At 65.1% G+C, this 56,080-nt stretch carries 51 protein-coding genes and 1 tRNA gene (1 of these 52 cut by a window edge); 21 read left to right on the forward strand and 31 right to left on the reverse strand.

Annotated features, from left to right (window positions below):
- Positions 1-28 precede the first annotated feature (28 nt).
- Positions 29-1,390, forward strand: coding sequence for a glucose-6-phosphate isomerase (locus QZV93_RS06545; RefSeq protein ID WP_295557086.1), 1,362 nt, complete (start codon positions 29-31; stop codon positions 1,388-1,390).
- Between the two features lie 37 nt (positions 1,391-1,427).
- Here the strand turns inward: QZV93_RS06545 and QZV93_RS06550 are convergent, their stop codons facing one another.
- The 5 genes from QZV93_RS06550 to QZV93_RS06570 form a co-directional block, all read right to left on the reverse strand.
- On the reverse strand, positions 1,428-2,045 hold the full coding sequence (locus QZV93_RS06550; RefSeq protein WP_295556977.1) for a response regulator transcription factor: 618 nt from the start codon (positions 2,043-2,045) through the stop codon (positions 1,428-1,430).
- Positions 2,042-3,466 carry an ATP-binding protein gene (locus QZV93_RS06555; protein ID WP_295556979.1) on the reverse strand — a complete coding sequence of 475 codons (1,425 nt, stop codon included), beginning with the start codon at positions 3,464-3,466 and terminating at the stop codon, positions 2,042-2,044. The genes QZV93_RS06550 and QZV93_RS06555 overlap by 4 nt, the downstream gene beginning before the upstream one ends.
- A gap of 374 nt (positions 3,467-3,840) precedes the next feature.
- Complete coding sequence (locus QZV93_RS06560; protein WP_295556980.1) at positions 3,841-4,221, reverse strand: hypothetical protein; 381 nt, start codon at positions 4,219-4,221, stop codon at positions 3,841-3,843.
- Between the two features lie 728 nt (positions 4,222-4,949).
- Positions 4,950-5,480 carry an inorganic diphosphatase gene (locus QZV93_RS06565; RefSeq protein ID WP_295556981.1) on the reverse strand — a complete coding sequence of 177 codons (531 nt, stop codon included), beginning with the start codon at positions 5,478-5,480 and terminating at the stop codon, positions 4,950-4,952.
- Positions 5,481-5,542: 62 nt separating this feature from the next.
- Positions 5,543-5,689, reverse strand: a complete 147-nt coding sequence (locus QZV93_RS06570; protein WP_295556982.1) for a hypothetical protein — start codon at positions 5,687-5,689, stop codon at positions 5,543-5,545.
- 230 nt (positions 5,690-5,919) lie between these two features.
- Between QZV93_RS06570 and QZV93_RS06575 the strand changes: the two genes are divergently transcribed.
- Positions 5,920-6,444, forward strand: a complete 525-nt coding sequence (locus QZV93_RS06575) for a tellurite resistance TerB family protein (RefSeq protein WP_295556983.1) — start codon at positions 5,920-5,922, stop codon at positions 6,442-6,444.
- Between the two features lie 112 nt (positions 6,445-6,556).
- On the opposite strand, the gene QZV93_RS06580 is transcribed toward QZV93_RS06575, so the two are convergent.
- Positions 6,557-6,631, reverse strand: a tRNA-Gly gene (locus QZV93_RS06580).
- 281 nt (positions 6,632-6,912) lie between these two features.
- Between QZV93_RS06580 and QZV93_RS06585 the strand changes: the two genes are divergently transcribed.
- The 3 genes from QZV93_RS06585 to aguB all read left to right on the forward strand — a co-directional run bounded on the left by QZV93_RS06585 (position 6,913) and on the right by aguB (position 9,422).
- Complete coding sequence (locus QZV93_RS06585; protein WP_295556985.1) at positions 6,913-7,338, forward strand: hypothetical protein; 426 nt, start codon at positions 6,913-6,915, stop codon at positions 7,336-7,338.
- A 159-nt stretch (positions 7,339-7,497) separates the two neighbouring features.
- The gene (locus tag QZV93_RS06590) at positions 7,498-8,550 is read left to right on the forward strand and encodes an agmatine deiminase family protein (protein ID WP_295556986.1); all 1,053 of its coding nucleotides are present in this window, start codon (positions 7,498-7,500) and stop codon (positions 8,548-8,550) included.
- An 11-nt stretch (positions 8,551-8,561) separates the two neighbouring features.
- The gene (gene aguB, locus QZV93_RS06595) at positions 8,562-9,422 is read left to right on the forward strand and encodes an N-carbamoylputrescine amidase (protein WP_295557088.1); all 861 of its coding nucleotides are present in this window, start codon (positions 8,562-8,564) and stop codon (positions 9,420-9,422) included.
- Between the two features lie 305 nt (positions 9,423-9,727).
- Here aguB and QZV93_RS06600 read toward each other — a convergent pair whose 3' ends face one another.
- Positions 9,728-10,492: a hypothetical protein gene (locus tag QZV93_RS06600; protein WP_295556988.1), complete on the reverse strand. Its 765-nt coding sequence runs from the start codon at positions 10,490-10,492 to the stop codon at positions 9,728-9,730.
- 390 nt (positions 10,493-10,882) lie between these two features.
- On the opposite strand from QZV93_RS06600, the gene proB reads away from it, so the two are divergent.
- Positions 10,883-12,040 (forward strand): glutamate 5-kinase, encoded by a 1,158-nt coding sequence (gene proB, locus QZV93_RS06605; RefSeq protein WP_295556989.1) that lies wholly within the window; start codon positions 10,883-10,885, stop codon positions 12,038-12,040.
- 87 nt (positions 12,041-12,127) lie between these two features.
- Positions 12,128-13,414 (forward strand): glutamate-5-semialdehyde dehydrogenase, encoded by a 1,287-nt coding sequence (locus tag QZV93_RS06610; RefSeq protein WP_295556991.1) that lies wholly within the window; start codon positions 12,128-12,130, stop codon positions 13,412-13,414.
- A 14-nt stretch (positions 13,415-13,428) separates the two neighbouring features.
- On the opposite strand, the gene QZV93_RS06615 is transcribed toward QZV93_RS06610, so the two are convergent.
- On the reverse strand, positions 13,429-13,914 hold the full coding sequence (locus QZV93_RS06615; protein WP_295556992.1) for a hypothetical protein: 486 nt from the start codon (positions 13,912-13,914) through the stop codon (positions 13,429-13,431).
- A gap of 237 nt (positions 13,915-14,151) precedes the next feature.
- Between QZV93_RS06615 and QZV93_RS06620 the strand changes: the two genes are divergently transcribed.
- A complete protein-coding gene (locus tag QZV93_RS06620; protein ID WP_295556993.1) occupies positions 14,152-15,168 on the forward strand; it encodes a hypothetical protein in 1,017 nt (338 codons plus the stop codon).
- 40 nt (positions 15,169-15,208) lie between these two features.
- On the opposite strand, the gene QZV93_RS06625 is transcribed toward QZV93_RS06620, so the two are convergent.
- On the reverse strand, positions 15,209-16,201 hold the full coding sequence (locus QZV93_RS06625; protein WP_295556995.1) for a GlxA family transcriptional regulator: 993 nt from the start codon (positions 16,199-16,201) through the stop codon (positions 15,209-15,211).
- A gap of 125 nt (positions 16,202-16,326) precedes the next feature.
- On the opposite strand from QZV93_RS06625, the gene QZV93_RS06630 reads away from it, so the two are divergent.
- The 3 genes from QZV93_RS06630 (at position 16,327) to QZV93_RS06640 (ending at position 18,438) form a co-directional block, all read left to right on the forward strand.
- Positions 16,327-17,163 carry an alpha/beta hydrolase gene (locus QZV93_RS06630; protein ID WP_295557090.1) on the forward strand — a complete coding sequence of 279 codons (837 nt, stop codon included), beginning with the start codon at positions 16,327-16,329 and terminating at the stop codon, positions 17,161-17,163.
- 82 nt (positions 17,164-17,245) lie between these two features.
- A complete protein-coding gene (locus QZV93_RS06635) occupies positions 17,246-18,001 on the forward strand; it encodes an NAD(P)H-binding protein (RefSeq protein WP_295556996.1) in 756 nt (251 codons plus the stop codon).
- Positions 18,002-18,021: 20 nt separating this feature from the next.
- A complete protein-coding gene (locus QZV93_RS06640; RefSeq protein ID WP_295556997.1) occupies positions 18,022-18,438 on the forward strand; it encodes a cupin domain-containing protein in 417 nt (138 codons plus the stop codon).
- Positions 18,439-18,472: 34 nt separating this feature from the next.
- Here the strand turns inward: QZV93_RS06640 and QZV93_RS06645 are convergent, their stop codons facing one another.
- The gene (locus QZV93_RS06645; RefSeq protein ID WP_295556998.1) at positions 18,473-18,928 is read right to left on the reverse strand and encodes a response regulator; all 456 of its coding nucleotides are present in this window, start codon (positions 18,926-18,928) and stop codon (positions 18,473-18,475) included.
- A gap of 76 nt (positions 18,929-19,004) precedes the next feature.
- Here QZV93_RS06645 and QZV93_RS17590 point away from each other — a divergent pair, with 76 nt between their 5' ends.
- The 8 genes from QZV93_RS17590 (at position 19,005) to QZV93_RS06690 (ending at position 28,125) form a co-directional block, all read left to right on the forward strand.
- Positions 19,005-20,252 (forward strand): nicotinate-nucleotide adenylyltransferase, encoded by a 1,248-nt coding sequence (locus QZV93_RS17590; protein ID WP_363156690.1) that lies wholly within the window; start codon positions 19,005-19,007, stop codon positions 20,250-20,252.
- A gap of 258 nt (positions 20,253-20,510) precedes the next feature.
- Entirely contained in the window at positions 20,511-20,921 is a 411-nt protein-coding gene (gene rsfS, locus QZV93_RS06660) for a ribosome silencing factor (RefSeq protein WP_295557000.1), read from the forward strand.
- A 96-nt stretch (positions 20,922-21,017) separates the two neighbouring features.
- Complete coding sequence (gene rlmH, locus QZV93_RS06665) at positions 21,018-21,500, forward strand: 23S rRNA (pseudouridine(1915)-N(3))-methyltransferase RlmH (RefSeq protein WP_295557002.1); 483 nt, start codon at positions 21,018-21,020, stop codon at positions 21,498-21,500.
- 217 nt (positions 21,501-21,717) lie between these two features.
- Positions 21,718-23,187, forward strand: coding sequence for a TMEM143 family protein (locus QZV93_RS06670; protein ID WP_295557004.1), 1,470 nt, complete (start codon positions 21,718-21,720; stop codon positions 23,185-23,187).
- An 82-nt stretch (positions 23,188-23,269) separates the two neighbouring features.
- Entirely contained in the window at positions 23,270-24,169 is a 900-nt protein-coding gene (locus tag QZV93_RS06675) for a 50S ribosomal protein L11 methyltransferase (RefSeq protein WP_295557006.1), read from the forward strand.
- A 19-nt stretch (positions 24,170-24,188) separates the two neighbouring features.
- On the forward strand, positions 24,189-26,000 hold the full coding sequence (locus QZV93_RS06680) for an aminopeptidase P family protein (protein ID WP_295557007.1): 1,812 nt from the start codon (positions 24,189-24,191) through the stop codon (positions 25,998-26,000).
- Between the two features lie 280 nt (positions 26,001-26,280).
- Positions 26,281-27,546 carry a VOC family protein gene (locus tag QZV93_RS06685; protein ID WP_295557009.1) on the forward strand — a complete coding sequence of 422 codons (1,266 nt, stop codon included), beginning with the start codon at positions 26,281-26,283 and terminating at the stop codon, positions 27,544-27,546.
- A gap of 192 nt (positions 27,547-27,738) precedes the next feature.
- The gene (locus tag QZV93_RS06690) at positions 27,739-28,125 is read left to right on the forward strand and encodes a hypothetical protein (protein ID WP_295557011.1); all 387 of its coding nucleotides are present in this window, start codon (positions 27,739-27,741) and stop codon (positions 28,123-28,125) included.
- Between the two features lie 62 nt (positions 28,126-28,187).
- Here QZV93_RS06690 and ligA read toward each other — a convergent pair whose 3' ends face one another.
- The 20 genes from ligA to QZV93_RS06790 form a co-directional block, all read right to left on the reverse strand.
- Complete coding sequence (gene ligA / locus QZV93_RS06695; protein WP_295557013.1) at positions 28,188-30,326, reverse strand: NAD-dependent DNA ligase LigA; 2,139 nt, start codon at positions 30,324-30,326, stop codon at positions 28,188-28,190.
- Between the two features lie 81 nt (positions 30,327-30,407).
- Positions 30,408-31,220: an outer membrane protein assembly factor BamD gene (locus QZV93_RS06700; protein WP_295557014.1), complete on the reverse strand. Its 813-nt coding sequence runs from the start codon at positions 31,218-31,220 to the stop codon at positions 30,408-30,410.
- Between the two features lie 300 nt (positions 31,221-31,520).
- Positions 31,521-32,462, reverse strand: coding sequence for a UDP-3-O-acyl-N-acetylglucosamine deacetylase (gene lpxC, locus QZV93_RS06705; RefSeq protein ID WP_295557015.1), 942 nt, complete (start codon positions 32,460-32,462; stop codon positions 31,521-31,523).
- Positions 32,463-32,766: 304 nt separating this feature from the next.
- Complete coding sequence (ftsZ, locus tag QZV93_RS06710) at positions 32,767-34,506, reverse strand: cell division protein FtsZ (RefSeq protein WP_295557017.1); 1,740 nt, start codon at positions 34,504-34,506, stop codon at positions 32,767-32,769.
- Between the two features lie 90 nt (positions 34,507-34,596).
- The gene (gene ftsA, locus QZV93_RS06715) at positions 34,597-35,856 is read right to left on the reverse strand and encodes a cell division protein FtsA (protein WP_295557019.1); all 1,260 of its coding nucleotides are present in this window, start codon (positions 35,854-35,856) and stop codon (positions 34,597-34,599) included.
- A 14-nt stretch (positions 35,857-35,870) separates the two neighbouring features.
- Positions 35,871-36,764 (reverse strand): cell division protein FtsQ/DivIB, encoded by an 894-nt coding sequence (locus QZV93_RS06720; protein ID WP_295557020.1) that lies wholly within the window; start codon positions 36,762-36,764, stop codon positions 35,871-35,873.
- On the reverse strand, positions 36,731-37,687 hold the full coding sequence (locus tag QZV93_RS06725; RefSeq protein WP_295557022.1) for a D-alanine--D-alanine ligase: 957 nt from the start codon (positions 37,685-37,687) through the stop codon (positions 36,731-36,733). The genes QZV93_RS06720 and QZV93_RS06725 overlap by 34 nt, the downstream gene beginning before the upstream one ends.
- Positions 37,684-38,649 (reverse strand): UDP-N-acetylmuramate dehydrogenase, encoded by a 966-nt coding sequence (gene murB / locus QZV93_RS06730; RefSeq protein ID WP_295557024.1) that lies wholly within the window; start codon positions 38,647-38,649, stop codon positions 37,684-37,686. Before murB ends, QZV93_RS06725 begins: the two co-directional genes overlap by 4 nt.
- Before the next feature lies 1 nt (position 38,650).
- Positions 38,651-40,090 (reverse strand): UDP-N-acetylmuramate--L-alanine ligase, encoded by a 1,440-nt coding sequence (murC, locus tag QZV93_RS06735; protein WP_295557026.1) that lies wholly within the window; start codon positions 40,088-40,090, stop codon positions 38,651-38,653.
- A 92-nt stretch (positions 40,091-40,182) separates the two neighbouring features.
- A complete protein-coding gene (gene murG / locus QZV93_RS06740; RefSeq protein ID WP_295557028.1) occupies positions 40,183-41,298 on the reverse strand; it encodes an undecaprenyldiphospho-muramoylpentapeptide beta-N-acetylglucosaminyltransferase in 1,116 nt (371 codons plus the stop codon).
- The gene (locus tag QZV93_RS06745) at positions 41,295-42,488 is read right to left on the reverse strand and encodes a putative peptidoglycan glycosyltransferase FtsW (protein ID WP_295557030.1); all 1,194 of its coding nucleotides are present in this window, start codon (positions 42,486-42,488) and stop codon (positions 41,295-41,297) included. The genes murG and QZV93_RS06745 overlap by 4 nt, the downstream gene beginning before the upstream one ends.
- Positions 42,485-43,879, reverse strand: a complete 1,395-nt coding sequence (gene murD, locus QZV93_RS06750; protein WP_295557031.1) for a UDP-N-acetylmuramoyl-L-alanine--D-glutamate ligase — start codon at positions 43,877-43,879, stop codon at positions 42,485-42,487. The genes QZV93_RS06745 and murD overlap by 4 nt, the downstream gene beginning before the upstream one ends.
- A 19-nt stretch (positions 43,880-43,898) precedes the next feature.
- Entirely contained in the window at positions 43,899-44,981 is a 1,083-nt protein-coding gene (gene mraY / locus QZV93_RS06755) for a phospho-N-acetylmuramoyl-pentapeptide-transferase (RefSeq protein WP_295557033.1), read from the reverse strand.
- Between the two features lie 35 nt (positions 44,982-45,016).
- Positions 45,017-46,429 carry a UDP-N-acetylmuramoylalanyl-D-glutamyl-2,6-diaminopimelate--D-alanyl-D-alanine ligase gene (locus tag QZV93_RS06760; RefSeq protein WP_295557035.1) on the reverse strand — a complete coding sequence of 471 codons (1,413 nt, stop codon included), beginning with the start codon at positions 46,427-46,429 and terminating at the stop codon, positions 45,017-45,019.
- A 49-nt stretch (positions 46,430-46,478) separates the two neighbouring features.
- Positions 46,479-47,915 carry a UDP-N-acetylmuramoyl-L-alanyl-D-glutamate--2,6-diaminopimelate ligase gene (locus QZV93_RS06765; RefSeq protein WP_295557092.1) on the reverse strand — a complete coding sequence of 479 codons (1,437 nt, stop codon included), beginning with the start codon at positions 47,913-47,915 and terminating at the stop codon, positions 46,479-46,481.
- Positions 47,916-47,988: 73 nt separating this feature from the next.
- A complete protein-coding gene (locus QZV93_RS06770) occupies positions 47,989-49,095 on the reverse strand; it encodes a DUF1513 domain-containing protein (RefSeq protein WP_295557036.1) in 1,107 nt (368 codons plus the stop codon).
- Positions 49,085-50,209, reverse strand: a complete 1,125-nt coding sequence (locus tag QZV93_RS06775; protein ID WP_295557037.1) for an imelysin family protein — start codon at positions 50,207-50,209, stop codon at positions 49,085-49,087. The genes QZV93_RS06770 and QZV93_RS06775 overlap by 11 nt, the downstream gene beginning before the upstream one ends.
- Positions 50,210-50,309: 100 nt before the next feature.
- The gene (locus QZV93_RS06780; protein WP_295557038.1) at positions 50,310-50,624 is read right to left on the reverse strand and encodes a hypothetical protein; all 315 of its coding nucleotides are present in this window, start codon (positions 50,622-50,624) and stop codon (positions 50,310-50,312) included.
- 19 nt (positions 50,625-50,643) lie between these two features.
- On the reverse strand, positions 50,644-51,171 hold the full coding sequence (locus QZV93_RS06785) for a hypothetical protein (RefSeq protein ID WP_295557040.1): 528 nt from the start codon (positions 51,169-51,171) through the stop codon (positions 50,644-50,646).
- Positions 51,172-51,464: 293 nt separating this feature from the next.
- Positions 51,465-51,974 carry an Rrf2 family transcriptional regulator gene (locus QZV93_RS06790; protein WP_295557041.1) on the reverse strand — a complete coding sequence of 170 codons (510 nt, stop codon included), beginning with the start codon at positions 51,972-51,974 and terminating at the stop codon, positions 51,465-51,467.
- A 299-nt stretch (positions 51,975-52,273) separates the two neighbouring features.
- Here QZV93_RS06790 and QZV93_RS06795 point away from each other — a divergent pair, with 299 nt between their 5' ends.
- Positions 52,274-53,518: an imelysin family protein gene (locus QZV93_RS06795; protein ID WP_295557094.1), complete on the forward strand. Its 1,245-nt coding sequence runs from the start codon at positions 52,274-52,276 to the stop codon at positions 53,516-53,518.
- Between the two features lie 2 nt (positions 53,519-53,520).
- Here the strand turns inward: QZV93_RS06795 and QZV93_RS06800 are convergent, their stop codons facing one another.
- Positions 53,521-54,363, reverse strand: coding sequence for a transporter (locus QZV93_RS06800; RefSeq protein WP_295557043.1), 843 nt, complete (start codon positions 54,361-54,363; stop codon positions 53,521-53,523).
- A gap of 301 nt (positions 54,364-54,664) precedes the next feature.
- Here QZV93_RS06800 and QZV93_RS06805 point away from each other — a divergent pair, with 301 nt between their 5' ends.
- Positions 54,665-56,080 carry the 5' portion of a di-heme oxidoredictase family protein gene (locus tag QZV93_RS06805; RefSeq protein ID WP_295557044.1) on the forward strand. It continues 72 nt past the right edge of the window, so only the first 1,416 of its 1,488 coding nucleotides appear in the window; its start codon is at positions 54,665-54,667; its stop codon lies off the right edge, out of view.

The raw sequence follows: 56,080 nt of genomic DNA on the forward strand, positions 1-56,080 counted from the left end.
CTCCGCCAAGCCGGTTATGCGGGATGCCATGACTCAGACCGTTCCTGTCGTCTCTTCAACCCCTTATCGCCAATCGATCGCCGGGTGCCTTGCGGGTGCCATCGGCGAACACGGGCTCACCGAATCCGAGCTCGGGTGGTGGCTCGAAAAGCTCGCGCCCGCCCTGCACGACCTCAAGGCCGACTACGCGTCCGGGCGTCTGCCGCTGCTCAAGATCGCCGAGGACACGTCCGATCTCGATCAGGCAGAGGCCGCGCTCGACACGCTCTCGGACGGCGCCGAAACCATCGTCTTCTTCGGCACCGGGGGCTCGGGCCTCGGCGGCCAGACGCTGGCGCAGCTCGGCGGCTGGAATTTGCCCGGCGTCTCCTGTTGCTCGGAGGGGAGCCGCAGGAACCGGCCGCGCACGCGCTTCTACGACAATCTCGATCCGCTGACGCTTTCGGCCGGGCTCGCACGGCTCAATCTCGCGAAAACACGCTTCGTCGTGACCTCGAAATCAGGCGGGACGACGGAGACACTGGCGCAGCTGATTGCGACGCTTGCCGTGATCAAGGATGCCGGTCTCGAAAGCCACATTCCGCAGATGTTTCTCGGCGTCACGGAGCCTGACAAGCCCGGCAAGCCGAACGGACTGCGAGCGCTGCTCGGCAGCTTCAGCGTGCCGATGCTCGACCATCATACGGGCATCGGCGGACGCTTCTCGTGCCTCACCAACGTCGGGCTCATTCCGGCGCTGGCGCGGGGGCTCGATGCGCGGAAGATCCGGGCGGGCGCGCGCGAGGTGGTGGACGGACTCGTCTCGGCATCGTTTCCGGCGGCCTTCGCTCCGGCGATCGGCGCGGCGACAGCGGTCGGGCTGTCGAAGGAACGCGGCATCCGCACGCTGGTGATGATGCCGTACAACGACCGCCTCGGCCGCTTCTCGGAATGGTACGTGCAGCTATGGGCGGAAAGCCTCGGCAAGGGTGGCGAGGGTACCACGCCCGTGCCGGCGCTCGGCCCCGTGGACCAGCACAGCCAGCTTCAACTTTTCATGGACGGACCGCGCGAGATCGCGGTGACGGTCTTGCGCGTGGCAAGCCGCGGGCAGGGCCCTGTGCTGGATGCGACGATGGCAGCGCTCGCCGGGCAGGCGTTTCTCGGCGGCAAGACCGTCGGCGACGTGGTGGACGCGCAGGCGCATGCCATCACGGAGGCTTTGACGCAGGCGGGGCGGCCGGTGCGCACGTTCGACGTCGAGACGCTCGATGAGCGCTCGATGGGCGCGCTGCTCATGCATTTCATGATCGAGACCATTCTCGCCGGGCGCCTGCTCGGGCTCGATCCGTTCGATCAACCGGCCGTGGAGCTGGCGAAGACGCTGACGCGGGAGCGTCTCGCGCGCTAACAGACCGTGTGCCCGTTCCATGGGGCGCGCCGCAACCTCAGTTGCGGCGATTTTCGATGGAGAAGCGGATGAGGTCGGACGTGCGCGGCAGGTCCAGCTTCTCCTTGATGCGCCCGCATGAATTGGCGACGGTCTTGTAGGCAATCCCGATCGCGTCGGCGATGCCTTGCAGGCTCTTGCCCTCGCCGAGCATGCGCAGGATCTCGATCTCCCGGTTGGTGAGCTTGCGCAACGGATCCTCGGAGCGCACGCTGCTCATGACAAGCTCACCGGCCATGCTGCTGTCGAGGTAGCGCTGCCCTTCGGCAACGCGCTGCACGGCCGTCAGGAGCTCGTCGCTGCCTGCGCTTTTGCATACGTATCCGTAGGCGCCGGCCTTCAATGCGCGGTTGGCATAGATGGGCTCGGCGTGCATCGAGAACATCAGGATGCGAAGCGAAGGACTTTCGATGCGAAGCCGGCGCAATAGCTCGAGCCCGCTCGCGCCTTCAAGATTGATGTCGAGGATGACCACATCCGGGCTTTCCTTGCGTGCAAGCGTCAGAGCCTCGTGGGCGGTCGCCGCTTCAAGCACCGCGTAGCTCGGGATTGTCGACAGGAGGCGTTGCACTCCCTGCCGAACGACGGCGTGATCGTCGACGACGAGTATCTTCATGTGCTTTCCCTCGTATCTGCCGATCCGTCTAAAGCGGCAAAACTTTCCCGTATTGGCAGCCGGACATCCACTATCACCCCTGCCCGATCATCCCGATTCCCGACTTCAACGGTTCCTCCGAGCGCGGTCACGCGCTCGCGCATGGCGATGAGGCCGAAGCCGCTCGACAGGCTCGCGGGCTTGAGGCCGCCGCCATCGTCGCGAACGAGAACGCTGACGTTCTCCTTGGCGTCATGCACGGCGACATCGATCTCCGTGGGGGCGCCGTGTTTCAGCGCGTTGCTGATCGCCTCGCGGACGATGCCGTGAATGACTGCGTCCAGTTTCTGGCCGTAGCTGCGGTCCGTCACATCGACATTGAACGCAACATCGGGGTTGCGGAGCTGCCAGGAGGCGACCAGCGTTTCTATGGCGTTGGCGAGACCGAGTTCCAAGTGCACGGCCGGGCGCAGGCGCCCAAGGATCGACTTCACATGCTTTTTCATGTGGGTCACGGCATCGCGAATGGATTCCACGCGAGCGGTCAGCGCGTCGGGGGCGGTCTGGTCGTTCTCCACCATTTGCCGGATGCTCGATGCGTCGACATCCACGGCGAACAGGAATGGGCTCACCTCGTCGTGCAGGTCGCGCGCGAGATCAGCGCGCTCCTCCTCCTGCACGGTGGCGAGCTGATCGTTGAGCTGCTGGTTGCGCCGCTCCATGTGGCCGAGCCGGCCCGCCATCTCGTTGAAGCCGGCGCAGAGCTTGGCAAGCTCGGTCGGGCCACCTTCAGCGACACGCACCCCATAGTCGCCGCCGCCGAGCTGCTCGAAGGCGGCCGACAGTTTCGGCAACGGCTCAAGCGCGCGCCGCAGGGTGATATAGATCAGGATCGAGACCAGCGCGCAGAAGCCGAACAGAATGGCGAGCTTGAGCAGGAAATCGTCCCAGACCTCACCGACCTCGCCGCGCTGCTCCGCCTCCAGCTCGATCATGCCGTAGGTTGTCAAACCTTCGGGTAGTGGTATGCGAATGACCTCGGGCGGCCGGGCAATGAGGCTGTAGAACCATTCAGGCAACTCTTCGGCCGGTGCGACGAAACTCGAGATGCGGGCGCCGATCGGCTCGGGCTCGACGAAGGTGGCTTTCACGTGCCGGTTGCCGTCGAACACGCGGACGAGACGCACGAGCTGCATGCGAGGATCGTCATCGTGGGCGATCTCCTGCACGACCTTGCGCACCGTTCTCTCGGCGATCGAGAGGGCGGCGCTGACTTCGGTCTCGACCTTGTTGGCTGCCTGCCAATAGGTGATCAGGCCGCTGAGAACGAGGCTCAACACGAGCACGATGGAGATGTTGCGAATGATGGTCGCGCTCAGGGATTCGGATTGGCGCGGTCCGAACGGATTGGCGTGTCTCATCTGCTCGATCAGTCGCGACATGGCTCTATCCGGCAGCCGGCACCGCGATGGCGAGCGCCCCTGGCAAAGGGAACGATCACCCGGACAAAACGGGAAAGGTGCGGTGTGTGTCTCATGCAGACTTGGAATGTAACAAGGTAACATCTCCTATGTTATAAATTGTCGGATCACGCAAGGGCCGGCCAGCACAATTGCGGCTTTTGGGTCAACGAGCCGGCCAAGGGAAATGCCGGGCCCGGACCGCCGCAGGCCGACCGCACGGCATCTCCCGGAAGATCAGGGCCCGGGCGGGTCGTTAACGAGCCACCGGACCCGGAGCGGATAGGGATCCGCCAAGAAAAAGCCCCCGAACCGCGGGGGCTTTTTCCAATGAGGCGCGAAGGCCGGCAAGGCAGCTATTCGGGCTCGGTCGGCACACGTGCGCTCGGATTGGATCCGGCGTCGGGATCGGCCGGGTTGATATTGCTCGGTGCCATTTGCTGGTTCTCGTTGGTGTTGGGATCGGCCGGGATGCCTGCGGGGCTCTGGTACCCCAGGCCTCCTTCACCGGCACCGGCACCCTCAGCGGCCGATCCGGTTCCGGGTGGCGAGGTCGGAACACGTGCCTCAGGATCGGCGCCGGCCGCGGGATCGGTGGGATTGCCGACGCTCGGGCCCGGCTGCTGGTTCTCATTGGTCGTAGGGTCGGCCGGGCTACCGGCCGGTGATTGTGCGAAAGCGGACGCTGTTCCAAGCGTCAAAGCGAGTGCCGCGAGCAGGGATGTGGTCTTGGTCATGGTCCATCCTTCGTTGTTGCCGTTGGTCCTCCCTCTCAACGAAACCCGCCCTTCGCCGGCAAGTTCCGCCGCAAGTCGTCAGCGAGATATCGATGGCGCGGCACCGGGCATGTACGACGTCGATTCGTCGTCGGGCAATGCATTGCCACTCGCGGCGCTCCGTCCCTCCTCGGATCGTTGCAGCTGCTCCATACAGACGGCGATTCTGGAGGGGATTGTCTGCTCGTCCTGCTGATAGATCCTCCGCAACCGCGTGCCGAACGTCCTCGCCATCTCCGTCCCAAAATTCCGCTCCATGGCTCGTCTCCGTGTGCCGCTTTCTTTTGGAGGCGTCCCTGTTGTTGCGCCTAAGCTTCCAATCGAGACCGATGGGCGACGGTTCCTCGTGAAACATTGCAAATTTGTATGCTGGCAGCGGGCTTTGCGTTTTGGGGCTAGATCGGGCTGGGCGCGGAACCCGCCGCGGCTGGCGGCGTTAAATTACCCATGAAGCACACCTCCGATGCACATGATCCGAAGCCATCGCGCCGGCCTGTGCTGCCAAGCCAGCCGGCCGAGCCGCAACGTCCCAACCCGCCGATCGAGCCCAGCGGTGATACGGAATTGCCGGTCGACGCTCCGCCCGAGGAGGTGGAACGACATCCGGATCCCCGATCCCGTGACACGCTTTGACCCAACGCGGCTCGCTGTCGTGAAAGCGCCTCTCTGCAGTAGCTCCGCCGCTCCGGTCAGATGCGCGTCTTGTGGAGGTACACCTCCGCCGCCGCTGCGTCCTGCCAGCCGGTGATGCGCGCGTCCTTGTCGGTGAAAAGGGTGGCGTTGAGGAAGAAGGTTTCGAGCTCCGCCTTGACGCGGTCGGTGAGCTCAACGCCGATCTGAAGCACGTTGCCGCCTTCCCAGGCCGGAGCCAGGATGAGGCGCGGGTTTCCGACGCGGCCTTTCGATCCTTTCTGATCGATGGAGACCAGGGCCAGACACCGGCAGGGCAGCACGGCTCCCGGGAAGCTCGCGTGGCTGTGCAGGCAGAGCGCGTCGACCGGATCGCCATCCTCGCTCAGCGTGCCGGGCACGAAGCCCCAATCGAATGGATAGGTGACGCCTGCAGCAAGGCTGCGGGAAACGGTGAAGATCCCCTTTTTCTCATCGAGCTTGAACTTGATCGCAGAGCCGCGCGGCGTTTCCACCACCATCTGCACGCGCCCCTTGGCGTCGAAAGGCTCAAGCTCGAGCAACGGCGACATGCGTACTCCGACTGGCATCCACATTCCTCATACCACGCCAATACGGACGATCGATGTCTGGATTGGCGGAGAGGAGATGATCAACGCGCCTTCTCATCGCTCGCGGCCGGTAGATCGGCGGGCGACTCCTCGGGCGCCTCGGAATTCTCCATCTTGGACGTCGAGTAGCTGAAGAAGGCGACTGCGACGAGTGCCAAGAGCGCTCCCCAGATCAACAATTTCCTCATTGCGTCCTCGCCTCTCCGTTTTCAGCGCACGTTTCCAGGATGCACCCAGCGCAGAACTTACGCTTCCGGTTTTTCCTTTCGGAGCGGAATGGAAAAACTTTGATCGGCGCAGACGACCGGGAAGCCATTAGGTCTGTGTCAAGTGCGCGAGACTTGAGCTATACATCTTCGATTATCGAAATTTGTCACAAGTACAATATTTGGGTCGCGTCGATTTGTGGAGGTCGGGCATGTCTCTCAAAGCACGTTCAGATCGCTTGTTCAAATTGGAAGCCGTACAAACTCAGAAGCCGAAGCGTAAGCTTTTCGATCGCATCGTTGCACCAAGCCTTTCTCAGGAAGAAGCCTTTCTGGCCATTCTGATCGGAGCGTCGCGGGCCGACGGCACGGTCAGTCCCGAGGAGTCGCAAGAACTCGCCGCCCTGACGGGCCGGACGAAGACCCTTTCGAGCCTTAGCGTTGCGCGTGTTTCGGATATCCGCCGGAAGATCGAGCAGATGATCGACCGCGACGGTCTCGACAAAGTGCTCGGCGCGGCCTGCAATGCAATTCTGAATGACGGCGGCAGGGATCCCGAAGACGTGCGCACCAAGGCGGAATCCATGCTGGCGCACGCAATCGATATCGTCTTTGCCGATCGCGAGCTGCACGAGAATGAGCAGGACTACATTGAGGAGCTCGCGCGCCAGCTTGCGATCTCCGAGGACCGCGTTCGCGAGATCGCATCGGTGATCGAGATCAAGAACGCGTTCTAGCGTAGCGACACAGTGGCCGCTTCGGCGCGCGAAACCGAAAGGCCAGAAGAATTCGGCCCGCCCACGGCGGGCCGAATGAGACGGGAGAAGGGGCTCAAGCGCTTGAAAAGAATGGAGCGGGCGAAGGGAATCGAACCCTCGACATTCAGCTTGGGAAGCTGACGTTCTACCTCTGAACTACACCCGCGCGCGCCGTGAGGGGCGAGGCTCAGACAGATACAAGGCCTGCCTCAAATCCGCAAGGCGGCTGGCGACAGCGGGTCCCTCGCACAGACATCGCGCATCCTGACGCACGGCATGTGGTCGCGGCGCCTCGAACCGCGAAACGGCGGGCTTTTCAGGCCGGTTTGCGCGGTCACGCCTGCGTGACTCGATTGTGCGGCGCACGTCGGGGAACCGGCGACGAGCGGCGGGATTATTCGTGCACAGCTACCGCAGAAGGTGGCAGCAATGCATAAGGAGGAATCAATGTTCCTTTCCAAGAAGGTGCTCATGAGCGGCATCGCCGTCGCTGTGCTGGCGACCCCGGCGCTGGCCGAGGATCGGTCCACGGGCAAGCAGAAAGAGCAGTACATCTATCAGCAGAGCCAGGAGCAGGGGCTCGGCGCCGAGAAGGGCGCTATTGGCGCCACCAAGCCGAATTCCGGACCGGGCGTGCAGGGCGCACCCGATACGCGCACGGGTCCCGCAACGCATGCGCCCGGCGGCTCGGCGGCCGGCCCTGATGCCGGCGCCTCGTCCTCTGGCGCTTCGTCCGGCGAGGCCGGAATGGGGAACAACGCGACCCAGCCCAGCCAGGATTCGAGCGGCGTGCAGGGGTTCCCTGACACGCGCACAGGCCCGGCGACGCGCAGTCCCGAAGATGCCTCGAAAGGTGCCGGCTCGGCTGAGTAGCCGATCGGGATCGTAAACGAGCCTGGGGCGCCGGCGAAAGCCGGCGCCTTTTTCGTGGCACCGCCGGTCCAAGCGAGTTTCATAGCCGTATTGCAATCCTTCGCTTTAAGGGGCATGACCCCCGCTCCGAGTTGACACTTGTGCAAGGACATCCGCTTCATGACCGACACGGCTATCGTCGTGCCCGCCGAATGGGCGCCTCAGACCGCGATCTGGACGGCCTGGCCGGCGGACGCATCCGAGTGGAATGACGATCTCGCTTCGCCGCGCGCCGATGTGGCGGCGCTGGTCAAAACGCTTGCCGAGACCGGCAACACGGTGCGTGTGCTCGTCAACGGCGACGAGGCTGCCCAATCGGCGCTGGCCGCACTCGGCACGTCGGCCGAACTCGTGTCCGCCAAGTACGGGGACATCTGGCTGCGCGACACGGGTCCGATCTTCGCGTTCCGCGGCGACAAGCGCGTGGCGCTGCGCTTCGACACGAACAGCTGGGGCGGAAAGTACGATCTGCCCGACGACTCGACCGTGGGCGACCGGGTGGCGGAGCTCGCGGGCAGCGTCATCGAGCGTTTCGACTTCGTGCTCGAAGGCGGCGCGGTGGATCACGACGGTGAGGGGACAATCCTTGCCACCAAGCAGACGCTTCTCAACCCGAACCGCAACGGATGGACCGCGGAGCAGGCGGAAGCGGCGCTTGCCCGATTTGGCACCAAGACGGTGATCTGGGTCGACGAGGGCCTTCTCGGCGACCATACGGACGGCCACATCGACAACATCGCGCGCTTCGTCGCGCCGGGGCGCGTCGTGTGCCAGGCTCCTGCCGGGGACGACGATCCCAATGCCGCCGTTCTCGATGCCATCGCGCGCCGGCTCGCCGAGGCGACGGATGCAGCCGGGCGCAAGCTCGAGGTGATCCGCATTCCCGGCGCCGGCCTCTACCGCAATGCGCTCGGCGGCGTGTCGCCCGCCTCGCACATGAACTTCATCATCGGCAACGACGTGGTGGTGGTGCCGGTCTACGGCACGCCAACGCAAGAGGCGGCGCTGCAGGCCTTGCGCGAGGTGTTTCCGGACCGCAAGGTCGTCGGTGTATCGTCGCGCGGCCTGCTCGGGGCAGGCGAAGCGGGCGGGGGATCGTTCCATTGCATCACGCAGCAGGAGCCTCGTGAGACTCTGAACCCGGAGACTCGAAACGTGGGGGCTGGGGCATGAAAGGGCGCGGCATGAAGAAGCGCAGCATCACGGTCGCCGCCATCCAAACGGCGTACGGGCCGGACCTGGACGAGAACATCGAAAAGACCGAAGCGTTCGTGCGCGAAGCCGTCGAGCGCGGCGCCGACGTGGTGTTGCCCTCCGAGCTGTTCCAGGGCATCTATTTCTGCACCAAACAGGATCCGAAGTGGTTTGAGACGGCGTTCCCGGTGGACGAGCATCCGTGCGTGAAAAGGCTCGCGAAGCTCGCCAAGAAGCTGGACGTCGTGATCCCGATCTCGTTCTTCGAGAAGGACGGGCCACGCTATTACAACAGTGTCGCGCTGGCGGATGCGGACGGCGAGATCCTCGGCGTCTATCGCAAGAGCCACATCCCGGACGGGCCGGGCTACCAAGAGAAGTACTACTTCCGGCCGGGCGACACGGGCTTCAAGACCTGGAAGACGAAGCGCGGGCACATCGGCGTCGGCATCTGCTGGGACCAGTGGTATCCGGAAACCGCGCGCGCCATGGCGGTGGCAGGGGCCGAGGTGCTGTTCTACCCGACGGCCATCGGGTCCGAGCCCTATGATGCGGCGCTGGACACGCACCTGCAGTGGCAGCGCGCCATGCAGGGGCATGCGGTCTCGAATGCGGTGCCGATCGTGGCGGCGAACCGCATCGGCCTCGAGGACAACGACGGCGTGAAGCAGCAGTTCTACGGCCACTCGTTCATCGCCGACCATCGCGGCGAGCTGGTCGAGAGCCTCGGCGCAGCCGACGAGGGTGTGCTGGTGCAAACGTTCGATCTGGCACTGATCGAGAGCTATCGCGCGGACTGGGGCTTCTTCCGCGACCGGCGCACGGATCTCTACGCAAAGAGCATCGTCTGAGCCGCGCGTTTCGCGCACTCACCAGCACTCGCTCGTTGCACATGCGGATGCTTGCGTGGATCCCGACCGTCCATGCGGAACATGGCTGCGCCATGATGCCGGGATGACGTTGAATGTCGACCAGCGGCTGTAGAAGACCGCCATACCCGCACGGGCGGATCGCAACTTGGCTGCGATGGCGTGGGTGCGATGGCCTTGTCGTCGAGCGAACTGGCTGAAGGCCTCTCAACCAGCTCGCCCTCCTCTTTTCCACTCCCTCTCGCCATCCTTGCGCAGGGGATGGCGTGACGTTCACGCGTTTCTTCTTATTCGGCCGGGGCCGGGACAGCGGCGGCTTCGGCGGCGGCACTCGCGGCTGCGATCGCTTCCGGTGCGATCTCGGCCTCGGGCTTGTCGTCTGCCGCTGCTTCGACGGCTTCGGCAACGGCTTCCTCGGCTGCAGCTTCCTCTACGGCCGGAGCCGCTTCGGCAACTTCGGCGCTTTCGGGTGCCGCCTCGGCAACGGGCTCGGCCGCTGCTTCCTCGGCAACCGGTTCCGAAACCGATTCTGCGACAGCCGGGGCTTCCTCGGCACCGGCTTCCGCAGGTTCGGCGGTCGCTTCGACCGGTGCGGCGTCAGCGGGAGCATCGGCAGCTGGCGCCGCCTCTGACGTGGCCTCGGCCGCAGTTTCCGCAGCAGGGGCCTCCTCGGAGGCTTCCGAAGCTGCCTCGACAGCAGCAGCGGGTGCGTCCGCTCCTTCGCTTGCCTCGACCGGCTCGGCGGCCGCCACCTCGGAGGCTGGCTCCTCGGCGGCCGGAGCTTCCTCCGCGACCACTTCGACAGCTGGCTCCTCGGCTGCGGGTGCCTCCTCGGCGACGGGCTCGGCCGATGCCTCCAACGCAAGGACCGGCTCGGCGAGCGCTGTCCCGCAATCGGCAACGGCATCCAGCTTTCCGACGTCGGCCGCGGGGGCCGGCGCTCCTTCCACGAACTCACTCATTTGTCTTGCGACATGCACGATCGAGTCGGCCTTGCAGCCGAGCTCCATCGCCATCCGCAAGCAGGCAAATCTCTGCTCTTGGAGGTTCATGAGAACTCCATTTTTTGGGGTTTGCGATGTCAGTGGCGTTGCTTGGTGCGATGCAAACAACGAAACCATCATACTGCTTCGTTTATCTTGCCGCTACCCAAGAAAGACTTGGGAACAACAATATTTCTAAGTAAAATCATCACGCTAACGCATGAAGTAAATCGAGCGCGCGATTCGCGACTTAAGCCGTTTGCGTGAATCAAATTATGAAGACGCGACTCCTTTTCGCCGCCTTTGGTGCGTGTGCGGGCCATCTCTCGCGCTCTTCGCGGCCGCGAGGCTTCGGACATCTTTCGGCAGGGTAAACCCTGGTGACGGGTCTCTCGCCTGGGCAGGCCGGCGTGTGCTAGGAAGCGCGACCTCTTCCCTCAATCCGCCCTCGCCACGCCCATGTCGCAACGCGCCGCCACAGCCGAAGCCTCTGTTGCCCGTCCCGAATGGACGCGGGCACGGCGGATCGTGGTCAAGATCGGCTCGGCACTTCTTGCCGACCGCGAGACGGGCACGCTCAAGCGGGAATGGCTCGCTTCTCTGGTCGACGACGTGACCGAGCTCGCCAAACAGGGCAAGGACGTGGTGCTGGTCTCGTCCGGCTCCATTGCGCTCGGACGGCACAAGCTCGGCCTCCCCAAGGGGCCGCTGGAGCTCGAGCAATCGCAGGCCGCGGCGGCGGTCGGACAGATCAGCCTGGCGCACGCCTACCAGGAGCTGGCCGCCAGGTCCGGACTTACGGTGGCGCAGATCCTGTTGACGCTCGGCGACACCGAGCAGCGGCAGCGCTATCTCAACGCCCGCCACACCATCGAGACCCTGCTGGAGCTGCGCGCCATCCCCGTTGTCAACGAGAACGACACCGTGGCCACGGCGGAGATCAAGTACGGTGACAACGACCGCCTTTCGGCTCGCGTCGCCGGGATGGTGTCGGCCGATTGCCTGGTGCTGCTCTCGGACATCGACGGGCTTTATACGGCACCGCCGAACGAGGATCCGGACGCGCGACACATTCCCCTCGTCACGGAGATCACGCCCGAGATCGCCGCCATGGCGGGCGATGCCGGCACCGAGCTATCCAAGGGCGGCATGAAGACCAAGATCGAGGCGGGGCGCATCGCGACGGCTGCCGGCACCAACATGGTCATTACGACGGGCAAAGTGCTCAACCCGCTGCGGGCCATCTCGGAAGGATGCAAGGTGACCTGGTTCCTCGCCAAGCAGGATCCGGTGACCGCCAAGAAGCGCTGGATCTCGGGGCAGCTCGAGCCGCGCGGCACGCTATTCGTGGACGCGGGCGCGGAAAAGGCGCTGGTGGCGGGAAAGAGCCTTCTGGTGGCCGGCGTCACGCGGGTCGACGGCGCTTTCGAGCGCGGCGATGCCGTGGTCATCCGCTCCCAGGACGGCCGGGAGCTAGGGCGCGGCCTTTCGGCTTATCCGAAGAGCGATGCGGAGCGGATCCTCGGCCGTAAGTCGTCGCAGATTGCGGATATTCTGGGTTACGAAGGCGGGCCAGAACTGATCCACCGCAACGACATGGCGCTCAACCGCAAATAAGCGCGTATCGTACGGCGGAAGGGCTTATGTAGTCCATAAATGCCGCTCCGGCGTATACCTTCACACCTCATTCGACGAAGTCCGAGCATGCAGAAAGCAACCGACGGCACCGAGACCACCGCTACCCTGATGCGCGATGTCGGTATCGCGGCCCGAGAGGCTGCGCGCAGGCTGGCGCTCGCACCGCGTGAAACCAAGGACAAGGCCCTCGCCGCCGCCGCGCACGCGATGCGCCGCGATCAAGCGAAGATCCTCGAGGCTAATGCCAAGGACGTCGCCGCGGCACAGGCGGCCGGCCGCATCGCCTCGTTCGTGGACCGGCTCGTGCTCAATCCGAAACGCGTCGAGGCCATTGCCCACGGTCTCGAGGACGTGGCTGCGCTCGCCGATCCGGTCGGTTCGATTCTGGCGGACTGGACGCGTCCGAACGGGTTGCGCATCCAGCGCGTGCGCGTGCCGATCGGGGTGATCGGCATCATCTACGAGAGCCGGCCGAACGTGACGGCGGACGCGGGCGCGCTTTCCCTCAAATCCGGAAACGCGGCGATCCTGCGTGGCGGCTCGGATAGTCACCATTCGAGCCTCGCCATCCATGCCTGCCTTGCGGAAGGCCTCAGGGCCGCGGGTTTGCCGGTTGCCGCGATCCAGTATGTCGAGACCACGGACCGCGACGCGGTCGGACACATGCTCTCCGGCCTCGACGGGGCCATCGACGTCATCGTTCCGCGCGGGGGCAAGGGCCTCGTGCAGCGCGTGCAGGACGAGGCGCGGGTGCCGGTGTTCGCGCATCTCGAGGGCATTTGCCACACCTACGTTGACGCCAAAGCCGATCTCGACATGGCGCGCGCCGTGCTCGTCAACGCCAAGATGCGCCGCGTCGGCGTGTGCGGGGCGACCGAATGCCTGCTGATCGACCGCGACGCGCCGGCGACCTATCTCCCGGATCTGGTCGAGGCGCTCATAGACGCCGGCGCGGAGGTGCGTGGCGATCCTGCGACACAGGCGGTGGATGCCCGCGTCAAGGCGGCCTCGCCGGAAGACTACGGCCACGAGTTCCTGGATGCGATCATCGCCGTGAAGACGGTGGACGGGGTCGACGGGGCAATTGCGCACATCGCCCGCTACGGCTCCCAGCACACGGATGCGATCGTCACCGCGGACGAGGCCACCGCGCAGCGCTTCCTTTCCGAGGTAGACAGCGCCATCGTGCTCTGGAACGCGTCGACGCAGTTCGCGGACGGCGGCGAGTTCGGCTTCGGCGCAGAGATCGGCATCGCCACCGGCAAGCTGCATGCGCGCGGGCCCGTGGGCGTCGAGCAGTTGACGAGCTTCAAGTACGTCGTGCGTGGGAGCGGCCAGATCCGGCCGGTGTGACAGCAGAGCCTCGATTAGCGGACGGACGCTTCGAGTGCAGGGGCATCAACGGTCGGAACGACCTTTCCGAACGCTATGACCTTCGTTCGATGGCCGACCCAGGCCTGGGGCGGGCGGCCATGCAGCCTTTCACACATCGCCACCGACTTTTCGATCTCCGCCTCCGGGACGAAATAGTAGTGACCGGCTTTGCTCATCACGCGGCCGAGGCCGGAAAAGTATTCCTTTGCCACCTCGAGTGCGGTCTGATCGACACAGTGATCGGTATCATTAAACTCTGAAAGCGGAATGCGCGCGCGGTCAAATTGCGCTTTGGCGGGCATACCGTCGGGGGTCGGCCCCACGAAGCGCGTGCCAACGACGAGTGTCAGCTCATCATCGGGGACGACCCCAGGATCGGTGTAGCTCTTCGGTACCGGCGTTTGGCCAAATGCAGCGCTTACGCCGGCCAGAAGCACAAAAAAGCAAACGGCCGTCGTGGATCGGGCGCTGACGCGCATGGTGTCTCTCCCAGTTCCGAAAACCGACAACAGCCGCTTCTGGAGGCAGTTGGCTGCAAAGCTTAGCAGCAAAAGCGTAACATTGGTGCGGCATGGGCTGTTGCGGAAGTTTTGAATCTCTGTAGCATTCAAAAAAAACAAGAATGGCCGGGAAATGCTGTTTGGAGGCTAGGACGTCCATTCTGACCGTCGGTGCCGTCTATGCCCATTGGTTTCCGTAGGCTCAACGACCCTCTGATGCCCCATCGCACAACGGGACGGCTCAATTGCCGGCGACGTGCCAAGACGATGTGGTGGCGCGCGGTCGCAATCTTCTTCCTGGGCTTTGCGACACCCGCTCTGGCTCAGAATTCAACGGAACCCCATGCGATCGAGAGCCTGCTGCAGTCGCAGGATCTGACCGTGCTGACTGACGTCAAGCATGGCGTCCGCGAACGGATTGCGTTCTTCTCGTCGCCAGAGCTGTTCGAGGCCATGAAACGCGCGGGCGTGCGCCATCTCGCGATCGAGATGCCGCGCGTCCTGGGACGCCAAGCGATGGGAATCGCCACAGAAGCCGATGTGGAGGCATTCGCGCAGGACATCATTCGCTCCGATCGTTGGCACTTCCTCGATCCGGACAACCCCGGAGAAGAAGCGGCGACGACACAACGCCGCGTGGCTACGGCGCTCGGCCGTCAGGTGCTGCTTTCAAAGAAGCTCGGCATCAATCCGATCTTCTACGATTTCAACAATCCGCTCGGCGGATTCACGACTTTCAACGATCCGGTCTATCGCTGCCTCGCCGAGCTCGACGATGTGACCTGGGTGCGTTACGGCCTCGATGGCAAGATCACCAAAGCCGAGCGTGACGCCGCCATCATGCGCGAACGTTTCAGCCACGACGACGAACTGGCTGAATTCATCGAAAACGAAGTCCGCGCGAAAGGAGGCGGCAAACTCGTCGTTGTCCCCGGCTACGCCCATGCGGCCATTCCCGGCGGCCTCTCCGACCGCCTCGAAGCGCGCCTGCGGACGAAGGCGGCGGTCGTGGCCGTCTTCAGGGACTCGCAGGAGGACAAGGCGTTCCACGATTTCCTCTGGCAACAATCCCGCCTGCTGTCGATCAACCTATCGCGGCCGCCGCATTTCTATTACTCGATCGCGGACGATACCCTGCGCAAGGACGAGGCGCCGGGCCGCTACGTGGCCCTCGATGGATCCGTCGATCGAATTACGCCAGCCGTCTGCTTCCAGCTGGCTCACATCGACTAGCATCTCACAAAAGGGCAGCTCGAAGCTCACCGGCCATGGGCTAGGCGGCAGCCGCGTTCGCAACGCCAAAGCGCTGGCGATAGTCGCTGGGCGACAGGCCGATGATGCGATGGAAGAGCTTGCGAAAGGCGCCGGCGTCCTCGTAGCCGACCGACCAGGCGATCTGGTCCACGGGCCGCTTGGTGAACTCGAGCAGCTCACGCGCCTTGCCGATCCGCAGATGCTGGGCGTATTCGGTCGGCGTCAGCCCGGTCGCAGCCTTGAAGCGGCGCAGAAACGTGCGTTCCTCCATGCCTGCCTGCCGCGCCATTGCGCCAGCCGTAACCGCCCGCGCCTCCTTGGCCTGCAGCCAGTGCTGAATTTTCAGAATGGCCTCGTCGCCGTGATTGAGACGCGGGGCGAAGCTGCTGTAGTGACGCTGCTCGCGCCCAGCAGGATCGATCAGCAGGAAACGCCCCGTCTCGAGCATGATCGTCGGGCCGAAGATGCGGTCGACGAGCCGCATGCCGAGATCGGTCCAGGCCATGAGACCGCCCGCCGTGATGATCTCGCCGTCCTCGATCACGATCTTATCCGTGTCGAGCCTGACGTCGGGAAATCGCTCGCGGAACGCATCGGCGAAGGCCCAATGCGTCGTCGCCGGCCGGTCCGAAAGGAGGCCGGTTGCGGCGAGCATGAATACGCCGCCGCAGTTTGCCGTGAGGACCGCGCCTTCCGTGTGTCTCTCCTTCAGCCATCGGACATAGGGCGCGGCCTCCTCGCTGCCGGCCGGCCCGGTCAGACGCCCCGGCACGATGACGATATCCGGAAAGCGCCGCTGACCGGCAGGGTACGTATCGAAACACCGCGCGATGCCCTCCGCGTCCTCCGCCCGCCAATGGCTGACGCGCAACGGCGGCCCGCCGCGCTTGACGGAGAAGTCGCTCGCGATCTGAAGCAGATCGGTCATGCCGTGCACCATGGCCGTCTGGCAACCCGCATAGAGCAAGAGCGCAACCTCAGCCTTCGGCGCCACGGCGCGGGTGGTCTTCATCGCATGCGTCCTTGTCGGATTCGACCCGAAATATGTCGGATGTCCCAATCGCAAAGCTGCCCGATCCGGCTTACCTGTTCAAGCACGGGCGGATTGGCCACCCGGCCGACAACGAGGACAGTCAGATGAGCACGATCACGACGAAAGACGGCGTACAGATCTTTTACAAGGATTGGGGGCCGAAGACCGCGCAGCCCCTCGCTTTCCATCACGGCTGGCCGCTCTCGGCCGACGATTGGGACGCGCAGCTAATCTTCTTCCTGAACAAGGGCTACCGCGTCATCGCCCACGATCGCCGCGGCCATGGCCGATCGACCCAGGTCGGCGACGGTCACGACATGGACCACTATGCGGCCGACGCGAGTGCCGTGTTCGAGCACCTCGACCTCAGGAATGCGGTTCATATCGGACACTCGACCGGCGGCGGACAAGCGACCCGCTATGTGGCCCGCTATGGCCAGCCGCAGGGTCGCGTCGCAAAGCTGGTCCTGATCGGTGCCGTGCCGCCCATCATGGTCAAGACCGCGTCCAATCCCGGAGGCTTGCCGATCGAGGTGTTCGACGGCCTGCGCAAGCAGCTCGCCGATAACCGCTCGCAGTTCTACATCGATCTGCCGGCTGGCCCTTTCTATGGCTACAATCGCGAAGGCGCGAAGCCGTCGCAGCCCATTATTCAGAACTGGTGGCGGCAGGGGATGATGGGCGGTGCCAAGGCACACTACGACGGCATCAAGGCGTTCTCCGAAACGGACTTCACCGAGGACCTCAAAGTCATCGACGTGCCCACGCTCGTGATGCATGGCGACGACGATCAGATCGTGCCGATCGGCGCCTCAGCCCTGCTGTCGAGCAAACTTCTGAAGAACGGGACGCTCAAGGTCTACGAGAAGTTTCCGCATGGCATGGCCACGACGCATGCCGATATCATCAACGCGGATCTGCTGGCGTTCATCAAGAGCTAACCCATCTTTCTCTTTTTATGACCCACCGTTGCTGATGAGAGCAACGGTGGGGGTTCCCAGCATTCGTTGGAGGAGGCTCACAATGAAAGCGATCATCATTGGCGGGAGCGGCCTGATCGGGCGCAAGCTCGCCGCCATCCTGAAATCCCAAGGTCATCACGTCGTAAGCGCTTCGCCGTCGACTGGCGTCGATAGCGTTTCCGGTGCGGGCGTTGCGGAGGCGCTGGCCGGTGCGGACGTCGTCGTCGATGTGACCAACTCGCCATCCTTCGACGACCAGGCCGTGCTCGAGTTCTTCCGGACGTCGACGCGCAATCTCCTGAGTGCGGCCGAGGCCGCGGGCGTTGCACATTTCATCGCGTTGTCGGTCGTGGGCGCGGATCGCATTCGGGACAGCGGCTATCTCCGCGCCAAGCGCGTGCAGGAGGAGCTGATCGAGGCCGGCGGCGTGCCTTACACGATCCTGCGGGCCACGCAGTTCTTCGAGTTTCTCGATGCGATCGCCGGCGGCGGAGCGCCAGCCGATGTCGTGCCGCTTTCGCCTGCGAGGTTCCAGCCCGTCGCGGCGGACGACGTCGCGGCCACTCTCGCGACCATCGTAGTCGCCGCGCCCAAAAATGGCGCTCTGGAGCTGGCTGGCCCGGAAGCGTCGAGCCTCGCGGCCTTCGTGCAATCGTTTCTCGCCTTCAAGGGCGACGCACGAAGAGTGGTGCCCGACGCCAAGGCCACATATTTCGGAGCGATCCTCGATGACAACGGGTTGGCCCCGGTCGCGAAGTTCATCCCGGGGCCCACGCGCTTTGCCGATTGGCTCCGGCACTCGCAGCCCCGTCAATAGATCAGAGAAAGGGACACGCCATGCATAAAATCGCTCTGCTTCTTGCGGCGACCGCGGCCCTCTTTTCGACATGCGCGGCGGCGCACGACACGATCGCTCCCGGCGCAAAGGTGTCTGTGGTCTTCGACCAGGAATTGCCGAACGTCCCAGGCAAGAGCCTGCGCGCCGTGCTCGTGGAGTACGAACCCGGTGCCGGATCGCCGTCGCATCGGCATCCCTCGTCGGCCTTCATCTACGCGCGGGTGCTCGAGGGCGCTATCCGGAGCAAAGTGAACGAGGAGCCGGAGCACACGTATCAAGCCGGCGAGAGCTGGACCGAGAAGCCCGGCGATCATCACCAGGTGAGCCACAACGCCAGCGACACCGCTCCGGCAAAGCTGCTGGCCATCTTCGTCGTCGATACGAACGACCGCAAGATCGTCATTCCCGACAAGTGAGGACGGCCTCCGGCGGTGGAGACGGCAGATACGCTCAGGCGACGGCGAGGTTGACGAAGCCGTTGGCGGCCAGGACGTGGTCCAGGGTCTTCTCGAGCATGTCGAGCTTGAACGGCTTCACGAGATAGCCGGTGGCGCCGGCAGCTTTGGCGGCCAGTATGTTCTCCGGCTTCGACTCGGCCGTCACAAGCACGAACGGCGTGGCCTGCGTTTCAGGGTTGAGGCGCATCGCCTTCAGGAGATCGAAGCCGCTCATGCCGTCCATGTTCCAATCCGACAGGATCAGGTCGTAGCGCTTGTAAGAAAGCTTCTCGAGCGCCTGCAATCCATTGGCGGCCTCGTCGATCTGCGCATAGCCGAGCTGGACGAGAAGGCGGCGCATGATCTTGAGCATCACCTGCCGATCCTCGACGATCAGCAGCTCGAGCGTCTTTCTTCCGTCCATGTGCTTCCCCGCGAGCAGGAGCGGTCCCTTTGTCGGGCCGATCATCGTGGTTGCTCTCTCTTCACCATTCCTGAGAGCGATTACTAAATCGTGTGTTCTCTGACTTTCGGATTCGAGTTGCATGCGCCTACGCGCCATGACGCAGGGGACGCGTACGCGCCGGCGGGGTAAACCCAAGCCCGAGAGGACGAACATGGCAACCGGCGGATACAGCGAAGAACGGGCGGATGCGCACGCGACCGGGGGGCTCCCCTCCCGGCCGCAAGCGGCTTCGCGCGCCTACCGCATCCGACGGCTCGTCCGCTACACCGCCGTCAACCTCGTGAGTCTGGCCGTCGACTACGCCGTGTTTTTCTTCGTGATTTTTGCGCTGGCTGCTCCCGTCCTCGCCAGCGTCGCAGGCTATGCGGTCGCGTTCTCACTCAATTACAAGCTGTCGCGACTGTTCGTTTTCGGCAGCGACGGATCGCACAAGACCGAAAAGCGGTTGTTTTCGGAATTCATGGCCACCGGGCTGCTCGGGATCCTGCTTACGGCCGCCGTCACGGGTGCCGGCGTCCATCTCGTGGGGCTCTCGCCGACTATCGCAAAGACGGCGGCTGTGCTCATCTGCTTCCTCGTGCTCTATGTCATCCGCAGCCGGCTGGTGTTCACCCGGATCGAGAGCCCATCTTCATCCCCATCTGGTGTCTCGATCGCTGCGATGCCCGTCCACCTCACATCCAAAAGCTTCGGGTCGCTCGCCGTGCGGGCGCCGCCAGCCGCGCCAGGCCAGCGCATCGGGTTGCTCGGAGGATCCTTCAATCCACCGCACCGGGCGCACGTCGTCATCTCCGAGGCGGTGATGAAGCGGCTCGGGCTCGACGAGATCTGGTGGATCGTCACTCCCGGAAATCCGCTCAAGGCCCACAACGAGCTGGCGCCGCTCGCGGACAGGCTCGATGCGTGCCGGCGTCTCGTCACCAACCCGCGGATCAAAATCACCGCGTTCGAGGCCCGCCTCGGCAGCGCGGCAACCATCGTCACACTGTCGTTTCTGAAGCAGCGCTACAGGAGCGTGAATTTTGTCTGGATCATGGGCGGCGATAACCTGGCCGGCTTCCATCGCTGGGCGGCGTGGCGGCGCATCGCAGAGCTGATGCCGTTCGTGGTGGCGGATCGTCCGCAATGGAGGCTCAAGGCGCTCTCGGCTCCCGCGGCGCGGGCGCTCGCCCGTTTCCGTGTTCCAGACGACGAGGCGGGCACGCTGGCCCGAAAAACGGCTCCGGCGTGGTTGTATCTGACGCTCAGGCTGTCGCCCGAATCGTCGACCGAAATCAGGGCCAGCCGCTCCCGGTCTCCCGTTTTCCGTTCTGAACAGGCGGGTTAGCGGGAAAGCCGAAGGCAATTTTTCATTCTGAAGAACGGAACGGGGCGCCGGGGTGCGACAATCCGGACTCCTCCCTATTGCTGGAGCCCTACCGGACCGCTATCTTGATCGAGCCGACGGCGTCAATCAGCGCCGCGGTGGTGGGGAAGGCCGGCAAAATGTGCGGGTCGCCGGCGTCGCAAGACATCCCGCCTCGAGCCAAGTGGGCAAACAGGATGGCCTTACTGGTGCTGCAACGGAAAGGATATTCACCCAAAGATGCGAACCGCCATTGAGGGCGCCCGCAAGGGTGCGCCTCCAGCCGAGATCGTGCCAGCGCACGCAAGCTCGGAGCCGATGCTCAAAAAGATCGTGCACTGGCTCGATGAAGCCAAGGCCGAGCAGATCGTAACCATCGATCTCAAAGGGAAATCGTCGATCGGCGATTTCATGGTGATCGCCACCGGGCGCTCGGATCGCCACGTCGGTGCGGTTGCGGAGCAGCTTCGCAAGCATCTCAAGGATAACGGTGTCGGAACCGTCCGGGTCGAAGGTCTGGAGACCTGCGACTGGGTGTTGATCGATGCCGGTGACATCCTGGTTCACGTCTTCCGTGGCGAGGTTCGGGATTTCTACAATCTCGAGAAGATGTGGTCGGCCGCTCGTCCCGGCGAGCAGACGTCGCACTGATTGGTGAGACCACTTGCGTGGTCTGGGCGGATTTAACGCCGGTCCGTGACGGCGCAGCTTGATTGTGCGTCGTCACGCAGTAGCTCGGGCGCTCCGATGCGTCTTTCCATCGTCGCCGTGGGGCGCCTCAAGGATGGCCCCGAACGCGAGCTTTATCTCAAATATGCCAAGCGGATCGATGAAGCCGGGCGCGGTGTTGCGCTTGGTCCCCTCACCCTGTCCGAGCTGCCAGAGGCGCGACAGGCGAGCGCAAACCAGAGGCGCGCGGACGAAGCTGCCCGGCTCGTGACCGCTTCGGAGAGCGCCGATTTCGCGGTGCTTCTCGACGAGGGCGGCAAGACGTTCGGCAGCGAAGCTTTTGCGCGGCTGCTGGCGCAACGGCGCGATGAAGGCCGACGCGCTATGGCTTTCCTGATCGGCGGACCGGACGGTCATGGGGACAGCGCACGCCAAAGGGCCAATTTCGTGCTTTCGCTCGGACCCATGACCCTGCCGCACGGCTTGGCGCGCATCGTGCTGGCCGAGCAGCTCTACCGCTCGGCTACCATCCTCTCGGGTCATCCCTACCATCGGGCCTGACAAATCCCGGCCGGCGCCGCATCTTGTCAAATTGCTGAACCAGGAGCGTTTTAGGTTCCTGGCGGGATGTGTCCTCAGACTGCTGCGATGACCGCTTTTTTGCGGGCTTTTCCGAAGGTTTCGGCGCGTGGACAGGTTAATGGGGAGGCCGGGCTCTGGACCGTCGCCGGTTCAGGCCCTATCACTTTTTTTAGTGGTTTGACCGGGAGGGGTAGGGATGGCGGCTCAAGACGTTGCAGCGCCGGGTTCGCTCGCTCCCGCCGACGCTTCTGTGTTCGCGATGCCGGCCAAGGATCTGGTGCAGCCGGATACGGCGCGCCCGCGCGAGCGCTTTATTCCCGTGACGACGTACGCGCTGATCGACCGTCTGACGGCGCCGCAGACTTGGCCCGGCGGCCAAGCGCGCGCGGCACGGCGCTTCTTCCGCTACCTCGAATACTGGCGTCGCCAGCAGCATGGCGTGGGCCTCGCCAACCTTCTGCAGGCTTATGAGACTTTCAGCCCCGACAGCGATCTCCTGATCACGCGGACGTTCACGCCGGACGAGCGGGCGACGCTGCAGAAGCGCGTCGTGCACGAGGTCGCGGGGATCCTGAAGCAAGCCAACTACGTGCGCATCGACCCCACGGACGTGCAATTGATCCTGACCAAGGAGTCGCATTACGGGCTCGATCTGCACGTCGACTTCACGGCGTTCGAGGAAATCCTGATCTACTACCGCGGCGCATCCAGCCGGCGCGACCAGCGCCGCTCCTTCCGCAAATTCATGCGCAAGGAAGAGTTCGACGTGCCGATTTTCCAACGGCTGTTCCTGCTGTTCAAGCTCAAGCCCTTCGAAACACGCGTTCTCGAGCTGATGAAAGAGCAGCGAATACCGCGCCGCGAGGCCGAGAAGCTCGTGCGCAACCTGCGCGCCATGATTCCGGCCGAGGTCAACGAGAGCAACATCTACCTCAAGCTGTTCAAGAACATCCCGCGCAGCGACGTGGAGATGGTGTTTCCCAACACGCGCGTGAAATTCCGGCTGTTGGACAAGCTTCGGCTCGGGCTCACGGCCAGCGGCGGCATCGGCATGGGCGTCGCCGGGGCCGCAGGCAAGCTCGCCCTCATTGCCAGCAATCCGATCGCGGCGGCCGGCGCCGTGCTCGGCCTCGGCGGTGTCGCGTTCCGCCAGGGCATGAACTTCCTGAACCAGCGGCAGCGCTACATGGTCGTCATGGCGCAGAACCTCTACTTTCACGCCATGGCCGACAATCGCGGGGTGCTGATCAAGCTCGCCGACCGTGCGGCCGAGGAGGACGTCAAAGAGGAGATGCTGCTCTACAGCGTGCTGGCCAAGGAAAGCGCCAAGCATTCGGATCTCCCGGCCATCGACGCGGCCATCGAGCAGTATCTGCAGACGAGCTTCGGTGTGTCCGTCGATTTCGATCTCGAGGATGCACTCGGCCGGCTGATCGCGGACGGACTGGTGAAGCAGGATGCCGACGGCAACTTGCGTACTCTCGGACCGGCGGCGGCGGCCCAGCACCTCGATGCGCAATGGGACGTGTTTCTCGATAATCTGCCGGATCCTACCGGCGACGAGGGAACGGAAGTGGACAGCACCGTGGTCGCGGAGCAGGCGTCGGCGGACCCCATCCCGGTTGCCGAAACCGCCGCTGACAGCCCCGCCCCGCAGCAAGCCTGACGTTCCGCCGGCATTGCGCTATGGTGCGGCGCCTGCGGCCCGACACCGGCCGTTTTTCCCTGTCTCTCTCGATATGGACGACATGACCCCTCACAAGCTGATCGCCGAGGTGGAGGACCGCGGATACGCCATGCGTATCGCGGGCGCTCTGCAGGATCTCATCGAGCCGCCGCCGGATGCGCTCACGGTGTTCGAGGACAAGCAGGGGCACGACGAGGGCGCGTCCGTGCTCTGGCGCATCGAGGCGTATTTCTCCGAACCGCGCGTGCCGCATGCGCTCCAGGCCGAGCTCGGAGAGCTGCTAGACGAGCCTGTGCCAGAATTCCTCTCCGCCGACATTCCGGATCTCAATTGGGTTGCGCTTTCCCAAGCCGCGCTGCCTCCAGTGCGCGCGGGCCGCTTCTCCGTGCACGGCGCGCACGACCGGGATCGCGTGCCTCAGGGGCCGAACGCCATCCTGATCGAGGCAGGCGAGGCCTTCGGGACGGCGCATCACGCGACGACGTTCGGCTGCCTCGTGGCGCTCGACCGGCTCACCGAGGAACGGCGCTTCAAGCGCATCCTGGATCTCGGCTGCGGCTCCGGCATTCTGGCCATCGCGGCGGCCCGCTCGTGCCCGCGGGCCTCCGTGCACGGGGTCGACATCGACCCGCAGTCGGTCGTGGTCGCACGCGAGAACGCGGCTGTGAACAGAGTGGCGGCACATATCACCTTCGTGGCCGGCGCCGGTGTATCGGCGCCTCAGATCCGCGCCGCGGCGCCCTTCGACCTCATCCTCGCAAACATCCTGGCGGCGCCGCTGATCTCGCTCGCGCCCGACGTCCGGCGCGCCGCCAAGGACGGTGCGGCTGTCATTCTCTCGGGGCTGCTGACGCGGGAGGCTCCGCGCGTGCTGGCCGCCTATCGGGCCCAGGGTTTCGCGCTTTCTTCGCATAGACGCAACGATGGCTGGTCGACGCTCACGCTCTACAAGCGCTCCTAGACTGACTTCAGGGGTCTCCATGTTTCAGACGTTCAACGCGCCGTCCGATGCTTCCGCTGTTCCGGAGCGGATCAAGAAGCTGCGTGCGCTGCTCGCCGACGAAGGCGTGCAGGCGCTCCTGCAGCCGCGCGGCGACGAGCACCAGGGTGAATACGTGGCTCCATGCTCGGAGCGCCTGCGGTGGCTCACCGGCTTTTCTGGAAGTGCGGGTCTCGCGGCGGTGACGAAGCGGCATGCGGGGCTGTTCGTCGACGGACGCTACACCGTGCAGGCGCGCTCCGAATGCGGCGGCGGGCTGTTCGAGTTTCCGGGCATGGGCCACGCGGCGCTGGTGTCCTGGCTCAAGGAAAAACTCAGGAGCGGCGACGTGGTCGGGTTCGATCCCTGGCTGCATACCGTCTCCGACATCGAGGGGCTGCGTGGGAAGCTCGCCGCTTACGGCATCACGCTGAAGCCGACGCGACGCAATCTTATCGACAGGATCTGGGGCAAGGATCGTCCCGGGCCGCCGGATGGCCCCGTGGTTGCGCATCCGGTCAAGTATTCGGGGCGATCGGCCGAGACCAAGATCTCGACGGTGCAGAAGAGCCTCAAGGAGGCCGGGCAGGATGCCGTCATTCTCACGGCTCCCGACTCCCTATGCTGGCTGTTCAACATTCGCGGGCGCGACGTGGCGCACAATCCCGTGGTGCTTGCGTTCGCCGTCGTGCCTGTCACAGGCAAGCCCGAGTTGTTCGTCGCCGCAGAGAAGGTGACGCGAGAGGCTCTCGCCCAGCTCGACGGCCTGGTCAAGATCTCACCGCCCGCCGCGCTCAAGGAGCGTGTGGCAGCGTTGCGCAAGGCCGGCAAACGCGTGCGCCTCGACTTCGACCGGGCAGCCTGGTGGCTTCACCGCGCGCTCGGAAAGAGTGCCGTGCGCGGCGCCGACCCTTGCGTTCCCTTGAAGGCGATCAAGAACGCGACCGAGATCAAGGGCGCACGCATCGCACACGTGCGCGACGGAGCGGCGGTGGCGAGATTTCTGGCCTGGCTCGACGGCGCGATTGCGGGCGGCGCCAATATCGACGAGATCGGCGCGGTGCGCGCGCTCGAGGAGCAGCGTGCGGGCAGCCAAGCCCTGAAGGAGATCTCTTTCGACACCATCTCGGGGAGCGGGCCGAACGGCGCGATCGTGCATTACCGCGTGACGGAGGCGACCAACCGCCAGCTCGCGCCGGGGGAGCTGTTCCTGCTCGACTCGGGAGCCCAGTATCTCGAAGGGACAACCGACATTACGCGCACGATCGCCATCGGCACGCCGACGCAGGAGATGCGGGAGCGATTCACGCTCGTCCTCAAGGGGCATATCGCCATCGCCACGGCGCGCTTTCCGAAAGGCACGCGCGGTATCGATCTCGATCCTTTCGCGCGACGCGCGCTGTGGGCGCACGGCCTCGACTACAGCCACGGCACCGGGCACGGCGTCGGCAGCTATCTCTCGGTCCACGAGGGGCCGCAATCCATCTCGCGCGGCGGCATGGCGGAAATCGAGCCGGGCATGATCATCTCCAACGAGCCGGGCTACTACAAGGAAGGCGCCTACGGCATCCGCATCGAGAACCTTGTACTCGCCACCGAGCCCGCAACGCCGGCCGGCGGTGACCGCGACATGCTCGGCTTCGAGACGCTGACGCTGGTGCCGATCGATCGCCGGCTCATCGTCAAGGAGTTGCTGACACCCGACGAGACGCGGTGGATCGATACGTATCATGCCACGGTCGCCGCGGTGATCGGACCCGAACTCGATGCGCCGACGCGGCGCTGGCTGGACACGGCGACAAAACCGCTCTGACACCTTCTCCATTCTCGAAAAAATAGAACGAGTTTCTCGGAGAAACAGAACGAGAAACGCCCGCATTTCCGCGCATTGGCGCAGCGCGGAGACGGCATCTGTCGCTGCTACATCCCATTTTCTTCATTTTCTTCAAGGCTTCACGCCGAAATTCTATTATCATTTATCAACTCTGATTCGGGCATGCCGCGGCCCAGCGCTGCATAGCCCGTTTGCCACAGCGATCGTGCGCCACGCGTACGGCGGCGATTTCGGCTGCAACACAACTTTGGGGCGTTTCATGACCGCGAGCAGCACTCTGCCCGCTCCAAACCTCATGCCCTTGATGCGCTACCGCGATCTCGCGGAGGCCATGGGCTGGCTCGAGCAGGCATTCGGTTTCGAAAAGCAGATCGCCGTCTCCGACAGCGACGGCGCCGTCATCTATGGGCAGATGATCTATCGCGGCAGCCTGCTCATGATGGGAGCCGTACGCGATACCGATCTCGACAAGCTCATGCGCCAGCCGGACGAGGTTGGGGGCATCGAGACGCAGAGCTGCTATCTGGTGGTCGAGGACGCGGACGCTCACTACGCGCATGCGCAAGAGTCCGGCGCGGAAATCGTGCTCGAGCTCAAGAGCGATGGGCTCGGGCGGCGCGGCTATTCCTGCCGCGATCCGCAAGGGCACATCTGGAACTTCGGCACCTACAATCCGGCCAAGGGCCTGACCCTCACGGCCGCCCCGCAGGCGGATGAGGTTGCATCGCCGTCGAAGGCGCCGCGCCGCAGCCGGCGCATGCTCATGAGCCTTGCCGGGCTTCTGCTTGCTCTCGGCGGCACCTGCTGGGCGTTCGGGGACAAGATCCAGGCCGATCTCTCGCACCGGATCGCGGACGCAGCCGGACAGCGGTCGGCTCAGGATGCCGAGCGCGCTTACGCGGAGCTCGTGCGCGTGCGGGGTGAGAAGCGGAAGGCCGAAGAGGCCGCGGCTCTTTCCGCCAAGGCGCTCGAGGGCGAGCGTCAGCGCCGGATTGCGCTCGAGGCCAGGTCTGGATCCTCGGGTGACAAGCTGACAGAGGCCGAAGGGGCACGGCACGCCGCAGAGGCGGCCGTCGCTACACTCCGAGAAGAGCTCCGGCGCAAGCAGGAGGCTCTCGACGCCGCCATCGAAGCCAAGCGCGTGAGCGAGGAAAAGCTCGCCGTGAAGTCCGCTTCCGCCGAACCGAAGGCGCAGGCAAGCCCGCCGGTTGCCCTGGCAGCGGAGGACAAGGGCAGCACGCAAGCCCGCAACAACGAGATCGAGACCTCCGCCACGCAGCCTGCGTCGGACGATGACAGCGTGCGCGCGGCGGCGAAAGCCGGCGCGGCGGACGGCAAGGATGGCAAGGACGAGGCGCGTGCGCCCCAGTCGAGCCAATCCAAGACCGCCCGCCCGGCGCGCACGACACAGAAGAGCAAGGGCTCGGCAGGCAGCGGCCGGCGTGGGTATCCCGAGTACGCGGTCGAGGTCGGGCACGTCTGGCCTTATAGTGGCTGGTCAAAAAGAACTACGTCTCCTCAGTAGCTTACCTCTATTTTCGCGCCTATTTTCTCACCTGTTCCCGCCGGAACAGCCCGCGCGATCTTTCTCCGCCACATTGCGTCTCGGATAGGTTGCAGCGGCTGGCCGACAGGCTTCCACTGTGGCCGGATTAGACCCGTCCGCACACGCCGGACGTCAGCCATGTGGACCAAGAAAGAAGGAAGGGGCGCGGCCATGATCTCGAGAGCTTCCATTGCGTTACTCGTTCTGCTCGTCGGCTCGGTGAGCCTCCCTGCGGGATTTGCTTCAGCTGCCGACAGCAGCGCGGCGAGCAAGGCACAGCTTCAGAAGGCGCAGCAGGCAAAAGCGCTGCGCGCCAAAAAGGCGAAGCAGCAGCAGCTGGCACGCCAGCAGCAGCTCGCCAAGCAGCAGGAAGAGCAGAAGAAGAAGGAGTGGTACGAGAACGACCGCGACCGCGGCCTCGACATCGCCTCCGAGTATGCTCCCAAGGAAATCGCCAAGGTGCGCAAGAACAACTACATCGCCAAGGGCGATACCGTGAGCACCGGCAACGGCAAGAAGGGCTGGCAGCAGTACATGAACAAGTACTACTCGCGCTAAGCCGACCCGAGCCAACTGAACTTTTCGAGCGGAGGAGCCTCACGGCTCCTCCGTGTTGGTTTTCAGCCGCCGATGAGAGCGAGCCACTCGTCCTCGGTCAGCACCTTGACGCCGAGCTTCTGAGCGTTCGTGAGCTTGGAGCCCGCATCGGCACCGGCAATCAGAAAGTCCGTCTTGGCCGAAACCGAGCCCGCGACCTTCGCTCCGAGGCGCTCGGCCTGGGCCTTGGCCTCGCTGCGGCCGACACGCTCGAGCTTGCCGGTAAAGACCACCGTCTTGCCCGTGACGGGCGACGCGACCGTCTGGGGCCGCTCATAGGGCGCGACCGTGACATGGGCCAATAGATCGTCAAATGCCTCGACGTTGTGCGGCTCCGAGAAGAAATCGACCAGCGCGTCGACCACCGTCTCGCCGATACCCTCGATGTCGTCGATGTCGTTGTAGGCTTCGCTCTCCTTGCCGGCCCTGGCGGCCGCTTCGGCGGCAGTGCGGAACGCATCCATGGTGCGGAAGGCCCTGGCGAGATCCTTGGCCGTGGTCTCGCCCACATGGCGGATGCCAAGCGCGAAAATGAACCGCTCAAGACCGATCGTGCGCCGGGCATCGATGGCGCGAAACAGGTTCTCGACCGACTTCTTGCCGAACCCCTTGCGCTTCGCCAGCGGATTTTCGCTCGCCCGATCGCGAGCTTCGAGCGTGAAGATGTCGGCCGGGCGGCGGATCAAGCCTTCCTCGAAGAAGGCCTCGATCTTCTCCTCGCCAAGGCCCTCGATGTCGAAGGCAAGGCGCGAGACGAAGTGTTTCAAGCGTTCCTTGGCCTGGGCCGCGCAAATGAGGCCGCCGGTGCAGCGGCGCACGACACCGCCCGCGGAAGGATCGTCATCCGCCTCGCGCACGGCGTGGCTGCCGCAGACAGGGCAGACTTTCGGAAACGCGAACGGCTTGGTGCCTTTCGGGCGCTTCTCCTCGATGACACGGACGATCTGCGGAATGACGTCGCCGGCGCGCTGCACGACAACGGTATCGCCGATGCGGACGTCCTTCCGCGCGATCTCGTCCTCGTTGTGCAACGTCGCGTTGGAGACGACAACGCCGCCGACGGTGACGGGTTCGAGCTTGGCGACGGGCGTCAGCGAGCCGGTGCGGCCGACCTGGATCTCGATATCGCGCAGCACGGTGGTGGCCTGCTCGGCCGGAAACTTGTGGGCGATGGCCCAGCGCGGCGAGCGGGAGACGAAGCCGAGGCGCGCCTGCAGATCGAGGCGGTTCACCTTGTAGACAACCCCGTCGATGTCATAACCCAGGGAGGAGCGGCGCTCGCCGATCTGGCGATAGAAGGCCAACATCTCCTCGGCACTGGCACAGAGGCGCATCAGCGGATTGACGGGCAACCCCCACTTGGCGAACGCCTCGACCATGCCGTGCTGCGTGTCTGCCGGCATGGCCGACACCTCGCCCCAGGCATAAGCGAAGAAGCGAAGCGGGCGCGCCGCCGTGATGGTCGAATCGAGCTGGCGGAGCGAGCCGGCCGCGGCGTTGCGCGGATTGGCGAACACCTTGCCGCCGCCCTCAGTCTGGCTTGCGTTCAAGGCCGTGAAGTCGGCATGGCTCATGTAGATCTCGCCGCGCACCTCGCAGACTTCAGGGATCTTCCCACCTTTCAGCTTGTGCGGAATCTCGCGGATGGTGCGCACGTTGGCCGTGACGTTCTCGCCTTCGGCGCCGTCGCCGCGGGTGGCGGCCTCGACCAGGGTTCCGTTCTCGTAGCGGATCGAGATGGAGAGGCCATCGATCTTGGGCTCGGCCGTGAAGACGAGCGTGTCATCGACCTTGAACGAGAGAAAGCGGCGCACGCGGGCATCGAACTCGGCGACCTCCTCGTCATCGAAAGCATTGCCCAGCGACAGCATGGGAACGCGATGGCGCACCTTGGCGAAGGTCTCGGATGCGGGCGCCCCCACTTTGGCCGAGGGGCTGTCTTCGCGCACGAGGGCCGGAAAACGCGCCTCTATCGCCTCGTTGCGCTTGCGCAGCGCGTCGTACTCGGCGTCGGAGATTTCCGGCGCATCGGACTGGTAATAGAGCCGGTCGTGATGCGCGATCTCGGCCGCAAGGCGGGCGAGATCGGCCGCCGCCTCACCCTTGGTGAGCGCGTCGACGGGGGGTGGAGCGATCCTCTTCGGGGCTTTCTTGTTCGGCATGCCGGCTACATACCGGAAAAGCGAGGCGGACGCACCGGGTGGGCACGCGCCCGCGGGCGATTAACGGCCGCTACGACGCCCTCAGCCCGGGCCGCCGAGCGAGAACTTGGGTACCGCCTTCCAGGCCTTCGTCATCCAGGAATCCTGGCTCTGCGCGGGCGCGAGGCCATCCGACTTCAGGAGCGCGTAGGCGTCCTTGTACCACTTCGACTGCGGGAAGTTGTGGCCCAGCACGGCCACCGCGGTCTGCGCTTCGGTCGTGACGCCGAGAGCCATGTAGCTCTCGGTGAGGCGCATCAACGCCTCCTCCACATGCGCGGTCGTCTGGTAATCGGACACGACGACCTTGAAGCGGTTGATGGCCGCTACGAAGTTCTTCTGATTCATGTAATAGCGGCCAACCTCCATCTCGGACGCAGCAAGCGTGTCCTCGCAGATGCGGATGCGATTGTCGGCATCGTTGGCGTATGTGCTGTCGGGATAGCGGGCCTTCAGGATCTTGAGCTGCTCGAGCGCTTTGCGCGTCGCCGCCTGATCGCGATTCGACGTGTTGATGTCGTCGAAGTAGGAGGAGGCGATGATGTGGTGCGCGAGCGGCGCGTCCTTGGTGCCGGGATGCATGACCGTGTAGCGCTCCGCGGAGGCGATGGCCTCCGGCGTCTTGCCGGCCTTGTAGTAGGCATAGGCCGCGAGCACGATGGCGCGACGCGCTTCCGGCGAATAGGGGTGCGACCGATCCAGATCCTCGAACTTGCGCGCCGCGTCCTCGAACTTGCCCTTGCTCATCAGGCGGTCGGCGTCGGCGTACATCTTCTCCGGCGGATCGGCATTGAGGATGCTGGTGGCGTCACCCGATGACGCGCAGCCCGCGAGCGCCAGCAGAGCGCCGCTCATGGCACACCAAACAACGGCCACGGCCCAATTTGGCGTCTTGCGCTTCAAAATCCCCTACTCCCGGATCGCCATCCCAGCTGGCGTTTGACTAGCATACTTCAGGGCCTGCCTGAAGACGACAACGCCCGCGTCGCCCCTGTCGTCCACGCTAGGATCACAATGTGGTTGATATGAGGCTCGCCGATGCAAACCGGCTTCATTTACAAGAGTTTGAGCCAAGCCTTTGAGGCGCCGGAACAGGCGGTCCATGCCGGCCCTGGCCACTCGGATCAGGGACGCGGATTGGCAGCCGTGCGGGCCTTATTCGGCGGCAGCCGCAACGGCGGAGCGCTCGAAAACGACCGGACGAGGCTCGCGACCCCGAGGTGCCTGCACGATGGACCACGCCGTGGTGTCCTCGAGCAGCTTCTGCAGCACCAGCGAGTTCAGCCTGTGACCGCCCTTGACGGAGCGGTAAGCGCCGAGCAGCGGATGGCCAGACAGGCTGAGGTCGCCCACGGCATCGAGCATCTTGTGGCGGACGAACTCCATCGGATCGCGCAGACCTTCGCGGTTCATGATGCGATCGTCGCCGATGGCAACGGTGTTGGTGAGGTTGGCGCCGAGCGCGAGGCCGGCCTTCCAAAGGCGCTCAACGTCGCTCATGAAGCCGAAAGTGCGGGCGTTGGCAAGCTCGTTGCGGAAAACGCCGGGGCTCATTTCCAGCGACAGGCGCTGCTGGCCGATGATCGGCGAGGGGAAATCGATTTCGACGTCCAGATGGAAGCCCGAATGGGGGGACAGCTCGCCCCAGCACTCACCTTCCTCGACGCGAATGGTCTTCAGAACCTTGAGATAACGACGCGGAGCAGAAAGCTCGCGGATGCCGACCCTGTCGATGGCCTCGACGAACGGCGCCGAGCTGCCGTCCATGATGGGAACTTCTTTGCTGTCGATCTCGATCAGGCAGTTGTCGATCTGGAGGCCGCGGAGGGCGGCGAGAAGATGCTCGACGGTGGAGACGGTGGCGCCGCTTTCGTTTCCGATGACCGTGCAGAGCGTGAGATTCTTGACGTTGCAGACTTTGGCGGGGATCTCAGCGGTGACGCGACCGCGTTTCATGACAACAAAACGGAGCCCAGTGTCGGGGCCTGCCGGATGCAGTCTCACCGAAACCGGTGCTCCGCTGTGCACCCCCGTGCCGTGAACTTGGATTTCTTGAGCAATCGTCGTCTGTCGCGCGCCAATGAATCGATTTGACATGCTGCGCCGTCCCTCGATGCCTTCCCCGGCACTCCGCCCCCACGGACGGTCTGCCACCCCCGGCCTAAGTTCGCCTGCCGCGCACCCCTTTCCCCGTTTTTTCCCTGCCAGACTACTCTTGCGGTAGGCTCTTTTTCGCCGAAGCGAACAGGCAGGTGGGTGATGCGGTTGTCGTGCGAACCGGTCGTAATAAAAAAACGATAGCCCCCGTCCCGCTGTGGGACAAATCACGCTTTCTTACGGTGTGTTACGTATCCTAAACGCGGCCCAGCAGGCTCTACATGCGGGCTCCGCGGCGGCACGCCTAGCGGCGACGTTCGCGGAAAAATACGGGAATCTCAGTGCCTTGCTCATCGCGATGCTGCGGATCGCCCGAATGGTCGTGGCGATCGTAGGACTCGTGGCCGCTGTGCGTCACCGGCTCCGCATTGCGGCTTTGCGCATACGGATCATGAGAATCACGCTGGCGTGTATCCGAATCACTTGCTCCGCGGACGCGGCCCGCGAGCCGCTCAAAAAGTCCCAGGCGCCTTTTGGGCTCCGCCGCCGGCTGGGCATGGCGTCCGACGGAGTGGGCGTCCGCATAGCCTCCGTCATCGGGCGCGTAGGTCGGGTGCGCGGGCGGCGGGACATAACTCTGGGGGGCCTCCGGAAGGCGCCGAGAGACTGGGCGGCGGACCTGGGCCGGCGCCTGAGGCGCGAAGCCGGCGTCCTGGTCGTAGCTTGCGGCATAGCCCTGCGGAAGAGGCGGCGGCGTGGCGCCATGGAGCTGGGGCGGCCCGTCCTCGATCGTGACGCTGCCCGGCCCCCTCCACGGCGTGCCAGCCCGTGCACGAGCGGGCTCCGAAGCGGGGTTTCGCGGTGCGACCGGCGGACCGGGCGGAGACTGCTGCAGGGCCTCGGTGAGGCGCTGCTGGAGATCGTGGGCGCCGCTGCGCTGATCGCGCGGATCGGGAATGAAGTTGCTGCCCGACGACGGCTGGCGCGCGCCTTGGGGCGGGCCGGAGCGGGCTGCGGGCGCGGGCTGCTTCGATACGCGCGACCAATTCTCGGGCGGCGCCGGCGGAGCGCGCTCGGCCTCGCCGGCGCGGCTCATGCCCGAGGCGACGATGGAGACGCGGATGCGGTCGCCCAAGGTGGGGTCGTAGGTGGCGCCAACGATGATGTTGGCCTCCGGATCCACCTCCATGCGCACGCGGCTCGCAGCCTCGTCGACCTCGTAGAGCGTGAGGTCGGGGCCGCCGGTGATGGACAGGAGAAGGCCCTTGGCGCCGCGCAGCGACACGTCGTCGAGCAGCGGATTGGAAATGGCCTCCTCCGCGGCGGCGGTGGCGCGGCCTTCTCCGGTGGCCTCGCCGGTGCCCATCATCGCGGTGCCCATGCCGGTCATGACGGTGCGCACATCGGCGAAGTCGAGATTGATGAGGCCTTCCTTGAGGATCAGGTCGACGATGCAGGCGACGCCCGAATAGAGCACCTGATCGGCCATGACGAAGGCCTCGGAGAAGGTGGTCTTGGGGCTCGCGATGCGGAACAGATTCTGGTTCGGGATGACGATCAACGTGTCGACGTAGTTGCGCAGCTCGGCGACGCCAGCTTCGGCGATGCGCATGCGTCGGGCGCCCTCGAACAGGAAGGGCTTCGTCACCACGCCTACGGTCAGGATGCCGAGCTCACGCGCAACACGGGCGATGACGGATGCGGCTCCGGTCCCGGTGCCGCCGCCCATGCCGGCGGCGATGAAGACCATGTGCGAGCCTTGAACCTGATGGCGGATATCCTCGATGGCCTCCTCGGCCGCCGCCTCGCCGATCTCGGGGCGCGACCCGGCGCCCAGGCCCTCGGTCAGCTCGGCGCCAAGCTGGATGCGGCGATCCGTGCTGGCAGCGACAAGCGCTTGGGCATCCGTGTTGGCAACGATGAAGTTCACGCCCGAGAGGCCGGTGGCGATCATATTGTTGATGGCGTTGCAGCCTGCGCCGCCGACGCCGATCACCGTGAGCTTCGGTCTCAGATCCGATGGATCCGGATGACTGCCCGCCATGCTTGTTTGGCCCCCGTTCACGCGCGGGAGATATCTCCACAGCGCGCGGCTTCCCGGCATTTCGCACCGACCGGCCCCCTTGCCAGCCGCTTAGAACCCCTCACGCAACCATGAGCCGACGCGCTTCAAATAGCTGTCCTGCCCGTCGCTGCGATCGCGGTAAATCCGCCGACCGGCACCTCCCTGCGTCTCCGCAACGAGCAGCCCGACGACGGTCGAGAACGCCAAACTCGAAAACGCAGGCGGCAACCCTTCGATCGCCTGAGGACCTGCTACGCGTACCGGCCGCCCCAACTCCGCGGCCATGAAATCCGCCAGGCCGGTCAGCTCGCTCGTGCCTCCGGTGAGGACGATGCTGCGGCCGGCATAGGCCGTCATCTCGCACTCCGCCAGTCGCTGCCGAAGGTGATGGCATATAGCCGTCACGCGCGGCCTGACGACCTCCGCCAGCTCGGCTTTCGTCATGTGAAACATGACGCCCTGATCGTCTCCCGCGGTGGGATAGGTGAAGGCGTCGTGCTCATCGGACGGAGCGCAGATCACTGTGCCATAAAGCGCTTTGATTCGCTCGGCTTCTGCAAGGGGTGTATGCAACGCGCGGGCGATGTCGAAGGTGATTTGCGTGCCCCCCATCGGGGCCGAGCCGGCGTTGATGAAGCGATCGTCGGCGAACATGGCGAGGCTCGTGGTGCCGGCGCCGATGTCTACGACGGTGACCCCGAGGCGACGCTCGTCTTCGGTTGCAACGGCAAGGGCGCTGGCATAGGCGGCGGGAACGTGGCTTGCGGGTTCCAGATAGCAGCGTCCTACGACCGTCAGAAGGTTGCGCAGCGGCGCCTCGTCTGCGGTCACGGCGTGCAGGTCGCAGGCGAGCTCACGCGCCGCCATGCCGCGCGGATCGCGCGAGCCCGGCATGCCGTCGAGACGCAGGGCCACCTCGTTGATGTGCACGAGCGCGCGCCCGTCCCGCTCGACATAAGCCTGAGCCGCCCGCATGAGGCGGAGAATGTCGGATTCGTCGACGATGCCGTTGGCGATCTCGGCGCGGGCCGTAAAATTGTGCGAGCTGAGGCGACCGCAGGAGACCGAGACGGCGACCTCGCCGAGCTCGACACCGGCCATGCGCTCGGCCTGGGCCAAGGCGGCGCGCGCGGCCTGTTCGGCCCGATCGAGGTCGATGATGACGCCGGCCTTGACGCCCTCGGCACGCTGATGACCGGCGCCGATGACGCGCACGCCCGACGCTTCCACCGATGCGATCAGACAGGCGATCTTGCTGGTGCCGATGTCGAGCACGCCTGCGATGCGGCTCGATCCGCTGCTGCGCCGTTTCGACTTTTCGCGCGCCATCGCCCCTCCTCGCCTCAGGAACCGGGGTTCGGCGCAGCAGTCGATGCTGAAGCGTCCGCCTCGGGGCGGATGGCGACACGGCCGGGGCCGCGGAAATCCAGCGTGGCTTGGCCTGCGGCGACGCGCTTCGCCAGCTCCGCGTCGCGCGTGATCGCTTCGAGAGCGCCGATCTCGCCGTCCGCGGGAAGCTCGAGTGTCGCCTTGTTGTCGAGCTTCAGCCTCCAGCGGCGCTCCGAAACGCGTTCGGCTTCCGCGAGACGGCCGGCAATCTCGGGGTAGCGGGCTACCGTTTCCATGAAGTCCGCGGCCTCGACCGCGGCGCCTTCACCCGCGAAGCGTGGAAGGTGCGGCAGCGTCTCGCCGTTTATGGCGGCCAGCACGCGGCCTGTCCTGTCGATCAGGTAGAGGCTGTCGGCGCGCGACCACAGCGCGTAGGGCTTGCGCTCGGTGACGCGGATGTCGAGTCGGCCGGGATAGACGCGCGTCAGCTCGGCCGTGTCGATCCAGGGCAAGCGCTCGATGCGGCTCTTCACGGCTGCAGTATCGAGGGCGGCAAAGGTCCGCACATTGGCGAGGTCGAGCGCGTCGAAGACGTCACGATCGTAGCTGAAGCGATGACCGCGGAGTGTCACCTGGTCGATCCCGAAGCCCATCACGCGCGCAAGGCGCTCGAGCTTTTCCGCGTGACCCGAATGGCGCATGGCCTCCTCGGCTGCGCCGAGCAGCAGCCCAAGGCCCAACGCTGCGAGCAGGAGGCGCGACCGCTTGCCGGCGCGCCAAGAAAGAAGCGATGTCTTGCGGGTGGAGTTCAGGTCGCGAGCGGGGGAGTGCAGGGACGCATCGTGCGCCTGCAATCGTGTGGTCCGGCTCTGGCCTACCTCGAACAACTCGCGTCCTCGACGATCCATCGCGCGAGCTCGCCGAACGACCAGCCCGCATATGCAGCCAGCTCCGGAACCAGCGAGGTCCCGGTCATGCCCGGCTGCGTGTTCACTTCAAGGCAGATCAGCTCGCCAGTCCCCCCTGCCGTATCGTCGAAGCGGAAGTCCGCGCGCGACACACCACGGCAGCCCAGCGACGCATGCGCCGCCAACGTGTATTTCCGGATCAACTGGTAAACATTCGGTAAAATATCGGCCGGAAGCTCGTGCTTGGAGCCGCCAGGCGCGTACTTGGCCTCGAAATCATAGAAGGCGAGGCCCTTCTGCGGGACGATCTCGATCACCTCGGTCGCGAAATCGCCGATGACGGCGCAGGTCAGCTCGCGACCCGGAATGAAGCGCTCGACCATGACGATCTGGTCGGCCGGTCCACCGTCGCGGATCAGCTTGGCCCAGCCGTTGTCGCCGGGACGGACGATGAGGACGCCGACGCTCGAGCCCTCGTCGACCGGCTTCACCACGTAGGGCGGCGGAATGGCGTGCGCCTCTGCGGCCTGCGCCCGTGAGACCAGCTTCGCCTCGGCGACCGGAACACCCGCCGCGCGCATGACGAGCTTGGCGTTCTCCTTGTGCATGGCGAGGGCCGAAGCCAGAACGCCCGAGTGCGTATAGGGGATGGCCATCGTCTCCAGGATACCCTGGATGCAACCATCCTCGCCCATACGGCCGTGGAGCGCGTTGAAGCAGACGTCGGGGCGCACCTCGTCCAGGCGCCTGGCGACGTCGCGGCCGACATCAATGCGGGTGACGCGATAGCCTTCGCCTTCGAGGGCCGTTGCCACAGCCTCGCCCGAGCGCAGGCTGACGCTGCGCTCGGCGGAGAGCCCGCCGAACAGCACCGCGACATGCGCGAACGTGCGCTGCGGCGCCTCGCCCAACTTTCCGGTCATGATGCCACCCGATCCGCCAGCGCCTCGCCCACGGGGCGCCCGTCGCGCGGAAGCCCGAGGCGGATGATTTCCCATTCCAGCGTGACGCCCGATTTGGCCTTCACACGCGCGCGCACCGTCTCGCCCAGGCGCTCGATATCCTCGCCGGTGCCGCTCTGATCATTGATGAGGAAGTTGCAGTGCTTCTCCGACACATGCGCGCCGCCAACGCGGAACCCGCGGCAACCGGCGTCGTCGATCAGCTTCCAAGCGCTGGACCCGGGCGGGTTCTTGAACGTGGAGCCGCCGGTGCGCTCCTTGATCGGCTGGTTCTTCTCGCGGTAGTCGGCAACCTCGTCCATCTCGCGCAGGATCGCCGCGGGGTCGCCGGGCGCGCCCGCGTAAAGCGCCTCGGTGAAAATCCAGTCGGCCGGCACGGCGCTGTGGCGATACGTGAACCCCATGTCAGCGAGCGAAAGAACGTGAACGTTGCCTTGCGGATCGACGGCGCGCGCCTCGACCAGCGTATCCTTTGTCTCGCGCCCGTGTGCGCCGGCATTCATCCGTAGTGCGCCGCCGATGGAGCCTGGAATGCCGCGATAGAAGGCGAGGCCGGCGATACCGGCGTCTGCTGCCGCGCGCGCAACCTTCACGTCGGGGCAGGCGGTGCCGGCGCGGAGGCGATGGCCGGGCTCGACTTTGATTTCCGCGAAGCCGCGGCCGAGGCGGATGACGACACCGGGAACGCCGCCGTCGCGGACCAGCAAGTTGGAGCCGAGGCCGATGACAAAGGCCGGCAGGTTCTCCGGCCTGTGCTTCAGGAAATAGGCGAGGTCCGCCTCGTCGGCGGGAGTGAAGAGCACCTGTGCCGGGCCGCCGGCACGGAACCAGGTGATGTCGGCGAGCACGACGTTGGCGGCGAGACGGCCGCGCAGCTCGGGCATGCGCTCCTTCAACTCGGCGGTGATGTCGGGGAAGGTCAACTTAGTGGGCGCTCCCGGCGCGGCGGGGCTCGGCGGCAGCCAGCCACTCGGGTAGCGCGTGAGCCCATTCGGTGGAGTTGCCGGCCCCGAGGCAGATCACCATGTCGCCGGGCCGCGCGACGCGGCTTACGACTTCCGACAGTTCTCGCGGGTCGTCGATGGTGGAAACCTCGGCGTGGCCCGTGGCACGTATGGCGTCGGCGAGCGTCTGCGGGTTGATGCCGTCGATGGGCGCCTCGCCGGCGCTATAGAGCGGTGTCACGACCACACTGTCGGCAGCGCGAAAGCAGGATGCGAACTCGCCGAAGAGGTCGCGCACGCGTGTGTAGCGATGCGGCTCGACGACGGCGATGACGTTGCCGCGGGCGCCGGCACGAGCGGCTTCGAGCACGGCTGCGATCTCGGCCGGGTGGTGGCCGTAGTCGTCGAAGATCTGCACGCCGTTCCATGTGCCCGTGAGCTGGAAGCGACGCTTGACGCCCGAAAAGGCTGCGAGCCCCGCCCGGATGACGTCGTCGGAAAGTCCTGCCTCGGCGGCGACAGCGATGGCCGCGAGCGCGTTCAAAGCGTTGTGCTGGCCCGGCATCGGCACCGTCCAAGCTCGAATGGCGCGCGGCCCACCCTTTACGCGGGCGCCGAGATCGGCGTCGATGCGTGTCGTGTGGCCATCGCTCTCGACTTTGCGCAGGACGAGATCGGCGTCCTCCAGCGTGCCGTAGGTCAGCAGGCGGCGCCCGTCACTCCGCAACGCGAGGCGTTGGACCATGTCGCGCGCGACGGGGTGGTCGATGCAGGTGACGGCGAGGCCATAGAAAGGAATGTTGCGGAAGAAGGCTTCGTATTCCCGGTGCATGTTCTCGACCGAACCGAAATAATCGAGGTGCTCGGGATCGATGTTGGTGACGACACCGATCTCGGTGGGCAGGCGCGTGAAGGTGCCGTCGCTCTCGTCGGCTTCGACGATCATCCAGGATCCCGTGCCGAGACGCGCATTCGAGCCCCAGGCGTTGATGATGCCGCCGGTGATGACGGTCGGATCCAGCTTTGCGGTTTCGAAGATGGTGCTGATCAGCGAGGTGGTCGTTGTCTTGCCGTGGGTGCCGGTGACCGAGACCGTCGCGTAGAGGCGCATCAGCTCGGCCAGCATCTCGGCGCGGCGGATGATCGGCAGTCCCTTGGCGCGGGCGGCGACGAGCTCCGGATTGGCCGGCTTCACCGCAGTGGAGATGACCACTTGTCCGGCGCCTTCCAGGTTCGCCGCATCGTGGCCGACGAACACGCGCACGCCCTTGGCGCGCAGGCGGCGCACGTTGGCCGACTCCTTTTGGTCGCTACCTTGAACGCTATAGCCTTTGGCGAGGAGGATCTCGGCGATGGCGCTCATGCCGATGCCGCCAATGCCGATGATGTGGAACGGCCCGATGTCACGGGGCATCTGCATGCGTGGTGTATCCTATTTCGTGCGGCCCCGAGAGTAGGTCGCGTCCGAGGCGCCGTCCGTGTGACGTATCGTCAAAGCCATGACGCTCTCGCCTAAGCCCGGCGCTTCCCGATCACGTCCTCGACGAGATCGGCGAGCAACCCTACGGCCCCTGCCTGACCCTGGGCTTTCGCCCGGGCCGCGGCGGCGGCGAGCTTCTCGGGTTGCTCGAACAGCTTTCCGAGCTCCGTGGCCAAGCGCAGCGGCGAAAGATCCCTCTGCTCGATACACCAACTGCCCCCCGATTCGGCAAGATTGGTCGCGTTTTCGAGCTGATCACTGTCGAGAGAATGCGGCAAAGGTACGAGGATCGACGGGCGTCCGATGACGGCCAGCTCGGCCACGGAGGACGCTCCGGCACGGGCAATGACCAGATGGCTGCCGGCCATCGTCTGGGGCAAGCCTTTGAAAAACGGGGCGATCTCAGCGTCTATACCGGCGGCGGCGGTTTGTGACGTCACCTCCGCCACATCCTCCGCGCGGGCCTGCTGCACGAGCTTCAAGCGCTGGCGGACGGAGGCCGGGAGCGTGGCCAGAGCCGGCGGCACGGCTTCCGAGAAGAAGCGCGCGCCCTGACTGCCGCCAAAGACGAGAAGGTGCAAAGGGCCGCCCGGATCGAGCGGCGGATAGGGGGTTTTCGCCGCCTCGATGACGGCGTCGCGGACCGGATTGCCGGTGAAGCGCGCTTTTCCGGCGAGCGGGCCATCGAGCTTCTTCGTCTTGCGGAACGATGTGGCGACGGCGGCGGCGTGGCGTGCGAGCGCGCGATTGGCGCGCCCGAGCACGGCATTCTGCTCGTGAACGATGGACGGCACGCCCAGCATGCGCGCGGCGACAAGCGGCGGGATGGTGGGATAGCCGCCGAAGCCCACCACGGCGGCCGGCTTCAGGTTGCGTAGCAGCTTTCGCGCCTTGCGGATGCCGCGCAGGAGCGTGAAGCCGGCGCGGGCGAGCGCGATCGGGTTCCTCTTGCTGCCCGGAGTCGCCGACGGCAACTGATAGACAGAGCGAGCCGGAAACCCGGTGCCGTAGCGGTCGCCGCGCATGTCGGTGACAAGGTCCACCGGGTAGCCGCGGCGGCCGAGTTCCTCGGCGAGCGCAAAGGCAGGGAACAGATGCCCGCCGGTTCCGCCGGCGGCAAGCAGGATGGGAGGCAGCTCGCGCGTCACGTTCGGGGCTCGTTGGTGGCGGTCGATCGGGAGTTGAGGCTCGGAAGGCTTGGCATCAATGCGGGCTTTTTGAGGCGGTCCGCGTCCGGACGATGGCGGGTGAGAGCCAGCAGCATACCGAGTGTCAGCGAGATGGCCAGCATGGACGAGCCGCCGGCCGATAGAAACGGCAGCGTCATGCCCTTGGCCGGCAGCAACCCGACGTTGACGCCCATGTTGATCAAGGCCTGGAAACCGAACATCAGCGCAAGGCCGACCGTACCGATGCGCGTCGCCGGATCGGGCTCACTCTCGGCGTGGCGGAGCGCACGAAAAACGATGAACGCGAACAGGAGCAACAGCGCGAGGCAGGCGACGGCGCCATACTCCTCGGCGACGACGGCGAAGATGTAATCGGTGTGGGCGTCGGGGAGCGACGTCTTGATGGTGCCTTCGCCCGGGCCACGACCGAGAAAGCCGCCCTCGACGAAGGAGCGAATGGCCCGCTCGCCCTGGCTATAGTCGCTGCCTGTCTGCGGCCCGAAGAAGCGATCGAAGCGGGAGGCCACGTGCGGAAAGTAGAGGTAAGCGCCGTAGAGACCGCCCGCACCCAGTACGGCAGCCAGCGCTGCGCCCTTGATGGCGGCGCCAGAAACGAAAAACATGGCAATCCACACTGCGGTCACGAGCATGGTCTGCCCGACGTCCGGTTGCACGACGAGCAAGGACGCGAAGGCTGCAAACAGAATGAACGCAAGCGGACGGGCCGGCATGTCGGGACGACGCCGGGCCTCGGCGAGCAGCCAGGCCGAGACAACAACAAAGGCGGGCTTGGCGAACTCCGACGGCTGCACCGAATGGCCCTCGATGGAAAGCCAGCGACGCGCGCCGTTGATCTCCTCGCCGAAGACGTACACCGCGATGAGCCCGAGCATGGAGGCGGCGAGCACGACGAGCGACAAGCGACGCACGGACGGAGGCGCGAGAAGCGAGACGGCCAACATGATGGCGACGCCCAAGGCCGAGAACAGGACGTGGCGCTCGACGAAGTAGTAGGCGGGGAGGCCCTTCTTCAAGGCCACGGCGGGACTCGCCGCGATCGAGAGCACGAGGCCGGTCGCGACGACGATCAGGATGGCGTAGAGCAGGACGTGGTCGACCGTGAACCACCATTCGGCGAGCCGGCTTCTGTCGGCGCGCGAGAATTTCATGGGCGCGCCTTTTCGCCGGCCAGCTCGGCGACGAGGCGCTTGAAGGCGTCGCCGCGCACCTCAAAGTTCTTGAACTGGTCGTAGGAGGCGCAGGCGGGCGAAAGGAGCACAACACTGCCCGGCTTGCCCGCCTCGAGCGCATCCGCCGCGGCGCGGCGTACGGCGACATCGAGCGTGCCACTCCGCTCGAAGGTAACGGCGCCGCCCAAGGTGGCCGCAAACTCCTCCGCCGCCTCGCCGATCAAGTAGGCTTTGGCGATGCGCGGAAAATACGATGCGAGCGTCGTGATGCCGCCGGCCTTCGGCTTGCCGCCCGCGATCCAGTAGATGTCACCGGGGAAGGACGCGAGCGCCTTCTCGGTGCTATCCGCGTTGGTGGCCTTGCTGTCGTTGATGAAGTCGACGGGGCCGATTTTCATCACGACCTCGAGGCGGTGCGGCAGACCGGGGAAGCTCTGCAGCGCCGCCTGCAGGTCGCCCGACTCGCGGAAGCGCGCGGGCAGGGCCTCGACGGCGGCAACAGCGGCGGCGGCGTTCTGCCAATTGTGCGCGCCGCGGAGCGTCGCGATGCCATTGAGGTCTGCGCGCTCCCGATCGTGCTCGAAAAGCTTTGCGTCGTGCGCCGAGATGCCGTCGGCGACGGCACCGCGCACCGAAATGCGGCGCACGTTCGTGCCTGCCTCTTGAAGCCTGTCGGCAATCGCGATGCACCAGTCGTCATCGACACCGACGACGGCGGCGTCTTGCGCCTTCTCGACGAGGCGGCGCTTCACCTCGGCGTAGTGCTCGACCGTCCCGTGGCGATCGATGTGGTCGGGCGTAACGTTGAGCAGCACGGCGACGGTCGGATCCGCACTCGGCGCGAGGTCGATCTGGAAGCTCGACAGCTCGAGCACGTGAATGCGATTCACGGCCGGCGGCTCGAGCGTCAACACGGCGCGGCCGATGTTGCCGCCCATCTCGACGTCGTTGCCAAACTGGCGGAGGATGTGCGCAACGAGCGCGGTGGTGGTCGACTTGCCGTTGGTGCCGGTGATGGCGACGACGGGAGACTGCGGGCAAACGGCGGCGCGCTCGCGAAAGAACAGCTCGATGTCGCCGATGATCTCGATGCCGGCGGCCTGCGCTTTCACGACGGTCCAATGCGGCTCGGGATGGGTGAGCGGCACGCCGGGCGCCAGAACGAGAGCCGTGAACCCGGACCAGTCGGCCGTTGCGAGATCGACGAGCGTGGCGCCGCTGTCGGCCGCCGCCTTGCGGCCCGCCTCGCTATCGTCCCAGGCGGCGACGCTGGCACCTCCCGCTTCCAAAGCGCGCACGGTGGCTGCGCCCGAGGCGCCGAGCCCGAACACCGCAACGGAGCGATCCTTGAAGGTCGTCACGCGAATCATGAGGTGAGGCTAGCCGAAATCAGCGGAGCTTCAGAGTGGCGAGGCCGATCAGGGCCAGGATGACGGCAATGATCCAGAAGCGGACCACGACGGTGCTCTCCTTCCAGCCCTTCTGCTCGTAGTGGTGGTGGAGCGGGGCCATGCGGAACACGCGCTTTCCCGTGAGCTTGAAGGACGTCACCTGGATGATGACGGAGAGCGTCTCCAGCACGAAGAGGCCGCCGACGATGGCGAGCACGACCTCGTGCTTGGTGGCGACGGCGATGGTGCCGAGGGCACCACCCAGCGCCAGCGAGCCGGTGTCGCCCATGAAGATCATGGCGGGCGGCGCGTTGAACCACAGGAAGCCCAGGCCGGCGCCGATCAGAGCACCGCAGATCACCGCCAGCTCGCCGGTCCCCGCGACGTGGTGGATCTGCAGATAGCCCGCGAACTTGTAGTTGCCGATCAGGTAAGAGATGAGGCCGAAGGTGGCAGCGGCGATCATCACCGGGACGATGGCGAGACCATCGAGGCCGTCGGTCAGATTGACGGCGTTTCCGGCGCCCACGATCACGAACATGCCGACGATGATGAACATGGCGCCGAGGTCGAGCAGCGCCGTCTTGAAGAACGGCAGCGCGAGCTTGCCGGCGAGGTCCGGCACGGACAGATCCATGATGACGTAGACGGCCGCCGCAGCGACGGCCATCTCGAGACCGAGCCTCGCCCAGCCGCCAAAGCCGCTCGACTGCTGCTTGGTCACCTTCAGGTAGTCGTCGTAGAAGCCGATGCCGCCATAGGCGAGCGTGACCAGAAGCACGACCCAGACATAGACATTGGCGAGATCCGACCAGAGCAGCGTTGCGACCGTGACGCTGGCCAGGATCATGAGCCCGCCCATGGTCGGCGTGCCCTTCTTCGAGAAATGCGATTGGGGGCCATCCTCGCGGATGGGCTGGCCCTTGCCCTGCTTCAGGCGCAGGAGATCGATGATGCCGGGACCGAACAGAAGCACGAACAGGAGGGCCGTGAAGATCGCGCCGCCCGTACGGAACGTGATGTACTTGAAGACGTTCAGGATGCCGATCTGATCGCTGAAGGCCACGAGCTCGTACAGCATGTCTTCCCTTTCCCTCGTTTCCGAGGCCCCCCGCGCTACGCGCTACTCAACTTCTTCCGCAGGGCCTCAGCGAGCGGGCCCATGCGGCTGCCGTTCGACCCTTTGATCATGATGACGTCCCCCGGCGCGAGCGCCGCGAACAGCCGCTCGCTCAGGGCATCGGACGCCGGGGTCCAGGCTCCTTGCTTTTCCGGCGCGAGGACCGCGAAAAGGTGCGCCATGTTCGGCCCACAGGCAAAAACCAGATCCGTGCCCGCAGCGTCAACCGCTTCCTTGAGGGCGGTGTGGTGGGTTTTCTCCTGCACGCCCAGCTCCAGCATGTCGCCAAGCACGGCGATGCGACGGCCAAACGCGGCCCTCGGCACTGTGCCGAGCACGGCGAGGGCCGCACGCATCGACGCGGGATTGGCGTTATAGCTTTCGTCAATCAGGAGAATTTTGCCGCCATCTAGCACGAGTTCGGTGCGGGTGCCACGGCCCGGCGGCGGGGCCAGCGTGGCCAGCGCGGGCAGCGCTTCTTCGACGTCGGCACCGGCGGCATCGAGGGCGGCGGCAACGGCGAGTGCGTTGCGCGCGATGTGGATCCCCGGCACCGCGACACGGAACCGGAGCGGCCGTCCACCGATGTCGACCTCGATGGCGGTTCCTTCGGAGGAGAGCTCCAGCACCTTGGGGCGCACGTCGGCGCGCGCGTCCTGGCCGAAGGAGACGATGCGCGCGCCTTGGGCCTCGGCGTGCTTTCGCAGCAGCTCGAAATGCGTGTTGTCGCGATTGATGATGGCCGTGCCTCCCGGCTCGAGCCCGGTGAAGATCTCGGCCTTGGCCTCCGCTATGGCCTCGACGCTCGGAAACTGGGCGAGGTGCACGGGCTCGACGGTGGTGACGATGGCGATGTGCGGCCGGACCATGCCGACGAGCGGCGTGATCTCACCCGCATGGTTCATGCCGATCTCGAAAATGCCGAAGCGGGTCGCGGCGGGCATGCGCGCGAGCGTCAGCGGCACGCCCCAGTGGTTGTTGAAGGATTTGTCGGCGGCGTGTGTCGGGCCGACGCGGGATAGCGCCGCGCGCAGCATATCCTTGGTGCCGGTTTTTCCGGCACTGCCGGTGACTGCGATAACGCGCGCTTCGGGGCGGAGGCGCGCCCGGGCAGCGCGGCCGATGGCTTCGAGGGCATGGAGCGTATCCGGCACGCGGATCAGAGGCCCGTCACCCGGCTGCGCTCGATAGCCCTCCGACACGAGAGCGGCGGATGCTCCCGCCGCGAACGCCTTGCCGACGAAGTCGTGCCCGTCCCGCTGGTCCTTGAGCGCAACGAACAGATCCCCGGGCTCGAGGGTGCGGGTGTCGATGGAGAGGCCGGTGATGGGCGTCCCGGTCGCGCTTTCGGGCCGGCCGTTTGCGGCACGAACGAGATCGTCAAAGGTCCACAGGGGGGCACTCGACATCAATCGTGCTCCAAGCGCCTTCAATGAGACGCCCTCTTGTTGTTTATGCTCAGGGGTTTAGCAACGCTTGGCGCAGGCAATCGTGATCCGAGAACGGCAACACCCTCTGACCTACGATCTGGCCGGTTTCGTGGCCTTTGCCGGCGACGAGGACGACATCCCCCGGCTGCATCATGGCGACGGCGGCACGGATCGCCTGACCGCGATCGCCGATCTCGGTTGCCCCCGGTGCCGCGGCGAGAATTTCCGCGCGGATGGCGGCCGGCTCCTCCGTCCGCGGATTGTCGTCAGTGACGATGGTCACGTCGGCGCGCTCGGCGGAAATGGCCCCCATGATGGGGCGTTTGCCGCGGTCGCGATCGCCTCCACAGCCGAAGACGCAGATGAGCTTGCCGCTGACGAACGGACGAACGCCGTCGAGGGCAGCCTCCAAGGCCTCGGGCTTGTGGGCGTAGTCGACGACAGCGAGGCCGCCGTTCCTTTCGCCGACGATCTCGAGGCGGCCCTTGACGCCGCTCACGGCCGCAAGCGCGGGGATGACGACGGCCGGATCCTCGCCAACGGCGAGTGCGAGCCCCACGGCGACCAGTGCATTCGCGGTCTGGTAGGTGCCGATGAGCGGCAGGCGGACGTCGTAGGTGCGCCCCGCATGCACGATGGAAAGCGCCTGCGTGAATTCATCCCGGGCCAGGCGCGCGAGACGCACCGTATCGCCCATGGCGCCGACCGTGACGACCGGCAGCCCGCGGCGGCGCGCGACAGCGACGACATCCTCGGCGCGTGGGCCATCGACGTTGATCACCGCAGGGGCTCCGTCGGGCAGCAGCTCGTCGAAGAGGCGCAACTTGGCGGCAAGATAGCTTTCGACCGTGGGATGATAGTCGAGATGATCGCGGCCGAGGTTCGTGAAGGCGGCAGCGGCGATCTTGACGCCATCGAGCCGGAACTGATCGAGGCCGTGGGACGAGGCCTCGAAGGCCAAGTGCGTAATGCCTTCGTCGGCGAGTCCGGCCAGAGTCTCGTGGAGTGTCACGGGGTCGGGCGTGGTGAGAGAGCCATAGACGGCGCCGTCCGGCTTCACGACGCCGATGGTGCCGAGTGACGCGGCGCGACGGCCTGCGGCCGCGAACAGCTGGCGCGTGAACTCGGCGACGGATGTCTTGCCGCTGGTGCCGGTGACAGCGACGGCGATCTCCGGCTGGCGCCCATAAAAGCGAGCGGCCGTCAGCGCCAGTGCGCGGCGCGGCTCCCTGGCGCGCAACACCGGGACGGACAGAGCGTCGGGAACCGCCGCCCCCTCTCCCGCGAGCACGGCGACGGCGCCTTTCGCCACCGCATCGGCAATGAACCTTGCGCCGTCCGCCTTGGTTCCCGCGAGCGCGACGAACAGCGCACCCGGCGTCGCCCGGCGGCTGTCGGCCGTGATACTGGCCACATCGATGCCGTCGGCGCCCGCAGGTGCGGCGACGATCCCGGTATCCGTCATGAGCGAGGAAAGGCGCATCTCGTCCCGGCCGAAGGGAAGACTTCCACGCTTCTAAGGTCGGACGCGCGAGGCGTCAAACGCGGCGCAGGTGATTGTCGAACTCGGCGCCGGCGAAATTCACGGTCCGGGCCAGGCCATCGCCGTCAAAGCGCACCACACCCTGGCCGGTGCTCATGGCAAAGGCCGCGGCGGAGCTGCCGACCGTGACGCCCGAGCTATCCTTGATCTTGATCGTGCGGGCGATTTTTCCGGTCTCGGTGTCGAAGTACACGACCTCACCCGCCAGCGGGGCCGAGGCCGCAAGCAGCCGGCCGTCGCCGCTCACAGCCACAGCGCCGATGTAGCCCTTGAGCGCAATGCCGAGCGGGTCCGCGGTTTCCAGCACCGCGATCGGCTTGTCGAGCCCGACACGGCCGACGAGAGCCGGGGCGTCCTCGAGGCTGCCAAGCCACTGGGAGCCGAACCAGATGTCGCCCTTCGGCGTCTCCGCAAGGTGGCGCAGCGACAAGAGGTTGATGGAAACGGGCAGGCCATGGCGCGCCTTGAGAGCACCGGTCGCAGTATCGATGAACGTGACGTTGGGTTGCATGTCGGCAACGCCGATGCTCTCGCGGCCGGTCGCAGGATCGTTACCGAAGCCGCCGTTGGCGACGGCGAGCGTGCGGCCGTCCGAAAGCAGAATCGCCTCGTGAGGGCCAACACCGTAAGAGGGGAACTCGCCGACACGGCGCCAGCCGCCGGTCGCGTCATAGATGCCGATCATCCCGTCGCCGGTGTCAATGTCGTGCTCGGTGGCGTAGATCAGACGTCCATCGCTGGCGAATACGCCGTGGCCGTAGAAGTGCCGATCCTCGGGCGGCGCGAAAACTTCCGGCTCGCGCCGGCCGTCGACGTCGAAGGCCAGCGCGAAGAATCCCGGACGGCGCGCGAAGATGACGGCACGACGGGTCCCATGGTGAACCGCAATGTCATGTCCGCGCGCGGACATGGGGATCTCGCGCAGGATGCGTCCGTCTTCGCCGATGACGAGCACGGCATAGGTGCCGTCCGCCAAGCGGGCGCCGGACACATAGGCGGTGGACGCGCTCGCCCCGTTCAATCCTTCGGCCGCGAGCGCGTGATGCGCAGCGCCAAGCGTCACCAGCGACCCGATCAGGAACTGGCGGCGGTCAATCGCCATCGAGCTCGTTGAACCCCATGACGATGTCAGCGTTGGGCGCCAGCTCCTTGACGATAATCTGGCGGATGCCGGAGAGGTCGAAGCGCATCTTTCGCAAGGCGTGAAGATGGGCTTCGGATCCGCGCTCGTTGGCGCGCAGCTCGTCGAGCATCTTGGCGTCGGCGAGCAGGCTGTTCCAGGATGTCGGCAGAAAGTTCGTCATCCACGGCTTATCGACGGGCACGTAGGCATCGAGACCGATCGAGTCGTAAAGCTCCTTCAGGGATGTGAGGGAGGACGCGAGATACTCGCCTGTCAGGTGTGAGGATTCGAAGGCGAGGCGTACGCGTCGCGGCGGCGTCGCGGTGACCGCCGTCAGCTCCGGCATGATGAAGCGATCGCGGCAAAGCTCGATGCCGGCCACGAGGGCCTTCATCACCTCGCGCACGGTCTCCGAGGAGTCTTTATAGAGTTCATTGTCGGAACCCGGCGTCACCATCTTCATGCGGAAGCCGTCGGGGCCGATCCAGCCATCGCGGATCTCGCCGGCCACGGCATGAACGTTGGCGGCAATGGCGGTCGCAAGGGCACAGCGGTATTTGCCTGCCTCGTCGGCCGAAGCGCCGAGGGGCGCCTTGTCGTCGTAGAGCAGGATTTCGAGCGCAGTGAGCCCCTGTACGGCAACGCTTTGCGTCGCGAGCGCGCCGGGCGCGAGCAGTTCCGGCTTTCTGGCCGCCACGAGACCGTTCAACTGGCGGAACGCAAAGCCGCGCGGATCGGGCCAGAAAAAAACGCGCTCCAGACGATGCTCGCGGGTGGCGGGTCCGAAGCGCACGAAGTCGAGACCGCTCCAGGCGCGAACTGTCTCAGCGAAGGCGGCCTTAGCAGCCTTGAGGGAGACTTCGTCGCCGCCCGCCTTACAGACCGCGTCGACCTTGGCCGCAAGCTCTCCCGTCGTCGTGGTCAGTGCTTCCGCGCGCGGAACGATGAATTTGTCGATGGTATCGAGCACCATCGTGGCGTGGGACTTGCGGATCGGCAGTGCATGAGCGGGCCACCGCGATGCGCCGACGACGGCTATCGGCGCCAGAAGAAGGCCTACAAAGAGCAGATGGGACGGCCGGTAAAAACTCACGCGTCACTCCTCGCGGGCGATCAAAGCCCTCGATGTTTATGCCGGACAAATCCCATGGGAAAGGGGGGACGACACTGCAGACCCAACGGCAACCAACGGGTCACTCGACCGTTTCGACCGCGGCATCAGGCGCCATCGCGGGCTGCTTGGAGCGCTGCTGCTGCAGGCGCAACAGGCGCTCGCGCGTCGAGAAGCTGCGATAAGGGCAGACGAGGCCACGCGCTTCCAGGTCCTCGAGCTTGGCGTAGATCACGTCGACCGCGAGCGGCGCGCAACCGCAGCACTGCATACGCTTCTGCATATAGCGGTAGACGACGCCAGGCGTCGGGATCGGCGCCTCCGGCTCGTTCAGGATATCCAACAGCGCGAGCTCGATATCGAAATCAGAGACTTGCTGGCAGGAACAGACGATCATGACGATGTTTCCTGCCGCTCTACTGTCTCAACGCCGCGTCATTGTTCGCCGCCGCATATGCCGCGGCGTTGACGATCAATCCCGGCGAAAGCACTTGGTCGAGGCCGCGCATGGTGACGGCGAAGCTCTCGGCGTGATGGACAACCTCGTCGATCAGCGAGCTCTCGATCAGCGCGAAGGCGCAAGCGCGCATGGCAGGGCACGTGTTGTGCTGGCAGGCCGCGATCATGGAAAGCGCCAGGCTCTCATCCCGGCAGAAGCCGTCGCGGTCGCCGGCGCAGACCTCGATCTCGCGCCGTGCAGCCGCGCTCACGGCGCGCACCCAGGCAGAAAGCTCCGAGACTGCCGTGCGGGCCGCGTTGGGACCGAGCGCCTGCGAGTAGATGCGCCACGCGTCCTCCCAGCGGACGATATCGCCGGATTTGTAGCCAGACACCCAATAGCGGAACCCGAGGCCAATCAGGCGCTCAGCGCCGCGGGCGCCGGGGATGGCGATGTCGATGATGGGATCAGCCGGCCGCAGCACGGAGACATTAGATCTGCGCATGACAGCAGACCTCCCGCGAGCGAAGCCGAGATTGAGCGATGTGTGAAGGACTTGCAGGCACGCCCAACGCGTGCGTCACCCTCAGAGGGTGCAAAGCGAGAACCATCGATCAGGCCTTCCTATTGTCGGGGTTCAAGGCCCCGAAAAGGATATGTGCACAGACTGCAGGTAAGCAGTCTCAGGTCGGTAAGCAACCTCTTTCGGCCCGTCGAGTCAAGTGTCCCAAAGACGCATTATATGACTGGAATCATTCAAAAGTTTCTTTTGAAGAGTTCCAAGGTACAGAAACCGGATCAGCCGTGACCCGCCGGCTGACGGCGCGTGCTGCTTCCGGCCACCGCCAAGGTCTTGGTGCGGCGCTGCGCTTTCGCCTTCGGACGCGCCGTAGACGATGCCTCCTTGCGCTGAGCTTTGATCATCTGCTCGAGGGTGTGCTCGTCGAGCACGCTGATGAAAGCGCCCAGGGCATTGTCGAAAAGTTGATCGAGCGCAGCGAGCTGGCCTTGTGCGCCAGAGCGCGCGCCTTCCTCCTTCTCGATCTCAAGGTTCAAGATCTCCATGGCACGCACCACGTCACCGATGCGAATCTCGGATGCGGGCCGCGCCAGCCGGACGCCACCGTGGCGGCCGCGCACGGCGCGAATGAAGCCGGCACGCGACAGGAGATGAACGATCTTAAAGGTGTTTTGCAGCGTGATGTCGCGACGCTCTGAAATCTCTGCGACCTTCACGAGATTGGGGTCGGCAACCGCACAGTCGAGCAGGATGCGAATTGCATAGTTCGTCGTTTTGCTCAGGCGCATGGTTTGTCCAGTTCTCTGCCCGCGGTTGGCGGCCCTGCTGGGGCCTCGCGTTGATCGTTCAATTCTAACCTAACCTAGACTAATTCCAAACTGGAGCCTACATCAAGAAATTGTCCGTTCATTTTCAAATGCTTGATCTTGATATTCCGGATGCAACGCTCAACTGTCCCGGGAATCGACACGCATTCTTGACTGCCTTCGTCAATAAGTTTAGACGCTTTGGCCGCGCTTGCCAACCGAGGAGACCTTTTTTGTCAAAGACATACACAGGCATCCTGCGGAACTGTCTTGCGGTGGCGATGGCCGCCTTGACCTTCGGAGCGGGCCCTGCGCGGGCAGAGGCTCCCGCAACGAAGGACGTCCTCGCGACCTACGGCAACATGGCGGAAGCCGTATACGGTGACAGCCTCACATCCGCACGCACACTGAAGGCCGCCATCGACACGCTGATCGCGTCGCCGAGCGAGGAGACACTCGCGGCGGCGCGCAAGGCGTGGATCGCAGCGCGCGTGCCCTACATGCAGACCGAAGCGTTCCGGTTCGGAAACCCGGTCGTCGATTCCTGGGAAGGGCGCGTGAATTCCTGGCCGCTCGACGAGGGCCTGATCGACTATGTCGCCGAGGCCTACGGAAGCGACAACCCGGAAAACGAGTACTATGCCGCTGACGTGATCGCGAATACGACCCTGAAGGTCGCCGGCAAAACTCTCGACGCCTCGAAGATCGACGCGAAGCTCATCCGCAGCCTGCACGAGGCGGGCGGCGTCGAGGCGAACGTGGCAACCGGCTACCACGCCATCGAGTTCCTGCTTTGGGGCCAGGATCTCAACGGCACAGAGCCCGGAGCCGGCAACCGGCCAGCGACCGACTACGACCTCAAGGCGTGCACAAACGGCAACTGCGACCGGCGCGCGGCCTATCTCTCGACCGTCACCGACATGCTGATCGAGGATCTCGACTGGATGGTGAAACAGTGGGGCGCCCAGGGCGAAGCCCGCAAAATCATCACGCAAGACGAAAAGGCCGGTCTCACGGCGATCTTCACCGGCCTCGGCAGCCTTTCCTATGGAGAGCTGGCGGGCGAGCGCATGAAGCTCGGCCTCATGATCCACGACCCGGAGGAGGAGCACGACTGCTTCTCGGACAACACACACAATTCCCACTACGGCGACGCACTCGGCATCCGCAACGTCTACCTCGGAAGCTACAAGCGCATCGACGGCAGCGTCATCTCGGGACCGAGCGTTTCGGATCTCGTCAAGGACAAGTCTCCGGAAACGGACGCTCGCGTGCGCTCGGCGTTGGATGCAACCATGGCCAAGATGACGGCGCTGGTCGAGCGGGCCGACAAGGTCGAGCACTACGATCAGATGATCGGGCTCGACAATGCCGAAGGCAACGCCGTGGTGCAGGCCGGCATCGATGCACTCATCGCTCAGGCCAAGGAGCTCGAGCGGGCGATCGCCGTGCTGGATCTCAAAAGCATCAAGTTCGAAGGCTCGGACAGCCTCGACGCCCCCGACAAGGTGGGCGCGGGCAAGTAGTCTCAGAAGCGCTGAGACAGTCCGGCAAAGACGTTGATATCGTCGGCGGCTTCCGTCACGCCGACGTTGGCGCCGGCATCCAATTGCAGATGATCGGTGACGGCATAGGTGAAGCCGCCGTCAATCGTAACGATCGTCTCAGCGCCGCTCTCCGCACTACGCTCGACGAAAGCTTCCACGTAGAGTCCGAGCCGCTGTGTCAGCTCGAAGCTAACGGTAGCTGAGTTAACGAAGGTCGGCTCATAGCCGTTTCCATCCTCGCTCTTGAGGATATCGACCTCGGTCATCAGCCCGAGCCCCATACCTTGTCCGAGATCGACAGCCAACGGGACGATAACGCCACCTTCCACGTCATCGTCGAGGCTCGACACGGTATTCGTCGGCAGCTTGACGAAGGGCATGATACCGAGCGCGGTTTTTCCGCCGTCGTTGCCCCAGATATTGCGTTTGAGGCGCACGGTAACGTCGCCGAAGCCATTCTCGTCCCGGGTGACGCTGCCGTGCGACGTGCGGACGTGGCTGTAGGCGCCATAGACGATCTGCAGGTCCGTGTCGTGCGCGAGCCCGACCTTGAAATTGAAGGGCAAAACGTCAAATGCGCTGGTCGTCACACGGTCGGTGCTGTCGTGCGTATAGGCCACGAGATCGGTCTCGATCTGAAAGCGACCTGCGTCGACGGTATAGGGGCTCTCGGTCTTGTCCGGCCGATCCGTCGACATGTCCCTGAGTTCCGAGTCCGGCGTCGGATGCATGAGCGTATACCGGCTCTTGTCCCCTGCCGCGGCGGATGTGGCCAGGAGCAGGACGGCGCCACTCAAACGACAAGCCGCCTTCGAGATACCCATGCCGTCCCCGCCCCTTGTTGCAAATGATTCCTAATAAGAGATCGCATGAACCATCCGCGTCCGCAATGGTTTTTGCGAACGATTCGCATCTGGCACCGACGCGTTGCGTCGATGCCACTGCCGGCTGCGAAACCCTCTGGCGGGGGCCCGCAACGCTATCCGCGACGCGCCGTCGTCCTTGAAGTCGCAAACAGGCGGAATTAACTGGCCTCGAAATGATAAATCGGTTTGGCTCCGGCGCATGTTACCGCGATGGGATCGCACTGCGCAGCGGACGCGTCTTCAGCTCGAGATCTCTAGAATGCCGCGCCAAGCCGGACTGCCCTTTTGGACCATTGCGTTCGCGGCCTTCGTACCGCTGGCGGCGGGAGCCGTCTCTCTCATTGCTGCGCCCGCCGTGGACGTCGCCACCGGGCTCGAGCCGGGCGAGGAGATGCCGGGCGGGACGGCCACCTCGCGCGAAAACGTCACCGACCGCGACGCCTTCTCGCACTTCTCGCACGGCATCGGCTTCGAGGGCGAAGCACGCTTCAAAATCGGCAATGCGATCTTCCGCAGGCTCTGGGTGGCGGCGCCTTCTTCCACGCAAGCCTCGGATGGGCTCGGACCGCTTTACAACGCGCGCGGATGCCAGAACTGCCACCTGAAGGACGGGCGTGGGCGGCCGCCCTTGGCCAACTGGCCCGACGAGACAGCGGTCTCGATGTTCCTGCGCCTTTCGATTCCGCCTGAAACGGCGGAGCAGAAAAAGCTTCTCGCGGAGGGGCGCGTGAGCAGCATCCCCGATCCCACGTACGGGGGGCAACTGCAGAACATCGCCATCCAGGGCCACGACGGCGAAGGGCAAATGCACATCGACTATGCGGATGTGCCGGTCACCTTGGCCGGCGGCGCGGTCGTCACGCTGCGCAAGCCCAGCTACTCTGTCGTCGATCTCAAATACGGGCCGTTGCATCCCGGGGTGATGCTGTCGCCGCGCGTGGCGCCGCAGATGATCGGACTTGGACTGGTGGAAGCCATCCCCGAGGCGGACATTCGCGCCGGAGCCGATCCGGATGATTCCACCAAGGATGGGATTTCAGGACGCACCAACGAGGTGTGGTCGCTGTCGCAGGGAAAAGTCATGCTCGGCCGGTTCGGATGGAAAGCCGGGCAACCGACTATTCTCGACCAGAGCGCCAGCGCTGCAGCCGGCGATATCGGTCTTTCCAACCCGCTGGTTCCTTATGCATCCGGTGATTGCACCGAGGCCCAGCCGACCTGCCTTTCGGCACCGAACGGAAACTCACAGCGCCAAGGAGGCTACGAGCTTTCGACCGAGCTGCTCGACCTCGTCACCTTCTATTCCGAAAATCTCGCCGTGCCGGCGCGGCGCGGCGCGGGCGATGCGGCGGTGCTCGCAGGAAAGGCGCTGTTTCACAAGGTGGGCTGCGCGGCCTGTCACACGCCTTCGTTCACGACCGGCGAGGCACCTGGGCAGCCGCACCTCAGCAAGCAGCTCATCTGGCCCTACAGCGATTTCCTCCTGCACGACATGGGCGCGGGCTTGGCCGACAACCGGCCCGAAGGTCAGGCGAACGGGCTCGAGTGGCGCACGGCGCCGCTCTGGGGCGTCGGACTCACCGAGACCGTGAGCGAACACACGTTCCTCTTGCACGACGGGCGGGCACGAAACGCCGAAGAGGCGATTCTGTGGCACGGCGGAGAGGCGCAAGCG

It is taken from the genome of uncultured Hyphomicrobium sp., from assembly GCF_902826555.1.
Classification (GTDB): Bacteria; Pseudomonadota; Alphaproteobacteria; order Rhizobiales; family Hyphomicrobiaceae; genus Hyphomicrobium_C.

What these genes read in the sequence shown, in the direction of transcription:
- QZV93_RS06760 (WP_295557035.1), bottom strand. Translation starts at nt 46,429, where the DNA reads ATGTCGAGTGCCCCCCTGTGGACCTTTGACGATCTCGTTCGTGCCGCA.
- QZV93_RS06770 (WP_295557036.1), bottom strand. Translation starts at nt 49,095, where the DNA reads ATGGCGATTGACCGCCGCCAGTTCCTGATCGGGTCGCTGGTGACGCTT.
- QZV93_RS06795 (WP_295557094.1), top strand. Translation starts at nt 52,274, where the DNA reads ATGGCCGCCTTGACCTTCGGAGCGGGCCCTGCGCGGGCAGAGGCTCCC.
- QZV93_RS06800 (WP_295557043.1), bottom strand. Translation starts at nt 54,363, where the DNA reads ATGGGTATCTCGAAGGCGGCTTGTCGTTTGAGTGGCGCCGTCCTGCTC.
- ftsA (WP_295557019.1), bottom strand. Translation starts at nt 35,856, where the DNA reads ATGGCGCGCGAAAAGTCGAAACGGCGCAGCAGCGGATCGAGCCGCATC.
- aguB (WP_295557088.1), top strand. Translation starts at nt 8,562, where the DNA reads ATGAAGAAGCGCAGCATCACGGTCGCCGCCATCCAAACGGCGTACGGG.
- QZV93_RS06640 (WP_295556997.1), top strand. Translation starts at nt 18,022, where the DNA reads ATGCATAAAATCGCTCTGCTTCTTGCGGCGACCGCGGCCCTCTTTTCG.
- QZV93_RS06685 (WP_295557009.1), top strand. Translation starts at nt 26,281, where the DNA reads ATGACCGCGAGCAGCACTCTGCCCGCTCCAAACCTCATGCCCTTGATG.
- QZV93_RS06635 (WP_295556996.1), top strand. Translation starts at nt 17,246, where the DNA reads ATGAAAGCGATCATCATTGGCGGGAGCGGCCTGATCGGGCGCAAGCTC.
- murC (WP_295557026.1), bottom strand. Translation starts at nt 40,090, where the DNA reads ATGCAGATGCCCCGTGACATCGGGCCGTTCCACATCATCGGCATTGGC.
- QZV93_RS06615 (WP_295556992.1), bottom strand. Translation starts at nt 13,914, where the DNA reads ATGCGCGTCAGCGCCCGATCCACGACGGCCGTTTGCTTTTTTGTGCTT.
- mraY (WP_295557033.1), bottom strand. Translation starts at nt 44,981, where the DNA reads ATGCTGTACGAGCTCGTGGCCTTCAGCGATCAGATCGGCATCCTGAAC.
- QZV93_RS06570 (WP_295556982.1), bottom strand. Translation starts at nt 5,689, where the DNA reads ATGAGGAAATTGTTGATCTGGGGAGCGCTCTTGGCACTCGTCGCAGTC.
- ligA (WP_295557013.1), bottom strand. Translation starts at nt 30,326, where the DNA reads ATGCCGAACAAGAAAGCCCCGAAGAGGATCGCTCCACCCCCCGTCGAC.
- rsfS (WP_295557000.1), top strand. Translation starts at nt 20,511, where the DNA reads ATGCGAACCGCCATTGAGGGCGCCCGCAAGGGTGCGCCTCCAGCCGAG.
- QZV93_RS06745 (WP_295557030.1), bottom strand. Translation starts at nt 42,488, where the DNA reads ATGAAATTCTCGCGCGCCGACAGAAGCCGGCTCGCCGAATGGTGGTTC.
- QZV93_RS06765 (WP_295557092.1), bottom strand. Translation starts at nt 47,915, where the DNA reads ATGACGGATACCGGGATCGTCGCCGCACCTGCGGGCGCCGACGGCATC.
- lpxC (WP_295557015.1), bottom strand. Translation starts at nt 32,462, where the DNA reads ATGTCAAATCGATTCATTGGCGCGCGACAGACGACGATTGCTCAAGAA.
- ftsZ (WP_295557017.1), bottom strand. Translation starts at nt 34,506, where the DNA reads ATGGCGGGCAGTCATCCGGATCCATCGGATCTGAGACCGAAGCTCACG.
- QZV93_RS06680 (WP_295557007.1), top strand. Translation starts at nt 24,189, where the DNA reads ATGTTTCAGACGTTCAACGCGCCGTCCGATGCTTCCGCTGTTCCGGAG.
- QZV93_RS06560 (WP_295556980.1), bottom strand. Translation starts at nt 4,221, where the DNA reads ATGACCAAGACCACATCCCTGCTCGCGGCACTCGCTTTGACGCTTGGA.
- QZV93_RS06565 (WP_295556981.1), bottom strand. Translation starts at nt 5,480, where the DNA reads ATGCCAGTCGGAGTACGCATGTCGCCGTTGCTCGAGCTTGAGCCTTTC.
- QZV93_RS06690 (WP_295557011.1), top strand. Translation starts at nt 27,739, where the DNA reads ATGATCTCGAGAGCTTCCATTGCGTTACTCGTTCTGCTCGTCGGCTCG.
- QZV93_RS06600 (WP_295556988.1), bottom strand. Translation starts at nt 10,492, where the DNA reads ATGAACCTCCAAGAGCAGAGATTTGCCTGCTTGCGGATGGCGATGGAG.
- QZV93_RS06725 (WP_295557022.1), bottom strand. Translation starts at nt 37,687, where the DNA reads ATGACCGGAAAGTTGGGCGAGGCGCCGCAGCGCACGTTCGCGCATGTC.
- QZV93_RS06630 (WP_295557090.1), top strand. Translation starts at nt 16,327, where the DNA reads ATGAGCACGATCACGACGAAAGACGGCGTACAGATCTTTTACAAGGAT.
- QZV93_RS06575 (WP_295556983.1), top strand. Translation starts at nt 5,920, where the DNA reads ATGTCTCTCAAAGCACGTTCAGATCGCTTGTTCAAATTGGAAGCCGTA.
- QZV93_RS06610 (WP_295556991.1), top strand. Translation starts at nt 12,128, where the DNA reads ATGCAGAAAGCAACCGACGGCACCGAGACCACCGCTACCCTGATGCGC.
- QZV93_RS06585 (WP_295556985.1), top strand. Translation starts at nt 6,913, where the DNA reads ATGTTCCTTTCCAAGAAGGTGCTCATGAGCGGCATCGCCGTCGCTGTG.
- QZV93_RS06720 (WP_295557020.1), bottom strand. Translation starts at nt 36,764, where the DNA reads ATGGATCGTCGAGGACGCGAGTTGTTCGAGGTAGGCCAGAGCCGGACC.
- QZV93_RS17590 (WP_363156690.1), top strand. Translation starts at nt 19,005, where the DNA reads ATGCGCCTACGCGCCATGACGCAGGGGACGCGTACGCGCCGGCGGGGT.
- QZV93_RS06550 (WP_295556977.1), bottom strand. Translation starts at nt 2,045, where the DNA reads ATGAAGATACTCGTCGTCGACGATCACGCCGTCGTTCGGCAGGGAGTG.
- rlmH (WP_295557002.1), top strand. Translation starts at nt 21,018, where the DNA reads ATGCGTCTTTCCATCGTCGCCGTGGGGCGCCTCAAGGATGGCCCCGAA.
- QZV93_RS06675 (WP_295557006.1), top strand. Translation starts at nt 23,270, where the DNA reads ATGACCCCTCACAAGCTGATCGCCGAGGTGGAGGACCGCGGATACGCC.
- QZV93_RS06545 (WP_295557086.1), top strand. Translation starts at nt 29, where the DNA reads ATGACTCAGACCGTTCCTGTCGTCTCTTCAACCCCTTATCGCCAATCG.
- QZV93_RS06780 (WP_295557038.1), bottom strand. Translation starts at nt 50,624, where the DNA reads ATGATCGTCTGTTCCTGCCAGCAAGTCTCTGATTTCGATATCGAGCTC.
- murD (WP_295557031.1), bottom strand. Translation starts at nt 43,879, where the DNA reads ATGATTCGCGTGACGACCTTCAAGGATCGCTCCGTTGCGGTGTTCGGG.
- QZV93_RS06785 (WP_295557040.1), bottom strand. Translation starts at nt 51,171, where the DNA reads ATGCGCAGATCTAATGTCTCCGTGCTGCGGCCGGCTGATCCCATCATC.
- QZV93_RS06625 (WP_295556995.1), bottom strand. Translation starts at nt 16,201, where the DNA reads ATGAAGACCACCCGCGCCGTGGCGCCGAAGGCTGAGGTTGCGCTCTTG.
- proB (WP_295556989.1), top strand. Translation starts at nt 10,883, where the DNA reads ATGTCGCAACGCGCCGCCACAGCCGAAGCCTCTGTTGCCCGTCCCGAA.
- QZV93_RS06590 (WP_295556986.1), top strand. Translation starts at nt 7,498, where the DNA reads ATGACCGACACGGCTATCGTCGTGCCCGCCGAATGGGCGCCTCAGACC.
- QZV93_RS06620 (WP_295556993.1), top strand. Translation starts at nt 14,152, where the DNA reads ATGCCCCATCGCACAACGGGACGGCTCAATTGCCGGCGACGTGCCAAG.
- QZV93_RS06790 (WP_295557041.1), bottom strand. Translation starts at nt 51,974, where the DNA reads ATGCGCCTGAGCAAAACGACGAACTATGCAATTCGCATCCTGCTCGAC.
- QZV93_RS06700 (WP_295557014.1), bottom strand. Translation starts at nt 31,220, where the DNA reads ATGAGCGGCGCTCTGCTGGCGCTCGCGGGCTGCGCGTCATCGGGTGAC.
- QZV93_RS06645 (WP_295556998.1), bottom strand. Translation starts at nt 18,928, where the DNA reads ATGATCGGCCCGACAAAGGGACCGCTCCTGCTCGCGGGGAAGCACATG.
- QZV93_RS06555 (WP_295556979.1), bottom strand. Translation starts at nt 3,466, where the DNA reads ATGTCGCGACTGATCGAGCAGATGAGACACGCCAATCCGTTCGGACCG.
- QZV93_RS06670 (WP_295557004.1), top strand. Translation starts at nt 21,718, where the DNA reads ATGGCGGCTCAAGACGTTGCAGCGCCGGGTTCGCTCGCTCCCGCCGAC.